This window comes from Corallococcus sp. BB11-1 (genome assembly GCF_026626625.1).
Classification (GTDB): Bacteria; Myxococcota; Myxococcia; order Myxococcales; family Myxococcaceae; genus Corallococcus; species Corallococcus soli.
The window spans coordinates 1-57007 of record NZ_JAPNJY010000024.1 but is presented as its reverse complement, the minus strand read 5'-3'; the positions used below and the strand labels follow the sequence as shown (position 1 = coordinate 57007).

51 protein-coding genes and 2 pseudogenes (1 of these 53 cut by a window edge) are annotated in these 57007 nt (G+C 70.0%); 24 read left to right on the top strand and 29 right to left on the bottom strand.

The genetic code is table 11. The annotated features are described in order from the left end of the window. The 6 genes from rplC to OV207_RS19725 form a co-directional block, all read right to left on the bottom strand. Positions 1-114, bottom strand: partial view of a 50S ribosomal protein L3 gene (gene rplC, locus OV207_RS19750; protein ID WP_193429944.1) — the 5' end (the start) only. 555 nt of this gene lie to the left of the window's left edge; only the first 114 of its 669 coding nucleotides appear in the window; the start codon lies at positions 112-114; the stop codon falls past the left edge of the window. 144 nt (positions 115-258) lie between these two features. Beyond that, the gene (locus OV207_RS19745; RefSeq protein ID WP_267556688.1) at positions 259-1029 is read right to left on the bottom strand and encodes a hypothetical protein; all 771 of its coding nucleotides are present in this window, start codon (positions 1027-1029) and stop codon (positions 259-261) included. Positions 1030-1115: 86 nt separating this feature from the next. After that, complete coding sequence (locus OV207_RS19740) at positions 1116-1586, bottom strand: hypothetical protein (protein WP_120533964.1); 471 nt, start codon at positions 1584-1586, stop codon at positions 1116-1118. Positions 1587-1641: 55 nt separating this feature from the next. After that, positions 1642-2724 (bottom strand): HupE/UreJ family protein, encoded by a 1083-nt coding sequence (locus OV207_RS19735; RefSeq protein ID WP_267556687.1) that lies wholly within the window; start codon positions 2722-2724, stop codon positions 1642-1644. 84 nt (positions 2725-2808) lie between these two features. After that, positions 2809-3378, bottom strand: coding sequence for a hypothetical protein (locus OV207_RS19730; protein ID WP_267556686.1), 570 nt, complete (start codon positions 3376-3378; stop codon positions 2809-2811). Then, positions 3375-3533 carry a lmo0937 family membrane protein gene (locus tag OV207_RS19725; protein ID WP_193429947.1) on the bottom strand — a complete coding sequence of 53 codons (159 nt, stop codon included), beginning with the start codon at positions 3531-3533 and terminating at the stop codon, positions 3375-3377. Before OV207_RS19725 ends, OV207_RS19730 begins: the two co-directional genes overlap by 4 nt. Before the next feature lie 291 nt (positions 3534-3824). On the opposite strand from OV207_RS19725, the gene OV207_RS19720 reads away from it, so the two are divergent. From OV207_RS19720 to OV207_RS19690, 7 genes are all read left to right on the top strand, one after another. Beyond that, on the top strand, positions 3825-4562 hold the full coding sequence (locus tag OV207_RS19720) for a lytic transglycosylase domain-containing protein (RefSeq protein WP_267556685.1): 738 nt from the start codon (positions 3825-3827) through the stop codon (positions 4560-4562). Positions 4563-4786: 224 nt separating this feature from the next. Beyond that, complete coding sequence (locus OV207_RS19715; RefSeq protein ID WP_267556684.1) at positions 4787-5110, top strand: STAS domain-containing protein; 324 nt, start codon at positions 4787-4789, stop codon at positions 5108-5110. 128 nt (positions 5111-5238) lie between these two features. After that, the gene (locus tag OV207_RS19710; protein ID WP_193429950.1) at positions 5239-6219 is read left to right on the top strand and encodes an AAA family ATPase; all 981 of its coding nucleotides are present in this window, start codon (positions 5239-5241) and stop codon (positions 6217-6219) included. Beyond that, positions 6216-7193, top strand: a complete 978-nt coding sequence (locus OV207_RS19705; RefSeq protein WP_267556683.1) for a DUF58 domain-containing protein — start codon at positions 6216-6218, stop codon at positions 7191-7193. The genes OV207_RS19710 and OV207_RS19705 overlap by 4 nt, the downstream gene beginning before the upstream one ends. Next, the gene (locus OV207_RS19700) at positions 7190-9253 is read left to right on the top strand and encodes a transglutaminase TgpA family protein (protein ID WP_267556682.1); all 2064 of its coding nucleotides are present in this window, start codon (positions 7190-7192) and stop codon (positions 9251-9253) included. Before OV207_RS19705 ends, OV207_RS19700 begins: the two co-directional genes overlap by 4 nt. Positions 9254-9670: 417 nt before the next feature. Continuing rightward, on the top strand, positions 9671-10558 hold the full coding sequence (locus tag OV207_RS19695) for an RNA polymerase factor sigma-32 (RefSeq protein ID WP_120532981.1): 888 nt from the start codon (positions 9671-9673) through the stop codon (positions 10556-10558). A gap of 152 nt (positions 10559-10710) precedes the next feature. Then, positions 10711-13179: an OPT family oligopeptide transporter gene (locus OV207_RS19690; protein WP_267556681.1), complete on the top strand. Its 2469-nt coding sequence runs from the start codon at positions 10711-10713 to the stop codon at positions 13177-13179. A gap of 45 nt (positions 13180-13224) precedes the next feature. On the opposite strand, the gene OV207_RS19685 is transcribed toward OV207_RS19690, so the two are convergent. Then, on the bottom strand, positions 13225-13554 hold the full coding sequence (locus OV207_RS19685) for a hypothetical protein (protein WP_267556680.1): 330 nt from the start codon (positions 13552-13554) through the stop codon (positions 13225-13227). A gap of 158 nt (positions 13555-13712) precedes the next feature. On the opposite strand from OV207_RS19685, the gene OV207_RS19680 reads away from it, so the two are divergent. Next, complete coding sequence (locus OV207_RS19680; RefSeq protein ID WP_267556679.1) at positions 13713-15488, top strand: HEAT repeat domain-containing protein; 1776 nt, start codon at positions 13713-13715, stop codon at positions 15486-15488. 4 nt (positions 15489-15492) lie between these two features. Next, on the top strand, positions 15493-16803 hold the full coding sequence (locus OV207_RS19675; RefSeq protein ID WP_193429956.1) for an HD-GYP domain-containing protein: 1311 nt from the start codon (positions 15493-15495) through the stop codon (positions 16801-16803). On the opposite strand, the gene OV207_RS19670 is transcribed toward OV207_RS19675, so the two are convergent. From OV207_RS19670 to OV207_RS19615, 12 genes are all read right to left on the bottom strand, one after another. After that, on the bottom strand, positions 16784-17794 hold the full coding sequence (locus tag OV207_RS19670; RefSeq protein ID WP_267556678.1) for an RluA family pseudouridine synthase: 1011 nt from the start codon (positions 17792-17794) through the stop codon (positions 16784-16786). The genes OV207_RS19675 and OV207_RS19670 overlap by 20 nt on opposite strands. Positions 17795-17805: 11 nt before the next feature. Next, positions 17806-18069, bottom strand: coding sequence for a hypothetical protein (locus OV207_RS19665; RefSeq protein ID WP_120532975.1), 264 nt, complete (start codon positions 18067-18069; stop codon positions 17806-17808). Positions 18070-18146: 77 nt separating this feature from the next. Next, positions 18147-19931 (bottom strand): helix-turn-helix domain-containing protein, encoded by a 1785-nt coding sequence (locus OV207_RS19660; protein WP_267556677.1) that lies wholly within the window; start codon positions 19929-19931, stop codon positions 18147-18149. Continuing rightward, the gene (locus OV207_RS19655) at positions 19928-20884 is read right to left on the bottom strand and encodes a MinD/ParA family ATP-binding protein (RefSeq protein ID WP_267556719.1); all 957 of its coding nucleotides are present in this window, start codon (positions 20882-20884) and stop codon (positions 19928-19930) included. The genes OV207_RS19660 and OV207_RS19655 overlap by 4 nt, the downstream gene beginning before the upstream one ends. Positions 20885-21122: 238 nt before the next feature. Then, positions 21123-21716, bottom strand: coding sequence for an HNH endonuclease (locus OV207_RS19650; protein WP_267556676.1), 594 nt, complete (start codon positions 21714-21716; stop codon positions 21123-21125). Further along, a complete protein-coding gene (selA, locus tag OV207_RS19645) occupies positions 21713-23107 on the bottom strand; it encodes an L-seryl-tRNA(Sec) selenium transferase (protein WP_267556675.1) in 1395 nt (464 codons plus the stop codon). Before selA ends, OV207_RS19650 begins: the two co-directional genes overlap by 4 nt. A 183-nt stretch (positions 23108-23290) precedes the next feature. After that, a complete protein-coding gene (locus tag OV207_RS19640; RefSeq protein WP_193429963.1) occupies positions 23291-23671 on the bottom strand; it encodes a VOC family protein in 381 nt (126 codons plus the stop codon). Positions 23672-23738: 67 nt separating this feature from the next. Continuing rightward, the gene (locus OV207_RS19635) at positions 23739-24770 is read right to left on the bottom strand and encodes a serine/threonine-protein kinase (protein ID WP_420715245.1); all 1032 of its coding nucleotides are present in this window, start codon (positions 24768-24770) and stop codon (positions 23739-23741) included. A gap of 16 nt (positions 24771-24786) precedes the next feature. Then, positions 24787-25938, bottom strand: a complete 1152-nt coding sequence (locus tag OV207_RS19630; protein WP_193429964.1) for a hypothetical protein — start codon at positions 25936-25938, stop codon at positions 24787-24789. Between the two features lie 160 nt (positions 25939-26098). Next, positions 26099-26512, bottom strand: coding sequence for an MAPEG family protein (locus tag OV207_RS19625; protein ID WP_193429965.1), 414 nt, complete (start codon positions 26510-26512; stop codon positions 26099-26101). Positions 26513-26593: 81 nt separating this feature from the next. Beyond that, positions 26594-28039: a hypothetical protein gene (locus OV207_RS19620; RefSeq protein WP_267556674.1), complete on the bottom strand. Its 1446-nt coding sequence runs from the start codon at positions 28037-28039 to the stop codon at positions 26594-26596. Positions 28040-28119: 80 nt separating this feature from the next. After that, the gene (locus tag OV207_RS19615) at positions 28120-30645 is read right to left on the bottom strand and encodes a transglycosylase SLT domain-containing protein (RefSeq protein WP_267556673.1); all 2526 of its coding nucleotides are present in this window, start codon (positions 30643-30645) and stop codon (positions 28120-28122) included. 110 nt (positions 30646-30755) lie between these two features. On the opposite strand from OV207_RS19615, the gene OV207_RS19610 reads away from it, so the two are divergent. The 3 genes from OV207_RS19610 to gspC all read left to right on the top strand — a co-directional run bounded on the left by OV207_RS19610 (position 30756) and on the right by gspC (position 34837). Next, positions 30756-32993, top strand: a complete 2238-nt coding sequence (locus OV207_RS19610) for an ATP-binding protein (RefSeq protein WP_267556672.1) — start codon at positions 30756-30758, stop codon at positions 32991-32993. Positions 32994-33054: 61 nt separating this feature from the next. Next, positions 33055-33777, top strand: a complete 723-nt coding sequence (locus OV207_RS19605; protein WP_193429968.1) for a zf-TFIIB domain-containing protein — start codon at positions 33055-33057, stop codon at positions 33775-33777. 178 nt (positions 33778-33955) lie between these two features. Next, positions 33956-34837, top strand: coding sequence for a type II secretion system protein GspC (gspC, locus tag OV207_RS19600; RefSeq protein ID WP_324291546.1), 882 nt, complete (start codon positions 33956-33958; stop codon positions 34835-34837). A gap of 44 nt (positions 34838-34881) precedes the next feature. On the opposite strand, the gene OV207_RS19595 is transcribed toward gspC, so the two are convergent. Continuing rightward, a complete protein-coding gene (locus tag OV207_RS19595) occupies positions 34882-36843 on the bottom strand; it encodes an ABC-F family ATP-binding cassette domain-containing protein (RefSeq protein WP_267556670.1) in 1962 nt (653 codons plus the stop codon). A 122-nt stretch (positions 36844-36965) separates the two neighbouring features. Between OV207_RS19595 and OV207_RS19590 the strand changes: the two genes are divergently transcribed. From OV207_RS19590 to OV207_RS19570, 5 genes are all read left to right on the top strand, one after another. After that, entirely contained in the window at positions 36966-38732 is a 1767-nt protein-coding gene (locus tag OV207_RS19590; RefSeq protein ID WP_267556669.1) for a serine/threonine protein kinase, read from the top strand. Positions 38733-39051: 319 nt separating this feature from the next. Next, positions 39052-40341 carry a hypothetical protein gene (locus OV207_RS19585; RefSeq protein ID WP_267556668.1) on the top strand — a complete coding sequence of 430 codons (1290 nt, stop codon included), beginning with the start codon at positions 39052-39054 and terminating at the stop codon, positions 40339-40341. A gap of 79 nt (positions 40342-40420) precedes the next feature. Then, positions 40421-41758: a YncE family protein gene (locus OV207_RS19580; protein WP_267556667.1), complete on the top strand. Its 1338-nt coding sequence runs from the start codon at positions 40421-40423 to the stop codon at positions 41756-41758. A 218-nt stretch (positions 41759-41976) separates the two neighbouring features. Continuing rightward, entirely contained in the window at positions 41977-42372 is a 396-nt protein-coding gene (locus OV207_RS19575; protein ID WP_267556666.1) for a hypothetical protein, read from the top strand. A gap of 6 nt (positions 42373-42378) precedes the next feature. Beyond that, positions 42379-42912 (top strand): hypothetical protein, encoded by a 534-nt coding sequence (locus OV207_RS19570; protein WP_267556665.1) that lies wholly within the window; start codon positions 42379-42381, stop codon positions 42910-42912. A 3-nt stretch (positions 42913-42915) separates the two neighbouring features. On the opposite strand, the gene OV207_RS19565 is transcribed toward OV207_RS19570, so the two are convergent. After that, complete coding sequence (locus OV207_RS19565) at positions 42916-43068, bottom strand: hypothetical protein (protein WP_267556664.1); 153 nt, start codon at positions 43066-43068, stop codon at positions 42916-42918. Positions 43069-43701: 633 nt separating this feature from the next. Here OV207_RS19565 and OV207_RS37815 point away from each other — a divergent pair. Together OV207_RS37815 and OV207_RS19555 are read left to right on the top strand one after the other, a co-directional pair. Then, positions 43702-44088, top strand: coding sequence for a DUF6310 domain-containing protein (locus OV207_RS37815; protein ID WP_420715242.1), 387 nt, complete (start codon positions 43702-43704; stop codon positions 44086-44088). After that, positions 44085-44843, top strand: coding sequence for a DUF5953 family protein (locus OV207_RS19555; RefSeq protein WP_267556662.1), 759 nt, complete (start codon positions 44085-44087; stop codon positions 44841-44843). The genes OV207_RS37815 and OV207_RS19555 overlap by 4 nt, the downstream gene beginning before the upstream one ends. A 512-nt stretch (positions 44844-45355) precedes the next feature. Here the strand turns inward: OV207_RS19555 and OV207_RS19550 are convergent. The 3 genes from OV207_RS19550 to OV207_RS19540 form a co-directional block, all read right to left on the bottom strand. After that, the gene (locus OV207_RS19550; RefSeq protein WP_267556661.1) at positions 45356-45961 is read right to left on the bottom strand and encodes a hypothetical protein; all 606 of its coding nucleotides are present in this window, start codon (positions 45959-45961) and stop codon (positions 45356-45358) included. A 168-nt stretch (positions 45962-46129) separates the two neighbouring features. Next, complete coding sequence (locus tag OV207_RS19545) at positions 46130-46441, bottom strand: hypothetical protein (protein WP_267556660.1); 312 nt, start codon at positions 46439-46441, stop codon at positions 46130-46132. 34 nt (positions 46442-46475) lie between these two features. Continuing rightward, positions 46476-47087 carry a DUF2867 domain-containing protein gene (locus OV207_RS19540; protein ID WP_267556659.1) on the bottom strand — a complete coding sequence of 204 codons (612 nt, stop codon included), beginning with the start codon at positions 47085-47087 and terminating at the stop codon, positions 46476-46478. A gap of 121 nt (positions 47088-47208) precedes the next feature. On the opposite strand from OV207_RS19540, the gene OV207_RS19535 reads away from it, so the two are divergent. The 3 genes and pseudogenes from OV207_RS19535 to OV207_RS19525 all read left to right on the top strand — a co-directional run. Next, positions 47209-47838 carry a TetR/AcrR family transcriptional regulator gene (locus OV207_RS19535; RefSeq protein ID WP_267556658.1) on the top strand — a complete coding sequence of 210 codons (630 nt, stop codon included), beginning with the start codon at positions 47209-47211 and terminating at the stop codon, positions 47836-47838. An 81-nt stretch (positions 47839-47919) separates the two neighbouring features. Beyond that, positions 47920-49554 (top strand): SH3 domain-containing protein, encoded by a 1635-nt coding sequence (locus tag OV207_RS19530; RefSeq protein WP_267556657.1) that lies wholly within the window; start codon positions 47920-47922, stop codon positions 49552-49554. A 27-nt stretch (positions 49555-49581) separates the two neighbouring features. Beyond that, positions 49582-49773, top strand: a pseudogene (locus OV207_RS19525) (AgmX/PglI C-terminal domain-containing protein); the annotation flags it as partial. 66 nt (positions 49774-49839) lie between these two features. Here OV207_RS19525 and OV207_RS19520 read toward each other — a convergent pair. Next, a complete protein-coding gene (locus tag OV207_RS19520) occupies positions 49840-50622 on the bottom strand; it encodes an SDR family oxidoreductase (protein ID WP_267556656.1) in 783 nt (260 codons plus the stop codon). Between the two features lie 131 nt (positions 50623-50753). On the opposite strand from OV207_RS19520, the gene OV207_RS19515 reads away from it, so the two are divergent. Beyond that, on the top strand, positions 50754-51698 hold the full coding sequence (locus tag OV207_RS19515; RefSeq protein WP_267556655.1) for a helix-turn-helix domain-containing protein: 945 nt from the start codon (positions 50754-50756) through the stop codon (positions 51696-51698). Here OV207_RS19515 and OV207_RS19510 read toward each other — a convergent pair. After that, positions 51629-52114, bottom strand: a pseudogene (locus OV207_RS19510) (cysteine hydrolase family protein); the annotation flags it as partial. The gene OV207_RS19515 and the pseudogene OV207_RS19510 sit on opposite strands and share 70 nt — an antisense overlap. Before the next feature lie 102 nt (positions 52115-52216). On the opposite strand from OV207_RS19510, the gene OV207_RS19505 reads away from it, so the two are divergent. Then, positions 52217-53098, top strand: coding sequence for a LysR family transcriptional regulator (locus OV207_RS19505; protein ID WP_267556654.1), 882 nt, complete (start codon positions 52217-52219; stop codon positions 53096-53098). Between the two features lie 54 nt (positions 53099-53152). On the opposite strand, the gene OV207_RS19500 is transcribed toward OV207_RS19505, so the two are convergent. From OV207_RS19500 to OV207_RS19490, 3 genes are all read right to left on the bottom strand, one after another. Continuing rightward, positions 53153-53620, bottom strand: coding sequence for a hypothetical protein (locus tag OV207_RS19500; RefSeq protein ID WP_267556653.1), 468 nt, complete (start codon positions 53618-53620; stop codon positions 53153-53155). Positions 53621-53706: 86 nt separating this feature from the next. After that, entirely contained in the window at positions 53707-56301 is a 2595-nt protein-coding gene (locus OV207_RS19495) for an ATP-binding protein (protein ID WP_267556652.1), read from the bottom strand. Positions 56302-56317: 16 nt separating this feature from the next. Next, positions 56318-57007, bottom strand: a 690-nt coding sequence (locus OV207_RS19490) for an FIST signal transduction protein (RefSeq protein WP_267556651.1), incomplete at its 5' end; no start/stop codon positions are given.

Here is a 57007-nt window from a genome sequence, read left to right as displayed (position 1 = left end):
GCGCTTGCCGACAACCAGACAGGTGTTGACGTCGATGACCGTCACCGGAACGAGGTTGCCCTCGTCGTTGAACACCTGGGTCATGCCGATCTTCTTGCCAATCAGACCCTTCACGTCGTCCTCACAGCGAGCGCCCGTGGCGCCGAAAGCTCAATAAATTCAATGAACTGGCCTACACGCGTGCCCGCGGCCGCCAGGAAGCGGCGCAAGATAGCAAACACACTCCCCACGTCAAGCACCAAGGGCGTGTGCAACCCCCTACTGCGCGCGATCCAGCCGGGGGTAGAAGGAGGCGAGCTGTTCCTCCTTGATGCGCTGGGCATACACCTCTTCGCCCAGCAGGAACAACGCCTGATCCAGATAATCTTCCGCGCCCTTCGTCTCCTCCTCCTTGGCGGCGATGGCCTGATCCAGCTCCGCCATCCGCTCGTCATGGGTGCGCTTCTGCTCGGCGGCGGCGTCCTCCAGCTCGATCAGCCGCTTGTGGGCCAGGATGCCGGCCGCGCCGGGCTGGCCGGGGGTGGGGGTGAGGGCGGTGGCCAGCTGGGCCTCCCAGTCCTCCACCTCACGGGCCAGGCGCATCTGCGCGATGCGGTTCTTCTTGAGGTTCTGCCGGGCGGCGTCCAGCTTCACGGGGTCCTGGGTGGTCATCTCCAGGTCCGCGAGCTTGGCTTCAATCTTCCTCAGGCCGGCGATGGCGTAGCGCAGGTCGGCGCGGCGGGTGTCGAGCGTCTTGCGAAGCCCCTTCACCTTGCCTTCCACGGCGTCCACGGCCCGCTTGAAGCGACCGGTGATCTCCTTCTGGGCCGCGCACTCGTCCTCGTGCTGCGCGAGGGAGTCCTGGTACGCGATGTCCTCGTCGTTCATCTCCGCTTCCAGGATCGCCAGCTCCTCCCGGCGCGCCTCCAGCACCTCTTCGGCGCGGTAGACGCGTTCCATGGAGCGGGGACAGTTCGGCTTGCCCGGGAGGATGTCCCGGGCGAGGTCGCCGAGCTGGAAGATGAGATCGTTGTAGCTCTCCTTCGCCATGGGCGGATTCATACGCCCAAGACGCCAGGACTGTCACCGGCCGAGCACGTCTTCCGCCGTGCCCGGCCCGTTCTGACGGCCTCCGCTCAGGAGTCCGCGGGCGCCGCGACAGCCTGGGATTCCCGCCGCACCGCCGCCATGGCCCCCTCGGCCAGGGCGAGCAGCTCCCGGGCCCGGTCCTGCTCCTCGGTGCGGTTGAGCTCGCAGACCCAGGCGGACGACAGGTCCGCGTGCTGGCGGGCCATCTCCGCGGTCGTCTCATAGCGCGCGGCGGACGCCCGGGCGAAGGCCCCTTCCCGGCGCAGCTCCAGCACCGTGTCCGGATCCAGGTCGATCTCCTCCGGGGGCACCGGCAGCGGTCCCCGTCCCAGCGCCGCCAGACGGGCCAGCAGCCGGGACGCATGGGCCCGGCAGAACGCGGCCAGCACCATCAGCCGCGCTCGCACGCGAGCGTCGTTCATGCGTTCCGCCAGCCCCGTCATGCGACGGGCCGACACCACTTCCGCCTCCCACGCGGCGGCCAGTGCAGCGGCCAGCCGGGTATGCCTCGCGCCCATCAGCGTCCCTCCCCCACCCTCATCAACCCCAAGCTAGGAACGCACGCCGATGAATTCAACCGGCCCCACGAGCAACCATCCAGTACAACCCGATCCCCGCGAGGCCGATGGACGACACGCGCATCACCCTCGAGTGCAGACGGGGCCTGCGCTGAACGATTCGCAGCACGGGCACCAGGAAGGCCATCACCACCGCCTGCCCCACCTCCACGCCCAGGTTGAAGCCCAGGAGCCCCGGCACCATCGCCTCCTCCAGCCCGTAGCCACGCAGCCCGCTCGCGAACCCCAGGCCGTGCACCAGGCCGAACAGGAAGGTGAGCCCCGCGCGGTGTCCATGCCGCTTCAGCACCAGGTTCTCCAGCGCCATGTAGACGAGCGACGCGGCGATGGCGGCCTCCGCCCACCGCGTGCCCCGCGCCTCCAGCGTCACCCAGCCGAGCGCCGTCAGCCCCAGCGTCAGTGAGTGCGCCAGCGTGAAGGACGTCACCAGCGCGAGCATCCGCCGGAACGAGCCGCCCACCAGCAGCACGGCGACCAGGAACAGGAGGTGATCCACGCCCTCCAGGATGTGCCGCACGCCCAGGCCCACCCAGCCCGCGAAGCCACCCGCCGCGCCCTCCGGGCCCTCCAGTGACAGCGTGGGGTGCTCCCGGTCCGCGAAGCCCGCGCCTGGCGAGGCGCCGTCATCCCGGAGCCCCGCGCGGATCATCCGGTAGCCCGCGGGCAGCTCGTCGAGCACGCCGAACGTCTGCTGGAGCGTCCCCGGGGGACAGCGGAAGTCCGCGTGCAGCTCCACGCGCGGGCCCGCATCCCAGCTCGCGCGCGAGGCCTCGAGGACGCACGCCGCTCCCCCCGCGGACAGCGGCACGCGGCGCCAGACACGCGCCTCCAGGTCCGCGCGCCGGGCCTCCAGGAAGGAGGAGCGCGCCGCCGCCGGGTCGGACCCGGGGGGCAGGTCGGGCAGCAGCCGGCGGAGCGTGTCGGGGTTCAGCGTGAGCGTTTCGCGCACGCGCTCCGGGGACGCGTCATCGCGGACGGCCCGCACGGAGATGAGATCCGCCTCGTGGGCGTGGACGGCGCCAGGCCCCAGCAGGGCCAGGGCCGTCAGCGCCACCTGGACGGCAGGGGCCAGCTTCATCGCGACCGCGAGCCTGCCCTCCGCGCGCCCCGGCCGTCCACTGCCGGGTTCGCGACGAAGCGAGGGCCTTCGCGGCCGGCGCGGCTATTCCTGCACGAACTCCAGGTTCACCTGCCGGCGTCCGCTCAGCCCGCCGTGGTGCGCGCCGCAGCGCGGACAGACGAGGGGCGCGTCCCAGTCCCACGACGCCTGCACCTCCTCACCGCAGCAGAGCATGGGCAGCGTGCGCAGCACCTCTTCATCCGGCGGCAGCGGCCGGGGCAGCGGCTCCGGCGGCACCGACACGAAGGTGGGGTGCGGATTCTGCGACAGCGTGCGCTGCACGTACGCGAGCTGTTCGTAGCGCACGTGGTTGGCCCACGAGCGCGCCATCCGCTCCACGTGGGCGGATTGATCCGGCGTGAGCCACGCATCCGGCAGCGCGCGGTGACCGCAGTACAGGCAGTGCCACGCGGGCAGCTCCTCCGCCGTGTACGCCTCGTGGACGTTCTCGAAGGGGAAGTAGCCCGCCAGCAGCCGCTGCAGCATCCCCGGATCATGCCGGTTCGGGCGCGTCTTGAAGTTGCGCTGGCAGCGGGGACATTCGCGCCGCACGAAGCCCGCCTTGTCGCGCGGCAGCTCCAACCACGCCATGTCCAGCTCCGGCACGTTCACGCCAGCCCCCGGCGGCGGCCCAGCGACGCGACGGCCAGCACGAAGGCGACGACGGCGAACAGCAGGAGCAGGTGGACCCACTGCCCCTCCGTCGAACCGGTGATCAGCCCCATCACCCACAACACCATCAGAATGATGCCCATGGTCCAGTACACGCCACGCCTCCCGCCACACAGGGCCCACGATTGGAACGAGGCGCAACCTAGGAACGCGGTCCCCTCGCGGCAACAGGGGGAGCTTTGTGCAGCCTCAGGTTGGGAAACAAACTTCCCTCTCCGGGCATTTTTTCAGGCCGGGCGCGGCGCGCCGGGACCGTTCCGGAGCCGCTCTATAAGGATCTTGAAGGGAGCAGAGCACACGCAACGTACGCTGGCACGTTGCCTGCTTAGCCGCTGGGTGTGGGCGAGTCAGCGGGCGCGGGCAGTCGGGCGCCAGGGGAGGGCGAGATGCGGGGTTGGACGGTGGCGGTGGCGGCGGCGGTGGTGCTGGTGGGGACGGGCGCAGGGGCTTTCCCGGTGCAGGTGCCGGTGGGTGCGCAGGGGGAGGCACCGGACGTGGCGGCCCTGAGGGCGGAGCTGGCGCAGAAGGACGCGCAGCTCAAGGCGGCGCTGGCCCGGCTCCAGACGTACGAGGACGAAGCGGACTACCTCCGCGCGGAGCAGATGGGCGTCGTGGAGGCCGTGCGCGCCTCCGGCCTCCCCGAGCGGCAGCAGCGCCGGCTGGCGGTCTCCATTGTTCGCGAGGCGGAGCGCAACAACCTGGATCCGATGCTGGTGGTGGCGCTGATCCGCTGCGAGTCCTCCTTCAACAACTACGCGGTGTCCGGGGTCGGGGCCATGGGCCTCATGCAGGTGATGCCGGACACGGGCAAGTACCTGGCGGACAAGGCGGGCTTCAAGCTGGGCCGGCAGACCAACCTCTTCGACTTCGAGACCAACGTGAACCTGGGCACGGCGTACCTGGCGGAGCTCATCGGCCGGTTCGGCTCCGTGGAGAGCGCGCTCGTCGCCTACAACGCGGGCCCCACCACCGCCCGGAAGATCCTGGCCAAGAAGGAGAACCGGGTGAAGTTCATGGCCGGCTATCCCGCCAAGGTCGTGAAGGAGTTCCAGAAGCTGAAGGCCCAGCAGGAGCGCGCGGTGACCCTGCGTGCTACCCAGCCGACGGAAGGCCGCAAGGGTTGACCGCTGCGTGACATGCGCTTCGCCCGTTGCACAACACTCGGGCGGAAGTTGCACGCCTGCCACTGACCAGGACGCCCGCGAAGGTGCAGTGTTCGGCTCCGGCTGTGCACCCCCACGGGTCACCTTGGGAAAGCCGGACCCCACACGGGGTCCGGGATGTGCTTCAGCCGCCCATCACCTTCGCAGGCGGCACACAGGTGCACACCTCAGCGGGAGCGCGGAACATGTCAGGGCTTCAGATTCTTCGGGAAGAGGCGGCGGGACGGGTCACCCTGCGCCTGGAAGGAACGTTGGACGGACGCACGGCGCAGGAGCTGAGCCTGTCGCTGCGCTCCCTGGGCCAGAGCGAGGTCGTCCTGGACTTCGCGCACCTGCGTGAGTTCAAGGACAGCGCGGTGGGGGTGCTCACCCACGGCCTGAAGGAGAGCGCGGTGCAGATGCGCGGTCTGGCCACGCACCACGAGCGGATGTTCCGCTACTTCGGCGTGCTGTCCTCGCCGACGACGAACCGGGCGTACTACACGCCCGAGGACATCCTCTCCGCCTAGGAAGCAAGCGCCTCCGGGCGGCCCGCGCTCCCAGGAAGCCCCCGCGCAAGCAGGCGGGCTCCGATCGCGATGGCGCCGCCCTGGAGGGTATGCCGGCGCGGGGCCGCCTGGGTTAGAGTCCGCCCAGGATGACCCAGCCCGCCCGCGCCCTCGGTCCTGCTCCCTCCCCTGCTTCCGCACGCGCGGTGATGGAGCGGCTCGCCGCCCAGCTTGGCCGCGCCGTGCAGGGCAAGCCCGTGGAGGTCCAGCGCGTCGTCACCTGCATGGTGGCGGGCGGCCACCTGCTCCTGGAGGACATGCCGGGCGTGGGCAAGACGACGCTGGCCGAAGCCCTGGCCCGCGCGTGCGCCCTGTCCTTCTCCCGCATCCAGTTCACCGCGGACCTGCTGCCGGCGGACATCCTGGGCGCGCAGGTGTTCCACGCGCAGACGGCCACCTTCTCCTTCCGTCCCGGGCCGCTGTTCCGGCAGCTGGTGCTGGCGGACGAGCTCAACCGCGCCCCGCCGCGCACCCAGTCCGCCCTGCTGGAGGGCATGGCCCAGGGGCAGGTGTCGCTGGACGGTGAGACGCACCCCCTGCCCTCCCCCTTCACCGTGGTGGCCACCCAGAACCCGGTGGACTTCTCCGGCACCTACCCCCTGCCGGACTCGCAGCTGGATCGCTTCCTCGTGCGCCTGTCCCTGGGCCACCCGGCGCCGGACGTGGAGGCGCGCCTGCTCACCACGCGCGGCGCGGCGTCCCCCCTGGCGTCGGTGGAGGCGGTGACGGGGCCGGAGGAGCTGGCGTCGCTGCGGGACTTCGCCGCGGAGGTGAAGCTGGACGCGTCGGTGGCGGACTACGTGGTGCGGCTGGCCCGGGCCACGCGCGAGCACGGCGACCTGGAGCGCGGCGCGTCCACCCGCGCGGTGCTGGCGCTGGGCTCCGCCGCCCGGGCCCAGGCCCTGTGGGAGGGGCGCGACTTCGTCACCCCCGGCGACGTGCGCGCGATGCTGGTGCCCTGCTGGGCGCACCGGGTGCTCCTGCGCAGCGCGGTGCAGGGCGTGTCCGCGCGCGACGAGGCGGCGCACCTGGTGGAGGAGCTGTCCCGCAAGGTGGCGGCGCCCCGGTGAAGGCCCCCGCCCGCCCCCCCTTCCGGGCGCGGCTGCGCGCCTTCTTCCGCCCACCGCGCACGCTGTCGGTGACGAAGACGGGCCGCACCTATCTGGTGGTGACGTTCGGCGTGGGGCTGGGGGCGCTCAACACCGGCAACAACCTGCTGTACCTGCTGCTGGGCCTGCTGCTCAGCATGGTGGTGGTGTCCGGCGTGCTGTCGGAGCGCTGCCTGCGCGACCTGACGGTGCGCCGGGTGGGCGCCGACGCGGCCTTCGCGCGCGAGCCCTTCCCCTACCGCTGGGCGGTGTCGCGCAAGGCGGGGCATGGCTTCGCGCTGGTGCTGTCGGAGGACCTGTCGCCGCTCGTCGGCACGGGCCGGGTGGGCCACCTGCCGGCGGGCAGGGAGCTCGTCGTCCGGGCGGACCTGGCCGCGCCGCGCCGGGGCCCGGTGCGCCTGTCCGGCGTGCGCGTCACCACCACGTGGCCCCTGGGCCTGTTCGCCAAGACGCGGGTGTTCTCCCTGGAGGGCACGCTGCTCGTGTACCCGCGCCGGGGCTACGCCTGCCGTGAGCCGGGGCCCGCAGAGACCGGCCCCCAGGGCGAGACGGGCAGCCCGCGCCACCATGACGGCACCGGCGACGTGGCGGGCCTCCGGGAGCTGGCGCCGGGTGAAGACGCGCGCCGCATCCACTGGAAGAAGAGCGCCGCGGCGGGCCGCCTCCTCAAGGTGGAGCGCGAGCGCGAGGAGCGCCGCACCTGGAGGCTGTCGCTGGACGCGGGCCTCACGGGTGAGGCGCTGGAGCGCCGCTGCGAGGAGGTCGCCGCGCAGGCGCACCAGTTGCTCGACGCGGGCCACGAGGTGGGGCTCCAGCTTCCGGAGCACACGCTGCGTCCGGCGGCGGGCGCGTCGCAGGAGCGGCGCATCCTCCAGGCGCTCGCCTGGGTGGGCTTCGAGGACGTGGACGCCAGCACGAAGCAGGAGGCGGCGTGAAGCGCCCGCTGCGGCTGCGGCTGGTGCTGCGCGACCTGGGCGCGGGCGCGGCCTTCGGGGCCATGGCCGTGTCCGGGCAGCTCCCGGTGTGGGTGCTGGCGGTGTTCCTGCTGGCGCTGGTGTTGGCGCTTTGCGACGTGCGGCTCGTGGCGCGGCATGCCCGGCTGTCCGCGCTGCTGCTGCTCATCGCGGCCGTGCTGCTGGGCCTGCGGATGACGTCCGGCGCGATGAACGCGGTGGTGGTCGCGTGCGCCTTCGCGGGCCTCATCTCCGCGCAGCGGCTGCTCTCCACGCCGGACAACGCCTCCGACGGCCAGACGCACCTGACGGGCCTGTTGATGGTGGCCGGCGGCGCGGCGCTGTCGGGCGACATGACGTACGCGCTCTGCCTCATCGCCTTCGGGGTGCTGGCCAGCCTGTCGCTGGCGCTGGGCGTGGTGGAGGCGGCGGTGCCGGACGGCGAACCGGTGCCGGTGCGCGCGGTGCTGCTGCCCCTGTCGGGGGGCGTGACGTTCGCGGTGGCGGGCGCCATCGCCTTCTTCGTCCTCTTCCCCCGCCTCAACTGGTCCATGGTGGGCCCGCGCTCGTCGCCGGGGTTCGGCGCGGCCAGCAGCGCGGGCTTCTCCAACACGGTGCGGCTGGGCGGCGCGGGCACCATCAAGAGCAACCCGCGCGTGGTGTTGCGCGCCACGCTCACGCCCGACCCGGGCCGCGACGCCCTGGACGCCTACTGGGTGGGCCGCACCTACGACACCTTCGACGGCCAGGAGTGGACCAACGTCGTCGGGGCCCAGCGCACCGAGCGGCAGATCACCCTGCGCCCCGCCAGCGACACGCTGCTGCACCAGCGCGTGGAGCTGCTGCCCGCCTACGGGGGCCGCACGCTGGTGGCGCTGGAGTCCCCGTCGCGGCTGGGCAACGCCGTGGCCCTCACCCAGAGCGGGACCCGCGCCAGCACCGTCCAGTTGCACGGCGGGGGCGAGGTGCGCTTCAGCATCACCGCGCCCGCGTACACGTACGAAGCCTACAGCCTGCCCCCGGACGCGAAGGCCGGGGCGGCCTCCGGCCTCCTGTCCGAGGAGCGCGATCAGCTCCTGGCCCTGCCCGAACACCTGGACCCCCGCGTGGCCCAGCTCGCCGCGAGCGTCCTCAACGGCGAGCGGGAGCCGCTGGCCGCGGCGCGCAAGCTCGTCAACCACCTGCAGCGCGCCTACGCGTACACGCTGGACCAGGGGGGCACGTCGGAGGATCCGCTCGCCGACTTCCTCTTCGTGCGCAAGGCCGGTCACTGTGAGCACTTCGCCACCGCGCTCACGGTGCTCCTGCGCACGCAGGGCATCTCCGCGCGGCTGGCCACGGGCTTCTTCGGCGGGACGCGGATGGACGGCGGCTACCTGGTGCGCGCCGGTGATGCCCACGCGTGGACGCACGTCTTCGTGCCGGGGCGCGGCTTCGTCACGGTGGATGCCACCCCGCCCTCGCACCGCACCAGCCAGGGCTTCGTCCTCCTGGAGAAGCTGCTCGCCTTCTATGAAGCGGTGGAGGGGCGCTGGCGCGACTCCGTCGTCGACTACTCGTTCCGCGACCAGTTCGAGCTGGCGAGCAAGCTGGTGCGCCCGCCGCGCCGTCCCGCGGAGGGCCCCTCCACCCCCAGCCGCCTGCCCCCCGCACGAGCGTGGGTGACGGCCGCCGTGGTGGCCTTCCTCGTCTGGCGCGTGGGCCGCCTCGTCGCCCGCTGGCCGCGCCGCGCCGTGCGCCTGGAAGCCACGCGCTTCCTGGACCGGGTGGACGCGCTGCTCGCCCGCGCCCACGTCCCTCGCCACGAAGGCGAGTCGCTGGAGGAGCTGACGCCGCGACTGGCCCGCGAGGGCCACCCGCTGGCCCTGGCGCTCACGCCCCTCACCCGCCGCTACCTGGAAGCCCGCTTCGGCGGCCGGGAGCTGCGCGAGGGAGAGGCCGAGCACCTGCTGAAGACGCTCGGCCGCGCGCTGGAGGCGGAGGCGGCCCGCCAGGGCGTGAAGCCAGCCGAGCAGGCAGGCCCTACCGCCCGCGCCTCCTGAGCGGAACGGAAGTGCCCTCCGGAAGGAAGCGGCCTTCCCTTGTCGGTCGCTCCCCCTCCCCAGGGACGGCCGGGCCTGACCGAAATGCCAACGCCCGCGCCATGCGCGGCCATTAAGCGTTTCCGCGAACCCCAACCGAGGGCGCGCCACGGTGACGCGCGTCCAGGGCCGGCAGACGTGCACTTCCTACCCTCCCAGACCCGCGGATTTCCTCCGGTGGCCGGGTAACGGTTACAGACCGCCCTCCCATGGCGCCGCCCTGCGTCCGTTAACCCCTTGGAGACACACGCGAATACATCCGACCGCGGTTGGCATCCCGGTTGCTCAAGGCAGAGCACGTCAAGTTGTAGGACTTGAACCCAGAGCACCTTTCAAACGCCTCCCTCCGTAGGAGGCCCAGATTCGGAGAATCCATCCATGCAGGCCTCGACCGAGCAGTCGTCCAATTCCGGCTCCCTGGCGATGTATCTCTCGGAGATCAACCAGTACAACCTCCTGAAGGTGGAGGAGGAGCAGGAGCTGGCGCGCCGCTTCATCAAGGGGGACCTGGCAGCGGGCCACCGCCTGGTGACGGCCAACCTCCGCTTCGTGGTGAAGGTCTCCTACGAGTACCGCTCCTACGGCATCAAGATGTCCGACCTCATCCAGGAGGGGAACATCGGCCTGATGAAGGCGGTGCAGAAGTTCGACCCGGACAAGGGCATCCGGCTCATCTCCTACGCGGTGTGGTGGATCCGCGCGTACATCCAGAACTACATCCTGAAGAGCTGGTCGCTCGTGAAGCTTGGGACCACGCAGGCGCAGCGCAAGCTGTTCTTCAGTCTGGCGCGCACCCGCCGCGAGTTGGAGAAGCTGGGCAGCGGCGACGCGGTGGTGAACGTGGATGAGATTGCCCGCAAGCTGCACGTCAAGCCGGGCGAGGTCCGTGAGATGGAGCAGCGCATGGGCGGCCGCGACCTGTCCCTGGACGCGCCCATGGGCGAGGACGGCGGCAACAGCCACGTGGACTTCGTGGTGAGCGCCGCGGCGCCCCAGGACGACGAGTTCGCGGACAAGGAGGAAGCGGGCCTCATCAACAACCGCGTGCGCACCGCGCTCATGCGCCTGGATCCCCGCGAGCGCTTCATCATCGAGCAGCGCGTGATGAACGAGCGCCCCATGACGCTCAAGGAGCTGGGCGAGCACTTCGGCTTCTCGCGCGAGCGCGCGCGCCAGCTGGAGATCCGCGCCAAGGACAAGCTCAAGTCGGAGCTGGCCGCGCTGATGGCGGAGGTGGATCCGGAGACCCTCGCCGCGCAGGGCTGACGCAGCCTGACAGCGGGCCGCTGTCCCATGCCGCCCCGCCGCCCCTGCTCCGGGCGCGCGGGGCGCGCGTGTTTCCAGGGGCACGGGTGTTTTCGCGCGCGGCCGGGGAGCCTGCTAGAAGGGGCGCCTGGTTCCCTGTCAGGAGTGCCTGCGTGTCTCACGCTTCCCCGCCGGTCGTCGATGATCGCGTTCCCCTCGCGGGGGCGCATGGCCCTGCCCCGCACAAACCCTATGTGCCGCCGGAGCAGTCGCCCGCCGAGCTGACGATCCGCGGGCTGGTGCTCGGGTCGGTGCTGGGCATCGTGTTCGCGGCGTCGTCCGTGTACCTGGCCATCAAGGTGGGCCTCACGGTGTCCGCGTCCATCCCGGTGGCGGTGCTCTCCATCGCCATCTTCCGGGCCCTGGGCCGCTCCAGCATCCTGGAGAACACCATCGTCCAGACGACGGGCTCCGCGGGTGAGTCGCTCGCGTTCGGCGTGGCGGCGGCGCTGCCCGCGCTGCTCATCCTGGGCTACGACATCAGCCTCACGCACGCCTTCCTCACCGCGGCCCTGGGCGGCGTGCTGGGCATCCTGATGATGATCCCCCTGCGACAGGGCCTCATCGTCCAGGAGCACGGCAGGCTCACCTACCCGGAGGGCACCGCGAGCGCGGACGTGCTCATCGTCGGCGAGCAGGGCGGCACCAACGCGCGCACGGTCATCCTGGGTTTCATCATCGGTGGCGTCTACAAGTTCGCCTACTCCGGGATGAAGCTCTTCAAGGAGGCCATCGGCATGCCCATCAAGGGGCTCAAGGCCGCGACGCTCTCCACGGAGGTGTCCCCGGAGCTGTTGGGCGTGGGCTACATCATCGGGCCGCGCGTCGCGTCCATCACCTTCGCGGGCGGCGTGCTCAGCTACCTCATCCTCATCCCGATGATCGCCTTCTTCGGCGGCGGCATGGACACGCCGCTGCTCGTGCACAACGGCCAGCTCATCCGGGACATGTCGCCGGATCAGATCCGCAACGCGTACGTGCTCTACATCGGCGCGGGCGCGGTGGCGACGGGCGGCCTCATCAGCCTCATCCGCTCCCTGCCCACCATCGTGGGCGCCTTCAAGCGCAGCGTGGAGACCCTGCGCGCCTCTCGCACCCAGGGGCCGCTGCCCACGGTGCTGCGCACGGACCAGGACCTGCCCATCACGGTGGTGCTGGTGGGCAGCGCGCTGCTCATCCTGGCCATCTGGCTGGCGCCCCCGCTGCACGTGAACTTCATCTCCGCCATCCTCATCGTCATCTTCGGCTTCTTCTTCGTGACGGTGAGCGCGCGCATCACCGGTGAGATTGGCAGCTCCTCCAACCCCATCTCCGGCATGGTGGTGGCCACGCTGCTGGTGACGTGCCTCGTGTACCTGCTGTTCGGCTGGACGTCGTCGCCGGACCGGTTCATGGCCCTCACCACGGCGGCCATCGTGGGCATCGCGGCGTCCAACGGCGGCACCACCGCGCAGGACCTGAAGACGGCCTACCTGGTCGGCGGCACGCCCAAGAAGCAGCAGATCGCCCTCTTCGTCGGCGTGCTCACCAGCGCGATGTTCATCGGCCTGGTGCTGGTGCTGCTCAACCAGGGCGCCACCGCGGTCATCCCGGAGCCGCACCCCGGCGTGCAGGTGACGGAGATGTCCACCGACACGCGCACCCAGCACACGTACCGCTGGGAGGTGTCCCAGGACGCGCTCGCCCAGCGCGGCATGACGCCGGCGCTCCTCAAGCGCTCGCTGTGGGCGGAGCGCCTGGACATGGTGCCCGTGGACGGCGCGCTGGAGCTGCGCAGCTGGCGGCCCATCCCCGCCACGGAGCTCGCGGGGATGACGCTGTCGTCGGCCACGGGGCCGTCGCTGAAGCTGTCGGACGCGGGGCCCGTCACCGCGGGGCCGGAGCGCGTCTACAAGGAAGGCTTCGTGCGCGGCGCGGACACGCCGGTGCCCGCGGGCCGCTACCTCGTGGATGACGCGGGCAGCATCCAGTACGTGGTGGACCCGGGCATCGGCGGGCGCATCAGCGAGTACGAGGGCCAGACGCTCACCCGCTACTCGGCGCCCAAGGCGCAGCTGTTCGCGCTCATCATCGACGGCATCCTCACGCAGCGGCTGCCGTGGGACCTGGTGCTGCTGGGCGTCTTCATCGCGCTGATGCTGGAGCTGTGCGGCGTGTCGTCGCTGCCCTTCGCGGTGGGCGTGTACCTGCCCATCAGCAGCAGCGCCCCCATCTTCGTGGGCGGCATGGTGCGCCACTTCGTGGACAAGCTGCGCGGCGGCAGCGCGGCGGAGTCGGAGTTCTCCCCCGGCACGCTGATGTCCTCGGGCTACATCGCCGGTGGTTCCATCGCGGGCGTGCTCATCGCCTTCCTGGAGATCGCCAGCGACGGCACCTGGACGCGCGCCATCAACCTGCCCGCCCTCTTCGGCCACGAGGGGGCCATTGGAGGCTTCCTCAACGCCGTGGGCGAGAGCGAGCTGGCGCACCCCACCTGGTCCAACGTCTGGGGCCTGGTGTTCTTCGCCGGCCTCACCGCCGTGCTGTTCCGCTCCGCCCTCAAGGGCAAGAGCGGCGCGGAAGCCCCGCCGCCGTCCCCCTGAGCCAGGTCCGGACGCCCTCCCCGCGCACCTCGCGCGGGAGGGCCGCTACAGCCCGGGCACCGAGGCGGGGACCTCCTCCCCGCCTCCCACGCCCTCCGGCCCCTGCGCGCAGACGTACTCGGTGCGCAGCGGGGCCACGATGCCGAAGGTGACGGCGTAGACGAGGGGGCTCCACCACGGCCAGTACACGTCCACCCGCGACAGGCCGTGCCGGCACTCGCCCGCGGCCACGTCGGACGTCGTCAGCCCCCCCACGAAGCTCGCCCCCATGCGCCCCGCCGGAGCCCCGTCGCGCGGGGCCGGGCTTCGCACGCTCATGCGGAAGCACCCCGTCAGGGACGTGAGGACGAGCACGGACAGGACCAGTCGCTTCATGGGTGGCACCTCCAGGAAAACGGGGCCCCTGGCGTAACACACCGGGGATTCCCCGCCAGTCCGCCTTCTGTTGCCCAGGTGTCACGCCAAGCCCCCGGATTCTGGGCGGTTCCGGGATTGGGAGCCGGCCCTGGACGGGAGTAGGATGGACGCCTCCCATGGCCCAGCCCCAGAAAGTCACGGACGCGAACGCGAGCGCCGAGGCGGAGCAGTCCCCCGAGGTCCGCGAGAAGGTGGAGCTTGCGCGCACGTTCGCGTTCCACCTGCTCAAGGGCATCAAGCAGATCGGCATGTACCGCCACAACGAGGCGCGCTTCCCGGAGTTCCTCGCCAAGGCGCAGGAAGCCATCTCCGCATACACGGAGAAGTTCGGCCCGCTGTCGTTGAAGGTGGAGCAGCAGAACTTCACCCTGCACAACGAGGCGCTCTTCACCGAGGAGTCGTCGCTCCCCTACAAGTTCTTCCGCGACGGCATCCGCCAGCTCATCTTCCGCCCCGGGCTGCCGCTGGAGGAGCTGGTCACGCTCACGCTCATCGCGCTGTCGGAGCCGGAGCGCGGCGCGGAGGACGTGCTCGCGCAGCTGTGGCGCGCGGGCATGCAGCAGGTGGAGTACGTCGTGGTGGAAGGCTTCTCCATGGAGGGCGCCAACGAGGACGAGGTCCAGGTGGAGGTGGACAAGGTGGTGGGCTACCTCTACTCCCGCCTCCAGACGAACTCGGATGACTTCCTGCGCTTCGCGCGCGTGTCCGCGGAGGACCTGGACGCGAAGCTGGACGGCGTGGAGCAGATCCGCGGCCTCGTCGTGGGCGGCCGGCACGCGTCGGACGAGCTGAAGGCCCGGCTGCAGAAGGACATCACGGAGGAGGAGAACGCGCGCCTGTTCCCCAAGCTGGTGGGCGCGGTGTTCCAGGTGGTGGAAGGCGGCGTGGACGACGCGGCGCTGCTGGAGGAGATCTTCCTGCAGCTGCTGGACATGCTGCTGCTCCAGGACGACTTCGGCACGGTGAACCAGATCGTCCTCAAGCTGCGCGCGCTGTCCCAGCGCCCGGAAGGCGGCGACGACCTGGCGCGCCTCCTGGCGTCGTTCCTCCACAAGATGGGCGAGGAGCAGCGCCTGAGCCGGGTGGGTGAGTCGCTCAAGACGACGCGCGCGAAGCAGCCGCAGGACGTGACGCGCTACCTGCAGGCGCTGGGCGTGGACTCGGTGCTGCCCCTGCTCAACGTGCTGGAGACGATTGAACTGCCGGAGAACCGCGCGCTCCTGTGCGACGTGCTGAGCGGCTTCGCGCGCGACCTGCCGGAGCCCTTCGTGGCGCGCCTGCTGTCGGACCGGCCGCAGACGGTGCGCGACATGGTCTACATCCTGGAGAAGAGCAACCACCCGGACCGGGTGAAGATGTTCGCCCAGGTGCTCAAGAGCCCCAACCTCGTCGTCAAGCTGGAGGTGATGCAGATCATCGGGCGCGGCCGCACGGCCGAGTCACGGCGCATCATCCTGGACGCGCTCAACGACAGCGTCTCCCAGGTGCGCATGCTGGCCGCGAAGCTGCTGCCGGAGTTTGATCGGGACAAGGCGTTCCCGGACCTGGTGAAGCTGGTGAGGGATCCGGGCTGGGACAAGAAGACGTCGGATGAGAAGGCCGCGGTGTACGCGGCCATCGGGTCCACCAACCTGCCCGCCGCGCTGTCCATGATGCAGCAGCTGCTGGCGGTGAAGCCGTCGCTGCTGAACAAGCGCCGGGTGATGGAGGACAAGTTCCTGGCCATCCACGGCCTGGGCGGCGCGGGCTCCATCCAGTCCTACAAGTTGTTGCAGGCCGTGGTGGAGGACAAGGCGCAGCCGCTGGACGTCCTCACCGCCGCCCGCAAGGCGATGTATCAGACGCGCAAGGCCCTCTTCGGGGACTCGGCGCTTCCGGAAGAGACGACGTGACGCCATGGCCGACAACCTGAAGATCAGCCACAACCAGGAAGAGAACGTCAACGAGTACGGCCGCGAGCACAACGAGAAGCTCCAGGGCCTGTCGCGCTCCATGCTCGCGGGCCTCTACATGCTCGTGCGCTCCGTGAAGATGTACGACCCGGAGAACGCCGTCTTCGAAAAGCCGCTGCACCAGCTCCAGGACATCATCAACCAGATCATCGGCAAGGAAGGCCGGCTGGAGCTGGCGGGCGTCAAGGACTCCTTCTACCTGAACGGCATGCTGGTGAAGGTGGACCTGAACTCCATCGAGAACCAGCGCTACCTGCTGTCGGAGATGCGCGCCAAGGACGTGGGCGGCATCACGCTGACCAAGCCCGTCACCGTGCAGGAGCTGAAGAACTTCGTCTGGATCTTCAGCAAGGAGCAGTCCACCGCCTCGGAGGAGGACGGGCTCGCGGGGCGCAAGCTGCTCAACATGCGCGTGGCGAAGTTCTCCAAGCTCAAGGAGAAGCTGAACAAGGACATGGACAACCCGGGCGACCAGAAGGTCGACCGCAAGAAGTACGCGATGACCGTGTACGCCCGGGCGGTGTTCTTCCTGCAGAAGTACCTGGAGTCGGTGCGCGCGGGGAAGCCCATCGGTTCGTCACGGGCGCTGCGGCTGGTGCAGGACTTCGTGGACATCTCCTACGATCAGCGCACGCACTTCCTGGGCATGACGACGCAGAAGCGCGAGGACGACTACCTCGTCTACCACCAGGTGAACGTCGCGCTCATGTGCATCGTGTTCGGCGCGGAGCTGGGCCTGACGAAGCCGCAGCTTCGCGACCTGGGCTACATCGCCCTCTTCCACGACGCGGGCATGACGACGCTGCCGGAGGAGCTGTCCACCAAGCGCGGCGCGCTCACCGCGGAGGAGAAGGTCACCGTGGCCCGGGCGCCCCTCATCAGCGTGCGCAACATCCTGATGGAGAAGGGCTTCAGCCGCTCCACCCTGCTGCGCGTGGTGACGACGTTCGAGCACAAGACGGACTACGGCACCGCGGTGCGCGACGCGCGCGGCAACATCCAGATGATCATCCCCAAGACGAACCTGGGGGTGTACGCGAAGCTCATCGCCATCTGCGACGCCTACGACGCGCTCACCTCGCGCCGGCCCTACCGGGACGCGTACGGCCCGGAGGTCGCGCTGATGCTGATGTGGACGGAGATGCGCCAGAAGTTCGACCCGGAGCTGCTGTCCGTCTTCATGCGGGTGATGGCCATCCAGCCCATCAAGGTGCTCTCCCGCCGCCAGCAGCAGATCAGCGTTTCCGGTCTCTAGTCGCCTTCGCCGGGGCCTTCTTCGCGGCGGGAGGCCCGGCGGGGACGCCCGCCTCCCGCAGCAGGCCCAGCGCCTTCGTGAAGTCCTCCGGCAGGGGGGCCTCCAGCGACAGCGGCTTGTGGGTGCGCGGGTGCTCGAAGGCGAGCCGCCACGCGTGCAGCGCCTGACGGCCCAGCAGCGCCTGGGCGTCCGCCACCGCGCCCTTCGCCTTGCGGCCCGCGCCGTAGAGCGCGTCGCAGAGCAGCGGGTGGCCGGCCTCCGCCAGGTGCACGCGGATCTGATGCGTGCGGCCGGTGAGCAGGTCCACCTCCACCAGGGCGGCGCCCTCGAAGGCCTCGCGCACGCGGTACAGGGTGACAGCGGGCTTGCCCTCCTTCACCTTGCCGGTGAAGCGCTGGCGGTGGATGGGGTGGCGGCCGTACAGCGTCTCGATGCGGCCTTCGGCCTGCGGCACGCCGTGCACCAGCGCGAGGTACGTCTTCTGGACCTCGCGCGTCTTGAAGGACTTCTGGAGCGCCACCAGGGCCTGCTCGTGCTTGGCGACGACGAGGCAGCCGGTGGTGTCCTTGTCCAGCCGGTGGACGATGCCCGGGCGCAGCTCCCCACCCACGCCGGCCAGGTCCTTCACGCGGTGCAGGAGCGCGTTGACCAGCGTGCCGGAGGCGTGGCCCGCGCCGGGGTGCACCACCATGCCGGCGGCCTTGTCCACGACGACGAGGTCGCGGTCCTCGTGCAGCAAGGACAGGGGCAGCGCTTCGGCCTGGGGGATGGCGGCGACGGGCGCGGGGATGTGGACGGAGAGCCGTTCCCCTCCGCGCAGGCGCTGGGCCACCTTGCCGGGCTTGCCGTCGGACAGCACGTGGCCGTCGGCGATGAGGCCCTGGAGGCGGGAGCGGGTGAGGTCCGGGAACGCGCGGGCCAGGTATTGATCCAGGCGCTCTCCCCGGGCTTCAGGGAGGGCGAGGTGCTCGCGCGTGTCGGGTGAGGCCACGGCGCGCGTGACTACCAGATCTTCGACTTCACGTGCGCCTTGGAGCGCAGGACGATGTCGTTGACGGCGCGCTCGAAGAAGTTCGCCTGGGTGCTGATCTCCTGGCTGACGCGGCTCTTGTAGAGCGCGCGCCCCTCCTCCAGCTCCTCCTTGAGGACCTCGAAGAGGTTGTCCTGCTCGATGCCCTTGATGATCTTCTGCTCGTTGTAGAGCGAGATATCCGAGGCAATCGCGCGGGCCAGACGCATCGCCTTGACCTTTTCCTCTTCCGTCATCGTGCCATTACTTAGGCACCCACCCCCTGCGAGTCAACTTTCCTGATGCGGGGGGTGACGACTGGCCGCCCTCCGGGTCAACGGCCCGACTTGGCGGGTTTGTCGGAGAACAGCCCCAGGTAGCTCTTGGACACGCGCAGGGGGTCCAGGCCCAGCTCGCGGGCGAGGTTCATCAGGATGCCGCGCAGGTACACCGGCGGGGGCAGCGCGGTGTAGCGGTCCGCCTCCACGTTCTCCAGGTGACGCACGGAGATGCGGGTGCGGTCGGCCAGCTGCTGGATGGAGAGGCTCCGGGCCTCGCGCACGCGGCGCAGCAGCTCGCCGTTGAACTCGGCGTCCGCCGGGATGTCCACGCCCCGGGGGCGGGCCTCGCGCACCCGGGCGGCCACCTGCGCCAGCGCGGACTCCGCGGTCGCGATGGCCGAGTCCTGCGCCAGCACCTGGGCGTCCCCCAGCTTCCGGGTGACGGGGCCCTTCGCCCCGGGGACGGGACGGGTGTTCGCGGCAGCACGCGAGTCCACGGGGCGGGAGGTCAGGGGCCGCACGGCGGCGCGCGAGGCCCCGGTGGCCGGGGTCCGCGCCAGCGCGGTGGAGGAGACCTCCGGGGTCGCGTCCGGAGGGGCAGTTGGAGCGCGAGCGTCCGGGGCCGGGTTCGGATCCGACTCTCCCGGGGCCGTGGCGACAGCGGCGGGAGCGCCGTCCATGGCCTGGGCGCCCGTGGCGGCCTGGGCTTCCGGCTGGGTGGAATCGGCCAGGGAGGGCGCGGCGCTGGCCTCGGTCGGCGTGGCGGCGTGCGCCTCCGTCGGCGGAGTCGCCGTGCTGGCCGGCGAAGCGGAGTCCACCGGGGCCTCCGCGTGGCTCGGCGCCGGGGTGACGGACGTGGCGGCGTTCGCCAGGTCCGGGGCAGGAGCAACGACCGCGGCGGAGACAGCCGACGCGGCGTCTTCGGCCGAAGCGGTCCCGACGTCCAGGCGCTCCGTCGTGGAGGCAGCAGGCGTCACCTCCGAAACGGGCGGCGGGGCATCGGGACGGCCCGTCTCCCCTCCGGTGCTCGGCGACGCGACGACAGGCGCCACTTCGACCGCCTTCTCGGCCAGGGCCACCATGGGCTGGGACGGCGCCGTGGACGCAGCAGCGTCAGCCGGGGCCTGGGAGCCGGTCTCCACCCCTGAAGCCGGAGGACTCACCGCCGGAGCGGGGCTTCCGCTGGGGACGCCCCTGCCCTGCCCTCGCAGCGGGCCCGCGGGGACGTAGACGAACGACAGGCTCTGGGTGAACGAGGCGCGGAACGCCTCCACCACCGCCACGCCCCCCACCATCACCGGCTCGGAGGGAGCGCCCTGCGCGTCCAGTTCCGAGGCCTCCTGCCGCTTCGACTCCTCACCGCGCATCCGCTCCTCGCTCTTTCCGGACGTCCCTCTCGCGTGCGGGGACTCCTCATCATTCACGGACGCCGTGGCCTTCAGTCGCGACTCCGCCTCCACCCTTTCGGCATCCACGGCGCCCGCGGCCTTGGCCAGGGCGGCCGCCGCCGTCGCCAGGGCCTCCGCGACCCGGGCGGCCGAATCCGCCTTGTCCAGCGCCCCCGCCGACGCGCTCGCCTTCGCGAGCCGCTCCGTCGGCAGCCCGAGCGAACGGTCATACTCGATGCGCAGGTCCGCGTCGGTGAGCATCTCCATCGCTTCGGTCATCTTCTCGCGCAGCGCATCCACCTGGTCCGGGTCGCCCAGCGCGTACACCGCGATGGAGTCCGGCGAATACAGCTCCATCAGGCGCTGGTGCGCGGCGCGGATGTCCTCGTCGGACGCCGAGGGCGGCACCTCCAGGAGCTCGTAGTAGGTCTGCTGCGCGAAGGGCTTCATGGGCTTGCGGACTCGGGTGAAAGGCCGTCGAGCGACAGCAGACGCGCGGCGATGCGCTGGAGACCCAGGGAGACGGGCGAATCGGGACGCTCGATGAGGACCGGCCTGCGCTTGCGCACCGCGCGCCACGCTTCGTCGTCGTAGCGCAGCGCGCCCAGATCATCCATGTCGATGCCAAAGAACTTCTTCCAGGCGGCGACCATGGCGGCGCCCACGTTCGCGTCCGCGTCGGTGCGCGCCTGGTTCACCACCAGCCGCACCCGGAACGACGCCAGCTCCCGCTCCAGCCGCTCCGCGTCAGAAGGGGCCTTCTTGCGCACCTGCGCGACCACGTCATGCAGCGTGCGCAGCCCGCCCTCGCGGGTGGACAGCGCGCCCTCCACGAGGTCCTGGATGCCGTACTGCGCCTCCACCTGCTGGAGCTTCCGAAAGAAGGCCGCCTTGACGAAGCGGTACGCGTTCTCCACCGACGTGGGCTCCGGCAGCACCACCAGCAGGCCGTGGTCCGCGAGGAGGAAGAAGTCCAACGTGTTGAAGCTGGTGCCCGCGCCCAGGTCCAGGATGAGGTAGTCCGCCGTCTGCGACAGCAGCGTGCGCAGCAGCTTCTGCTTCTGCGCGTACTTGAGGTTCGCCGCGTCCAGCGAGTCCTGCGCGCCAGCGATGAGCGACAGCCCCGGCACGCCGGTGGCCACCATCACCTCTTCCAGGTTCCCCTTCCCGCGCCGGAGGAAGTCCGACAGCGTGGACTCCGGGGGCCCGACGCCCAGGCAGGTGTGCAGGTTCGCGCCGCCCAGGTCCGCGTCCACCAGCAGCACCTTGTGACCGGCCTGCGCCAGCGCGACGCCCAGGTTCGCGGACACCATCGACTTGCCGATGCCGCCCTTGCCGCCGCCCACCGCGATGATCCGCCGCGACCGGGCCCGGCGTGTCAGGCCGGCAGGGCCCGTGGCCACGTCATTCTCCTCGGCGCTGACGGGACGCGCCGGCGCGCTGGCCAGCGAGGCGGGCGCGGATCCAGGGGGCGGAGACAAGGGGGCGGGCTTCACGGAGGCTCGCATCAAAACCCGTCCTACCGCCCGAGTCGACACCCCGCCATTTCGCGACCCCACCCCGCGCGACGCCGGCCCCCGCAGCGCCCGCGCCCCGACGCCCGGAGGGTCGGGGGGCAGGCGACCGGAGGGCCGGTCGGTGTCACTCGTCGAGCAGTTCGACGTTCCAGTACGAGATGTCCGCCAGGTGCAGGAACGGCAGCCACTCCCGGTACGTGACCTTGCGGATGGCGCCCCGGAACAGCGGCGTCCAGCGCGGGCGCACGGGCTTTTTGAGCAGCCGCATCCCGGCCTGCTCCGGTGTCCGGCCGCCCTTCCTCAGGTTGCAGGGAACGCAGGAGCACACCACGTTCTCCCAGGTGGTCTTCCCACCCTGGGTGCGCGGGTTCACGTGGTCCAGGTTGAGCTCGCTGCGCGGCAGTTGCTTGGAGCAGTACTGGCAGGTGTCGTTGTCGCGCGCGTAGATGTTGAGCCGCGAGAAGCGCACCTTGGCCCGTGGCAGGTGGTCATACGCGCCGAGCACGAGCACGCGGGGCACGCGGATGGTGCGGTCGATGGTGGTGATGCTGTCCTGCGTGGCGCTCAAGGCCGCCCAGTCGGCGAACTCGTAGAGCCGGTATTCCGCGTCAATGGCCTTCGCGACACCCTGATACAGCAGTGAGAAGGCCCGTTTTACCGAAGTCACATGAACCGGTTGGTAGTACCGGTTGAGCACGAGCACTGCGCTGTTGATCATGGATGGCTTCCCGTACGGGCGGCCGCCACGGATTGCGCGACCACGCCCAGGTCCTCCTCGGAGACACATCGGACGTCGAGGACCACCTCGCCATCCGCGATCCTGCCAATAACCGGCACCTCGCCGCCGCGCAGGCGTTCCAGGAATACTTCCGGCGCTCCAACGGTGAGGCTGCAAGCGTAGGAAGGCAACCGGACCAACGGCATGGCCCCCCCTCCCACCTGTCCATCCACGGACACCGCCCGTGCTGTGACACCGTGCGCCTTGAGCAAATCCAACAACCGGTGGGCTCGGGCGCTCAATACCTCTGGCTGCTGGACGAGCAGGCTTTGCGTGGGCACCGCTTCAGGGCGGCCATCCCGGTACAGCTCGAGCGTCGCTTCAAGCGCGGCGACCGTCATCTTGTCGACACGCAATGCGCGTGTGAGTGGGTGGGATTTGATGCGCTGGAGCAGGTCCTTCCGGCCCACGATGACGCCGGCCTGCGGTCCACCCAGGAGCTTGTCGCCAGAGAACGCTACCACATCCGCCCCGGCGGTGATGGCCTGGCCCACCGTGGGCTCCGGGGTGAGCCCCGGCCCGGCCAGGGGCACCAGCGCTCCGGAGCCCAGGTCCTGGAACACGGGCACGCCGCGGGCGCGGCCCAGCTCCGTCAGCTCCGCGAGCGAGGCCTCTTCGGTGAAGCCGATGAGCGCGAAGTTGGAGCGGTGCACCTTCACGATGAGGCCAGTGTCGGGACCCAGGGCGTTGGCGTAGTCCGCGCGGCGGGTGCGGTTGGTGGTGCCCACCTCCACGAGCTTCGCGCCGGACTGGCGCATGACGTCCGGCACACGGAAGCCGCCGCCGATTTCGACGAGCTCGCCGCGGGACACGACGCACTCACGGCCGGAGGCGAGCGAGGCCAGGACGAGCAGCACGGCGCCCGCGCAGTTGTTGACCACGACCGCGTCCTCCGCGCCGGTGAGCGTGCGCAGGAGGCCCACGAGGGGCGCGTAGCGGCTGCCGCGCTCGCCTTCGTCCAGGTCGTATTCGAGGTTGGAGTAGCCCCGCGCGACGGCGACGATGCGCTCCACGGCTTCGGGGGCGAGGGGGGCACGTCCCAGGTTGGTGTGGAGCACGACGCCGGTGGCGTTGATCACCGGCCGCAGGTTCGGCGTGGCCAGGGACGCGAGCGCGGTCTCCACGTCCGCGTCCTCGAAGGGCCGCGCATCACCGCTCAACAGGCGGGCGCGCACGCGTTCGACGGCGAGCCGCAGGGCCGCCACCGCGCGGGCGTGGGGGAGGTTCGCGAGCCGGGGCTCCAGCGACGGCCGCCGCAGGAGTTGTTCGATGGAGGGAAGGTTGCGCAGCAGCGCGTTCTTCCCTTCCGGGGGTTTCGACGCAGCGCCCATAGGTCAGGAGTCTAACCGGAGCACGGCCCGTCACGTGGCCAGCGGAGAAGTCAGCAGAAGGCCAGCCTCGATCCCAGCCGCTCATGCCAATGCCCACACCACTCCGGCATCACGACAAGGACTGGCTGCTCAAGGACAGCCTCACCCGGCGCCCCATGCCAAACACACCCAGCTCCGAAACCATCACCAACCGCCGTAGGGGACGGTGATGGCTTCCATGTAGTGGCCCGAAGGATCCTGGAAGTAGACACCACGCCCACCATCGTGGGTGTTGATCTCGTTGGAGCGATGGCCGCGCGGGTCGGCCCAGTGCTGAATCCCGCGCTCGCGGATCTTGGTTATCAGCGAATCGAACACGTCTTCAGACACGAGGAAGGCGTAGTGCTGGCCAGGAATGTCACCATCGGTCTGGGCGTAGTCGAGCGCCACTCCGTCGGAGAGCTTGACGGCCATGAAGTGCCCGAAGGGCTGGGGCTCGGGAAGCCCCAGCAGCTCCGCGAGGAAGTTCGCGGAGCGCACCTTGTCCTTCGCGGCAACGACGGTGTGATTGAAGCGGACGGTCATGGATGGGTCCCCCAAAGTCCCCCCATCCATATCATCGGCTCGCAGGCACTGCCGAGGGTGTAGACACTCACCCTGTCTGCTTGAGCACCTGGGGCCACAGCGTCGCAAGCGCTGCGCGCAAGCCCGTCGCGCTGGGGAATCGGTCTTCAGGCCGCTTCTGCATCAATCGCAGCACCAGCCGCTCAAACGTCTCCGGCAGGTCCGGCCGCAGCGTCCTCGGCGGCACCGGCGCCTCCTGGACGTGCAGGAACATCAGCGGCACGGGCTGCGCGTGACGGAACGGCAACTGCCCCGTGAACAGCTCATACGCCACCACGCCCAGCGCATACAGGTCCGTGGCCGGCGACACCGCCGTCCCCATCACCTGCTCCGGCGCCATGTACTCCGGCGTGCCCAGCGTCGCGCCCTGCGCCGTGGCGCCCATCACATGCGTGCTCTTGGCGAGCCCGAAGTCCATCAGCTTCAGCACCCCGGTGCGCGTGATGAACAGGTTCCCGGGCTTCACGTCCCGGTGCAGCACCCCCTGCGCATGCGCATGCTCCAGCGCCACCGTGGCGTGCGTCAGCCAGCGCAGGGCACTGGCCAGCGTGGGACGCCCCTCCAGCAGCACCTGCCGCAGGTCCCTGCCCTCCAGCAACTCCACCGTCAGGTAGTGCCGCGTCCCATCCCAGCCCACGTCGAAGACATGCAGGATGTTGACGTGCTCCAGCGCCCGGGCGTGCTCCACCTCCTGCCGGAAGCGCGTCACCATCGCCTCGTCCGCGTGGGGCACCGCCAGCACCTTCAGCGCCACGCGCTGCCCCTGCTTCAGGTCCAGCGCCTGGTACACCGTGGACGTGCCGCCCACGCCCAGCCACTTCTCCACCCGGTAGCGCTCCGCCACCACATGCCCCGGGACGAGCCCCAGGGCCGCGGGCGCGGGCGGCGTCACCGCGCCTTGGATCAACGTGCCCTTCGGGGACATTGGCGGCGTCACCTGATGCAGCGTCGCCTCCATCCCGTCCGAAACCGGCGTGCTGACAGGGCGTGGGTATCCCTGCGCGTCCAGCTTCTCCGCGCTCAGGTACGTGATGCCACCAGAGTCCTCATCCTTGCGCACCGCGCCCCCTCCCCTCTCAAGACTCAAGCAGGGAGACGGGGGCCGGCGCGCCGGAGCCCTCGATGTCCAGGTGCGGCGTGGGCAGGTTGTATTCAGCCGCGGCGATGGTGGCCTCCACCAGGATGGGGCCCGCGATCTCCTGCGGCTCGCCCTGGCAGAGCACATCCACCACGTGCTCCAGGGTCCACTTGCCCATCCGGTGCACTTCCAGCCGCTTGCCATTGAACCGGGCCGTGTCCGACAACTGCTCGCTCGCGTTGAGCTTGGCCTCCACGGAGTCCCCCAGGTAGCCACGCGCCACCGCGAGCACCCGGTCCACCACCGTGTTCCACGCCTGGAGGAAGGTCTTGTCCTGCGCCTCGTCGATGATGTCCAGGCCCACCTGGAGCCGCTCCATCCGCTCCAGGAACTGGTGCACCAGCTTGCCCCGGATGACGCGGCCGTGCTGCGGGGCGATCATCTCCACCGCGGGCGTGAGCTTGCGGATGGCCGCCACCGCGCGCACCAGCGCCGAGTTCACCGGCATGTAGATCTGATGGAACGCCCGGATGCCCGTCCAGTCGGACTCCTCCGCCCACAGCCCCTGCGCCTTCGAATCCGTGAGGCCGCCGAAGAGGTCGCCGGTGAAGAGCACGCGCGTCTGCGGATCATAGAGCATCACCGCGCCGCGAAAGTGGCAGAAGGGCGACGGCACCGGCAGCAGCTTGTGCCCCGTGGGCACGCTCAACCCATTGGAGAACTTCTCCGTGGGGATGAAGCGGCTGCGCGGCAGGTTGAAGTGGACGATGAGCCGCCAGGTGTCCTCGGAGCACAGGATGCTCGCGCGGGGCGAGTAGCGCGCGGAGATGATGGCCGCCGACGAGCCCACGTCCGGGTCCTGGTGGTTCACGAACAGCGCGGACAGCCGGTCCATGCCGCCGATGAGCGACACCACCTTGGTGTGGATGGTGGAGAAGTCGCTGCTCGACCCGGGGTCGATGAGGAGGTTGAACTCGGAGGGCTTCTTCGTGCGCGTGTCCGTGCCGCGAAAGCGCCGCAGGTACGGGTTGGCGTAGAAGATGCCGCCGGGCTCGCGCTTCCCGACCCAGAAGGTCTCGGGAGCGATCTCCACGGCGTTGCGGTTGAGGTCGGAAGGTGGGGTCGGGGCGGAAGCGTCGCTGTTGCTCATGGCGTGTTGTCCTTCACGCAAACGAGTGGGGGGAAGACTGCCCCCCGAACCTATCAGCCCGGCGTTCAGCCCGGCCGCCTCATTCCAGGTCCAACGGACAGCGACATGAGCCTCGCTTCTCGCAGCCCGTCGCTCCTGGCCCTTCCTGGGGGTGAACGCTTCAGCCCCAGGGCCGCAGCCAGAGCGTGTACCCGGCGAGCCCCAGTTGCACGACGAGTGTCAGCACCACCCCCAGCACCTGGACGCGGCTGGCGGCCAGCAGGCCGAACGCATGCGCCAGGCGCGCCACCAGCAGCGCGCCGCCGAAGACATGCAGTGCGAGCGAGCTTCCGCCGCACAGCTCGGCCACCAGCAGCAGCAGGAGCGTCAGGGGCGCGTTCTCCACGTTGTTCCCGTGCGCCCGGATGGCGGAGCCCAGGTCGGCGTTGCCTCCGTCGCCCCGGGTGATCTTGAGCCGGGTGCGCACCCGGATGACATTGACCGTGAGCCCGACCGTGAGGATGACATTGAGCGCGGCGTAGAGCGCGGTCACGGGGACCGCGAGCAGCGCGGTCCCCAGCAAGGGATTCGTCAAGGGATGTTCCTCCACCTACGTGAGGGCCGGGACCGTAGCCGGTTCATGCCACCAGCGGGCGGTCCACCGTCTGCGCCGGCCTCACCGGACGCCGGACTCCACGCCCGGGCGGTCGTCGAAGAGCTGCACCCAGCGCCCGTCGAACCCGCCGCTCTCCGGCAGGTACCACGCGCCGGGCAGCCAGAAGCCCTGCTCCACCCCGTCCGACGAATCCGTCGCGCCCGTGTGCACGAAGTAGTCGTGCTGCCGCCAGTACGCCCCCGGCGAGGCCGGGTCCCCGCTGGCGCTCGCGCGCGTCCGGCCGCGTGAGTCCACCACCGTGCTGGTCCAGGCGTTGTCGTGGAAGGCATTGGACCCGCCGCCGCCCGTGTCGGAGGCCTTCTCGTTGAGCTCGAACGTGCCGAAGAACCACTTCTTCGACGGGTAACCCTCCCGGTCGTCCTCGTTCTCGACGTCGCGCGACTTCGTGAAGAAGCGCTGCAGCCCCGGGCTCACCTCCGCCTGTCCCGCTTCATTCAGGAGGGGGCTCTCCAGCAGGAAGGTCTCCGACTCCGTGGGCAGCCAGTGCGTCGCGTAGCCGCCCTGCTCCCAGTGCGTGGGCAGGATGTCCGCGATGTCCTGAAGCTCATACGTGACGCGCTTCACGGCGGGCCAGTTCGCGGAGCTGCCGTTGTCGTAGCGGCTGGCCAGCGCGTCCGCCGTCGCGTAGCGCACCGGCTGCGCGTTGAAGGTCGCCACCGCCGCCGCGTCGTCCTCCGGCACGAACGCGAAGTGCAGCTTCTTGCGGCCGTCGTCGTTGTTCACGTCCGCCTCCGCCTTCCCGCCCGACGCCATCCGGCCCGCGAAGAAGGAGAACGGCTCCGTGACGAAGCGCAGCTCCTGCCCGTGCGCCGCCAGCAGCTTGTCGGACCACTCCGCCTGCCAGATGAGCAGGTGGCTGCCCGTGGCCGTCTGCATGAACTGGAGGTCCGTGTTGCCCTGCCGGCGCACCACGTTGCGCTTGTGCTGCGTCACCACCGCGTACGCCACGGACTCCCCGCTGCCCGGGTCGCCCACCACGTTCTTCACCTGCAGCTCCACCCGCTCCCAGTCGTGGAGCTGGTAGTCGCCCGCCGCGTTCTTATCCAGCGCGTGATACAGGTGATACACGAGGACGAGGTGCTTCCCCCCGTCCATGTACTCAATGAGCGACGTGTACAGCGTCGGCCGGATGCGCCACCTGTCAAAGGCGCTCGGCCCCGTGCGCGACGCGTCCACGTACTGGGGGATCTGCTTCCAGTGCAGCTTGTTGTTGGAGAAGTCGCCGTCCTGGTCGAAGTCGAAGTTCGTCAGCCAGTCGTAGCCGTGGCGGCCGTCGTTCGCGTTCGCGCGCTTGAAGATGACCGGCGCGTAGTAGCGCAGGAACGCCTGGCGCTGCGCCTTCGTCAGCGACCACGCCTGCGCCCGCGCCGGGGCCGGCCAGCACAGGCCCGTCACCAGCACCGCCAGGACGACGAGGGGTCCAATCCGCTTCGAGTGTGGGGTCATGGGCGGCCGAGGAAATCACGGCCCGCCCCTCCCCCTCCATGCTGGAAGCACGAATTCAGGATTCAGCCTGGATTCCGAGGCTAACGCGATGCGCTGGGCATCACCGGCACCTTGGGCACGCGGCCGTAAAGGAGCTGGTAGGTGTTGTACGAGCGCAGCACGCGCTTGATGTAGCCGCGCGTCTCCGCGATGGGGATCTCCTCCACCCACGCGTCCAGCGCCAGGTCGGGCTTCGCCCCGCGCCACCGGTTCACCGCGCCGGAGCCGGCGTTGTAGCTGCCCACCGCGTAGGGCGTGTGGCCCTTGAACTGTTTGATCAGCCCGCCGAGGTAGTGCGCGCCGAAGCGGATGTTCAGCTCCGGCTGGAGCAGCGACTCCACCTTGAAGTTCTTCACCTTCAGCTCGCGCGCCACGCCCTTCGCCGTCGCGGGCATCAGCTGCGTGAGGCCCAGCGCGCCGGCCCAGGACAGGGCCTTGGGATCCAACGCGCTCTCCTCGCGCATCAACGCCTGGAGCAGGTCCGGCTCCACGCCCGCGGGCGCGGTGTGCTTCTCGATGAGGTCGCGGAAGGCGTTGGGATAGGCCACCTCCCACACCGGCCGCGTCTGCGCGGTGATGCGCCCGCTCAGGTCCTTGCGCAGCGCGAGCCGCGCGATGGCGTGCGCCGCCCGCGCGTCCCCGGACTGGGACAGCACCATCACCAGCAGGCGCATGGCCTCCGGCGGCTGGTTGGAGCGGTTGACGAGCATCAGCTCCGACGGCACCGAGTCCGGGAAGCCCAGCCGCAAGAGCTCCACGCCTGCGCGGAAGTGCGGATCATCCCCCATGGGCCCGGCGAACATCGGCCAGGGGCTGGCGGCCTCCGGCACGTCGAAGATGGACGCGGACACGCCCTCCAGCCGGGGCTTGTCCAGCTCCCCCAGCTTCGCGCGCGCCATCAGCCCGTAGTACGTGGCCGGGTGCTCCACCGCGAGCTTCTCCATCAGCTCCGCGGCGCCCTGGATGTTGCCGCGCTCCTCCAGCGTGCGGGCCCGCCAGTACCGCGCGCGCTCCACGTCGTAGGACTCGTCCGCGTTGGCGAACTGCGCCTCGATGCGGTCCAGGAAGGAGAAGCCCCCGTCCTCCGCCTTCGACGTGCGCGCCACCCAGAACGCCTTGAACAGCGCCTCGCCCAGGAAGTCGCCCTTCGGGTACAGCCGCGCCAGCTCGTCCAGCCGCGCCATGGCCTCCTTGGGGCGGGACGTCTTCACGTACAGGTCCGCCGCGTAGAAGAGCGCGTCGTCCGCGAACGAGTGGTCCGGGAACTCGCGCGCCAGCCGCTCGTAGGTGTCCGTGCCGCGCGCCTGGTCCACGATGGAGCGCGACGAGCCCAGCACGTACAGCGCGCGCGCCAGCAGGTCCCGGTCCTTGCACTGCTCCACCACGGGCGTCAGCACCTGGATGGCCCGCGTGTGCTGGCGCTCCTTGCGCTGCCCCTTGCCAAAGGCGAAGTGCGCCTTGCACGCCAGCGCGTCCGGCAGCTTCAGCGACGGCAGCAGCGGCTCCAATATCGTCAGGCCCTGCTTGTTGCGGTGCGCTTCGATGAGCGCCTCCGCGCGGCCCACCTTCGCCTCCAGCGGCGGCGTCTGTCCCTTGAGGCGCTTCTCCACCTGCTTGACGATGGGCGACAGGGGCTGGCTGGCCCAAAGGCGCCACAGCGCGGCGCGCTCCGCGGCGCGGTCCTTCTTCTCCACCGCGAGGTCCGCCGTGGCGATGAGCGCCTCCGCCCCCACATTGCGGCCCCAGCCCGTCATGGCGCGCAGGGTGAGCGGCGTCAGCGCCGCCATGGCGCCGTCGTAGTCCTTCTTCTTGCGCAGCACGCGCGCCAGGCCCAGGCGCGCGTCCACGTACATCCGCGAGTCCTGCGGCACCTGCTCGAAGCTGGCCGCCGCGTCGTCCAGCCGGCCCTGGGACTCCAGCGCCACGCCCGCGTGCGTGAGGCAGCGGTCCTTCAGCGCCGGGTAGTCGTTGGCCAGCGCCGCCATCTCCGTGGCCGCGGCCTTGTCGTCCCCGGCACGCACCGCCGACAGCGCGCGCAGGTAGCGCACCGGAGGGCTGTCACCCTCGCCCTCCAGCAGCGTGCGGGCCTTCGTGTACTGGCCCTTGTCGAACGCGTCCTTCGCGTCCTTCTTCTTGCCCTCGCCGAAGTACGGCGTCAGGTCCTCCAGCCCGTAGCGGCGGCCCCGGTGCACCACCGGCGTGGGCGGCGCGAGCCCTGGGAACGCCGGGTTGAGCACCTGCACGTAGCCGCCCGGCAGGGGGGCCTTGTCCGCGTCCGGCGGCGGCGTGAGCTGCGCCTCCGACGGCGCGCTGTCCGTGCGCGTCGTGGGGGCCTGATCCGTGTCCTCCGTGGACGCCGCGCCCGCGAGCCCGCTGGACCCCGGAGCCTGGGGCGACGCCGGAGCCGGAGCCCCGGTGGGCGCCGGCGCGACCGCGGGCGTCCGCGTCACGGCGGCGGGGGCCTGCGGCGTGGCGGCCGGCGCGTCCGGGGGGGTGGAGACGGGAGCCTGGGCGGACAGGAGGGCCGCGGAGGCGAGGAGGGCGAGATGCTGGAGGGAGACTTTCATTCGCGGGGGCCTCGGGGACCCTGGGAGATGCGCTCGGGCACGCCCGAGGACAACTGGGGGCACCTGGAAAATTTCCAGCCCCCGTCAGAGGTTAGACTGTCCGCCTGCACATGGATATCCGCACACAGAGCGCCCTGCTTGCTTCCATCATCGGTCTGGCGCTGGGCGTGTCCATGTTGTTGCGCCCCGGGCGTCCACGGGTGCTCACCCTCTACTCCGTCTTCACGCTGACGGTCGCCGGGTACTACCTCAGTCTCTTCTTCCACAGCATCTTTCCCTCCCAGGACTACCCCTGGGTGTCGCGCATCGCACTCGGCTCCACGGTGCTCGTCGTCTCCCTCGTTCCCGGGGCGGCGGTCTCCTTCTTCCTGGAGTTCCTGGGCGTCAGCAAAGGGACCCATCTGGTCGGTCGGCGGCTCGCCCTCCTGTCCGCCGTGCTGGGGCTCACCGTCGCCGTCACCCCCCTGGCGGACAACGCCTGGGCGCGGGTGGCGATGGGGGTGTGGGTGCTGGGGGCGCTGGGCACCTCCGTGTCCCTGCTGGTCCACCGGGTGCGCACCACGGAGTCCCGCATCGAGCAGTTCCGGCTGGCGTACCTGGCCATCGGCGCGGGCGCGGCGGTGCTGTTCTCCGGCCTGGACTACCTCTCCCGCTACGACATCCCCTTCCCCACGCTGGGCCCCGTCTTCGCGACGCTCTACCTGTTCTTCCTCGCGCAGACGCTCCTGCGGCTGCGGCTGATGGACCTGCACGAGCTGCTGGGGAAGATCGCCTCGCAGACGGTGCTGGCCGTCATCCTGGCCGCGGTCTTCACGGTGCTCACCGCGTGGGTGGACGAGAACACGTCGCTGTTCGTCTTCAACACGGTGGTGGCCGCGTTCGTCATCCTCATCCTGTTGGACCCCCTGCGCACCAAGGTGGAGGAGATGGTGGTGCGCATCTTCTTCCGTGAACGCTTCGCGCTGCTGGGCACGCTGGGCGCCCTGCGCGTGCGGATGACCGCGGTCATCGAAATCTCCGAGCTGGCGCGCGTGGTGCTGGACGCGCTGCATGAGACGGGGCGCGTGACGCACGCGTCGGTGTACCTGATGGCGGAGGACCGGCCCGGCTACCTGCTGCTGGACTCGCGTGGCCCCCTGCCGGTGCCGCTGCTGGACACGGCGGCGGCGCGCGGCGTGCTGTTCGCGGTGGCCAGCGGCCAGAAGGCGGTGCTGCTGGAGAACGTGGAGCGGCGCATCTCCGTGATGCGGGTGCAGGCGGTGGAGGGCAAGCGCTTCCGCGACGAGCTGAAGCGGCTGAACGACACGCGCGCGGCGCTGCTCCAGATGCGGGCGGGCATCAGCGTGCCGCTGATGAGCAATGATCGGGTCATCGGCTTCCTGAACCTCTGGGATGAGCGGGTGCCGGAGGCGTACGCGTCCGACGAGATCGCCCTCATCCTGGAGGTCTCCGAGCGGATGGCCACGGTGCTGGAGAACTCCAAGCTGTACGAGAAGATCCGCGAGCGCGACCGCCTGGCCGCGCTGGGTGAGATGGCGGCGGGCCTGGCGCATGAAATCAGGAACCCGCTGGGCGCCATCAAGGGCGCCGCGCAGTGCCTGGACCCCAAGAAGCTGCCGGGCGAGGACGGCGAGTTCCTGGACGTCATCGTCGAGGAGGTCAACCGCCTCAACGGCGTGGTGACGGCGTTCCTGGACTACTCGCGGCCGCTCAAGCAGAGCTTCGGGCCCACCGACCTCAACGAGGTGGTGACGCGCACCATGCGGCTCATCCAGAACGACATGCCGGCCACGGCGGAGCTGGCGGTGGAGCTGGACCTGCGGCTGCCGCGCGCGGACGGGGACGCGGAGCAGCTCAAGCAGGTGCTCATCAACCTGGTGCAGAACGCGGTGCAGGCGATGGGCAACCAGAAGGGCTGCATCACGGTGCGCACGGAGAAGCCGGAGCGCTTCGGCGACCTGCGCAGCGCGGGCGGCGAGTTCGTGGAGGTGCGCGTCTCCGACAACGGCCCGGGCATCCCGTTGGATCAACAGCCGCACATCTTCGTGCCCTTCTTCACGACGAAGCAGAAGGGCACGGGGCTGGGGCTCGCCATCAGCCAGCGCATCGTGAAGAACCACGGCGGCACCATCAGCGTGCAGAGCAAGGTGGGCGAAGGCACCGCCTTCATCATCCGGCTGCCGGCGCTCCCCACGGAGCAGGCGGACGGCGCGCTCCCGGAGGGCACCCCGGCGCCCCCCACCCGCCCCTCCCAGTCCCTGGCCGTCCCGGAAGAGCTGCGCGAGCCCGCCCTCGCGAAGCCGCCCGAGCCCCGGACGAAGCGCGACAAGCGCCGCCGCGCGGGCTGAAGCACGGGGCGTGACTCGGGGGGTCCCGCTTCCGGGAAAGACCCGCTAGGCTGGTGGCCCCATGCAGCCGAGTGCCTGTCCCTACTGCCAGACGACGATGCGCAACACCTACGCCCGGGGCCTGACGCGGGACGAGTGTGGTGCGTGCGGAGCCGGCTGGTTCGACGCGGAGCTGCTGGGCAAGGTCGTCACCGGCCCGGTGATGGACGCCGTCTTCGAGCAGGCGAAGGGCAAGCCCGGACGGTGCAGGGGCTGTGAAGCGTCGCTCCAGTACGTCCCCGGCTGTCCTTCTTGCGGAAGCCGGGCGCCCACGTGCCCCGGGTGTGGCGGCGCGCCCCTGCCGGCGGTGGAGCTGAAGGGGCTGCCGGTGGACGTCTGCGGCAAGTGCCGGGGCGTGGCGATGGGCCGCGAAGAGGTGGCCCGGCTCCAGCAGCCGACGGCGCCGCAACCCCGTCCGCCGGAAGAGCCCGCGCCGGAGATCCAGGCCGCTGACTTCGAGCATGAGTACGTCCCCGCGCCCCCGAGCATGAGCCTGCGGCCCAGGGTGATGCTGGGCGACGAGCCGGCGTGCACGACCTGTGGGCGACGGTTGGAGCCGCGCTACGGGTTCGTCTGGGAGGAGCGGCTGTTCTGCGGAAGCTGCGCCCCGGAGGGCTCCGTGCCCTACTCCGACGAGCTGACGAAGGCGCGCCCCAGCGAGTCCTCCGGCCGCCGGGCGCAGTACCTGAACACCGGCGCCACCGAGTCCGCCGTGGTGTGGTTGCTGTCGAAGCTCTTCAAGTAGCCCCGCGCAGGCTGGGCGTGACAGCCTGTCATCCCGCCATTCACGAAGCCTGACAAGGCGTCCGCCCAAGGGCTGAGCCGGAGCCGCCCCCCGTCGTGCGCGCGGGCGCCAGGGCCCCTGGCCCTCGTCTTGCTCAAGCCTCCCGCGCTTCGCCAGGGAGGCTTTCGTGACCATTGGAATGCGCAGGTCCGTACAGGGCGGCTTTGCCTTGCTTCTGTCTTCGTGTGCGCTGACCACGGCGCTCATCGTGAATCAGGTGTTCGGCGGACTCCTGATGACAACGATTCAGGACAGGGACCTCACGGCACCCGCACGCTTGAGCATGTCGTCCGGGCCCCTGCTGGATGCCCCCCTCCTTGCGCGGCTCACCGGCGTGTCCCTGCCTGAGGAGGATTCTCCGCCCCCAGGGAAGGTGGAACCGACAGGCCCTGAGATTCCGAGGAGCACGTTGCCGCTGCGGCTGCTCGGGACGCTGGTGGCGCAGGACCCGCGTTGGTCCATGGCCTCCATCCAGGAGCTGTCAGGGAGTGTCGCGCGGAGCCTCATGGTCAGTGATGCGCTCCCGGGCGCCCGGGTCTTCGCCATCGAACGGGAGCGCATCCTGCTCGTCGTCGATGGGCGGCTCGAATACATCGACGGCGCTTCCCTTCCAGGCGCGACGCCCACGCCGGTGAACATCCATGCCGGCGCCGCGACGCCGGGGAGCTCCACCCTGGGCAAGGGCATCCGTGCCACGGGCGAGCACTCCCTGGTCATCCCCCGCGAGGACGTCACCGAAGCGCTCACGCACTTGAATGAACTGGCGATGGAGGCCCGCGTGGTCCCCGCCTTCAAGGAGGGCCGCCCCGTGGGCTTCAAGCTGTTCTCCATCAAGGACGGTTCGCTCTACTCGCGACTGGGGATGCGCAACGGAGACGTGCTCCAGCGCATCAACGGGCTGAACCTGGACGGCCCGGACAAGGCCCTGGAAGCCTTCACGCGCCTGCGGGATGCCCGGCGCATCGAGCTTCAGATTGAACGCGGTGGCGCGCCGGTCCAGAAGACCTTCGACGTCCAGTAGCCCAAGCCGCCCCGGCCATGTCCCCAGGTCCCTGGAGCCGGCGCTCAGCCCTGCGCCGCCACCAGCTTCTCCTGCGCCACTTCCCACCGGGCATAGAGGTCTTCCAGCTCCTCCTTGCCCGCGCGGTGCGCGTCCATCAGCGGCTTGGCCCGGGCGAAGTCGTTGTAGAGCACCGGATCCGCGAGCTGCCCCTCGCGCTCCTTCTGCTCGGCCTCCACCTTCGCGATGCGCTCCTCCAGCTTCGCGATCTCCTTCTTGATGGGGCCCTCCACCACGGAGCGGCGCTGGCGCGCTTCCGCCTCCAGCCGCTTGCGCTCCTTCTCCGACACCGCCGCCGCGCCCGCCCCCGTGCCCTTGCCGCTGGACGCGCTGGTCTCCGCGCCCTCCGCCGCCAGCCGCTGCTGCTCCTGGTGGTAGAGGTATTCGTCCAGGTTGCCCGGGTGCGACGTGAGCTTCCCGTCCGCCACCTCCCAGACGTGCGTGCACAGGTTGTTGATGAAGCTGCGGTTGTGGCTCACGAACAACAGCGTGCCGCCATACAGCTTCAGCGCTTCAATCAGCATCTCCGACGAGTCCAGGTCCAGGTGGTTCGTCGGCTCGTCCATCAGCAGGAAGTTGGACGGCACCAGCAGCAGCTTCGCCAGGGCCACGCGGGCGCGCTCGCCACCGCTCAGCACGCCGATGGGCTTCTCCACGTCGTCGCCGCTGAAGAGGAACGCGCCCAGGACGCCGCGCAGGTAGCTCTCCGGCTTGTCCGCCGCCAGCGGCCGCACCTCTTCGATGATGGTGTTGCTCCGGTCCAGCTTGTCCGCGTGGTGCTGCGCGTAATAGCCCACCACCACGTTGTGCCCCACCGTCACCTTGCCGGTGTCCGGGGCCAGCTCCCCCGCGACCATCTTCAAGAGCGTCGTCTTGCCCGCACCGTTGGCCCCGACGACGGCGATGCGCTGCCCCCGCTCCAGCCGCGCGTTCAGCCCGTCGTACACGGTGAGCGCGCCGTAGCGCTTGGTGATGTCCTCCATCAGCACCACGTCCCGGCCGCTGCGGTCCACCTCCGGGAAGCGGAACTTCATCGTCTGCCGCTCTTCCAGGAGCTGCACCTTCTCCAGCTTGGCCAGCATCTTCGCGCGGCTCTGCGCCTGCTTCGCCTTGGTGGCCTTGGCGCCGAACCGGTCGATGAAGCCCTGCAGCTCCGCGCGGCGCTGCTCCACCTTCTCCGCCTTCGCCTGGAGCAGCACCATCTCCTCGGCGCGCAGGCGCTTGTAGTCCTCGTAGTTGCCCGTGTACTCGCGCACCCCCTCCATCTCCAGCGACACCACCCGGTTGATCTGCCGGTTGAGGAAGTCGCGGTCGTGGGAGATGAGCACCATCGCCTTGTTCGAGCGGCGCAGGAACCCGTCGAACCAGGCCAGCGTCGGCACGTCCAGGTGGTTCGTCGGCTCGTCCAGCAGCAGCAGGTCCGGGTCCTGGAGCAGCAGGCCCGCGAGCGCCGCCCGCATCCGCCAGCCGCCCGACAGGGCCTGCGTCGGCTTGGACAGGTCCGCGTCCCGGAAGCCCAGGCCCTTCAGGATGCGCTCGGCGTGGTGCCGGCCGTAGCGGTTCTCGAAGTCGTCCAGCTCCGCGTGGAGGTCCGCCAGCGTCTGGGCCAGCTCCAGCTGCTCCTCCTCGTCCGTGGCGGCCCCCAGGGCCCCTTCGGTGTCCCGCAGGCGCGACTCCAGCGAGTCCCGGCCGGGCACGGTGCTCATCACCGCCTCCACCACCGTGCCCTCGGGCAACCCCGCGATTTCCTGGGGAAGATAGCCCGCCCGGGCCCGGCGGCTGTACTGAATGGTGCCCCCATCCGGCTGGCTCGCCTTGGCGATGATCTTCATCAGGGAGGACTTCCCCGTGCCGTTCGCGCCCACCAGTCCCACCCGGTCCCGGGGGCCGAGTGTGAAGTTGTCCTCATCGAAGAGGACCTTCTTTCCGTAGGCGAGGCTGATGTCCTGGGCGATGACGAGGCTCATGGCGGGGCGGAGATAACAGCCGGGAGGCCCTTCGGGAACGCCTCAGATGCCTGCCTGACTGCCCAGGGGGCACATCTGCCGGGTTGGGCATGGCGCGGGGCTTGCCTATACTCCCGCCACCCATGGCCGCCCCCTGCCCCCACTGCGGAAGTACCGATGGTCAAGATCACCTGTGCGCGGCGCAGAGCCTCCAGCTCCTGGGCCAGGTCCTGGATGGCCGCTACAAGATTGAGAGCGTGCTCGGCCAGGGAGGCATGGGCATGGTGTTCCGCGCCACCCAGACCTCCGTGCAGCGCCCGGTGGCGGTGAAGACGCTCAACCCGTCGCTCGCCGCCGCGCCCCAGTTCTTCGAGCGCTTCCGCCGCGAGGCGGAGATCGCCAGCCGCCTGCGCCACCCGAACGTCATCACCATCTTCGACTTCGGCCGCGCCGCGGACGGCACCTGCTACTACGTGATGGAGCTCCTCAAGGGCGAAAGCCTCAAGGAGCTGGTCAAGCGCGAGGGGCCCATGACCCTGCGCCGGGCCGTCAATCTCCTTGAGCAGGCCACGCTGGGCCTGGCGCACGCGCACGACGAGGGCTGCGTCCACCGCGACCTCAAGCCGCACAACATCATGGTCCAGGCGCTCGACGGGAAGGACTTCGTCAAGGTGCTGGACTTCGGCCTCGTGAAGGCGCTGGAGCAGGACGAGGAGGAGCAGCTCACCTCCACGGGCCAGGTGCTGGGCACCCCCCAGTACATGCCGCCCGAGCAGGCCGGCGGCGAGTCCGTGGACCAGCGCTCCGACCTCTACTCCATGGCGGGCGTGCTGTACTTCTGCCTCACGGGCAGCTCTCCCTACGGCGCCAACACGGTGCGCAAGGCGCTCACCGCCGCGCTCACCCAGCCCGTGCCCCCGGTGAACACCAAGCGCCAGGGCGCGCCCGTGCCCGAAGCGCTGGACGCGTTCTTCGCCAAGGCGCTCTCCGCGGAGAAGGAAGACCGCTACCAGAACGCGCAGGAGTTCATCGACGCGCTCATCGACTCCGTGGAGGGCCTGTCCCCGGAGGAACTGGACGCGCACCCCACCGGCGGCGCCCCCGGGGCAGACCGGGGCACCGGCAGCCGCAGCCGTCCGGGCGCGGGTTCCAACAGCCGCGCGGGTTCGGGCAGCCGCCTGGGCTCCGGCAGCCGCGCAGGCCGTGCCCCGGGGCCGGCGGGCACCGGCACCAGCGCGAGGTCCGCCTCCCGCGTGGGCATGGCCCCGCCCCGGGGCTCCACGTCGGCGGGTGGGGCGCAGCCGGCCGCGCCCCGTCCGAACACGAGCACGGGCAATCCGCCCCTCTCCCAGGCCAACCGCCGGCCCCCCGCCGCCCGAGCGGAGCCCGTCGAGCCGCCGCCGCCCCAGGGCATGTCCGCCGGCAAGAAGGTGGCGCTCATCGCCGTGCCGCTGGTGCTCCTGAGCGCGGGCGTGGCGCTGGTCATGGCGCGCGGAGGCGGAGAGGCCCCTACCCCGCCCCCGGCGACGATGGCGCCTCCGAGGACGGTGGCCACGCCCCCTCCCACGCAAGTGCGGAACGACGCGCCCACCCCGGCGCCCCTGCCGCAGGACGTGACGGTGGAGTTCATCTCCACGCCTGCCGGCGCGGCCATCTACGACGGGGACGCCCAGATCGGGACGACGCCCACGAAGCTGATGCTGCCGCGCTCGCGGATGTCCGTGCTGCGCTTCAAGCTCGCGGGGCACCAGGACGTGGAGCGCAGGCTCGACTACAGCCGGAGCGCGGACTCGACGGTGCAGCCCGTGGAGGTGCGCCTGGAGCCGGTGCGCGTCGCGGCGCCCCGCCCGTCGAAGCCGTCGAAGCCCTCCGGTGGAAGCTCCGACCCCGGCATCGGCGTCTTCGAGTAGGGCACAGGTCCGCTTCCCGCTCCCGGCACGAATTGAAGCCCGGCAACCTCATGGGGTTGCCGGGCTTCTTCTCATTCCGAAGGAGCTGTTGATGGATGAGGAGCGCTGTCCCTCGCCTCGGTCCCGCTGCCACATGGCGAGCGGCCGCCCTCCGTGCATTCGACGTTCCGGCTCGGGAGCGCCACGAAGCCGGGGCAACCTCAGGCTGGCTGAGCCTCCACGGAGGGCTTTTCTTCGCGCGCAAAGTCAGCTTGTTTGCGTCCGTGCGTCGGGGGAGGCCGGCTTCCGTGCGCCATACCGTTTCAATGGGGGATTCGCTTTGTACCGACTGTTCTCACTCGCTGTGCTGCTGTGCGTCGCCTGTGGCGACAAGACCGACCCGCCCACGGACACCCAGGGCCCGGCCACCCTCGTCGTCCACTCGAACTGGTGGGACTTCGTCGACGACCTCGGTGAGATGCAGGGCATCACCGTCCTCCTGGGGGACGGCAGCCGTCACAGTCAGCCGTTGGGTCGTGACGGCATCGCGCGGTTCCACGACCCCACCATCACCGGCCCGCAGGACATCACGGTCGTGATGGTGGGCACGAACAAGGTGGTGGCCAGCACGACGCTGGCGGTCGAGGGAACGGAGGTGTGGATCCGCTCGGATCTTGCTCACCTGACTTCCCTCCCGTCCACCCGGCAGGCCACCCTCTCCGGCCGTGTCACGGGCCAGGACAGCACCCCGACGCAGGTGCGCGTGGTGGGCCAGGGCTTCAATGGCGTCACCACCGTGGCGACGGATGGAACCTTCAGCCTCGATGTGCGGGGCGACACCTCCGGTCAGGTGGCGCTGCTCGCCATCCGTGAGCACGGGCCGGCCATGGCCGTGGGGATGCTGCGGGACATCCCCGTGGGCGAAGGCCGGAGCGTCAACGGCCTGGTCATCCCCCTGGACCACCCGGTGAACGAGCGGCGGCGTGTGGTGGTAACGAACGTCGGGTCCAATCCATCCATGCATGCGGTCTCCGCGGCCTTCATGCTCGGGTCGGAGTTCCTCTTCTCCACGAGCACCGCGGGCCTCATGCCCTTCAATGTCCCGGCCATGGCCCGGACGTCGCCCTTCGACACCGTGGAGGCCCGGGTGTCCGCGCTGGCGGGCCACAGTGAGTGGCTCCACTCGGGGCTGTTGACCGCGAGCACGCCGATGGTCCACGACGGCGTCACGTCCCTGGCCCTGCCCTCGCCCATGCGGCTCACCTCGCCCAGCCCGGGCACGGAGTACGCGCCCGGCTCCGAACGACGCTCCGGGCTGACGCTGAGCTGGACGGCAGACCCCGCCGCCCACGTCGTGACGGTGCAACTGACGCCCCATCCGGACGAGCCGGGGCTCTCCTGGTACGTCACCGCCCCCGCCTCCGTCAGCAGCTTCACCCCCTTCCCCCTGCCCGCGAAGGTGGTGTCCTCACCGCGAGAACCGAGGGCGGGCCGCTACTCCGTGCTGTGGTCCTCGCGCTTTTTGGGCACGGGCCTGGGCTACCCGGAGCTCTTCAAGGAGTCCCCGGCCTTGAACACCCCGGATGCCTGGAGAACGAACACGTACGGCAGCGTCATCCTCCGGGACTGACGCGCGCGCCGCGCTTTGGTTCCGCGCGCTGGCGCCACGGTGCCTGCGCGCTCCTTCGAGCCCTCCAGGTGGGCCGGGAGTGCTACACCCGTCCCTCATGGCCCGGCCCCCTCCCAGAGCCTCGCGCTGTCCCTACTGCAACGCGCCATTCGCGCCCCGGCCCGGGAAGACGCACTACACCTGCGGCTACTGCGGCGAGGAGTTCGACCTGGGGGGCCCGGGGCAGCCGCCGGACCCGCCGCGCCCGCCCACCCCGGCGAAGTCCGCCCAGCCGCCAATCGTCATGGCCGCCGCCCTGGGCGTCATGCTCATGATGGGCCTGTTGGCGGGCCTGCTCATGGTGGGATCCGACCCCGAGCCCGAACCCGAACCCGAGCCGGCCCCCTACGTTCCCCCGCCGCGGGTGGTGACGTCCCAGCCCCCACCCCCGCCCGTCCCCCCACCCGCGCCCCCGCCGGAGCGCGTGCAGTGGATGGAGCGCGACGCGCCGGTGTTCGTGGATGTGAATGGGGACGGCACGGACGACATCGTCGGGCACGTGCGCCGCTTCGGTGGCGCCAACAACACGGACCTCATCGCCGCGTTCGACGGCAAGACGTTCCAGAAGCTCTGGGAGAGCCTGCCCTCGGAGGGACCGGACGCATCGAGCCGCACGAAGGTCATCGCCCAGAACGGCATGCTGGTGTCGAGCGAGCAACGCGCGGTGAACCTGCTGGAGCTGGCGACGGGGAAGCGGCTGGGGCAGGTGTCGCTGTCGGACTCACCGCGCCGGCTGTGCATCCCGCCGGGGGACACGCACTCGGTCTGGGTGGAGGTCATCAACCACAAGCACCTGCTCTTCGACACGCGCACGGCCACCGCGAAGCCCGCGCTCCGGGCCCCGCCCGGCTGCGCCACCCCGCCGCTGAGCCCCGAGACGTGCGACATGAGCCGCCCTCCGGAGCACCCCACGCGCTGCGTGCGCTCCAGCTATCCGCCCTCCGACATCCGCGGCTTCTCCACGCGCTACCTCTTCCGTTCGCAGGGCTACACCCTGTCCATGGGCACGCGGTGGCCGGGCACCCAGGTGCCCCTGGTGGCGGTGTACGAGCCCGGCAACAGGAAGCCCCTGTGGCACGGCGTCGTCGCGGACAAGGACCCGCTGCTGCTGCGCGACACCCCGCCCAGGGTGGGGGAAATCACCCGCGACGCCGTCTACATCCTCTATGAGATGGACAACGACGGAGCGCGGCTCATCCGGCGCGACCTGCGCACCGGCGCCATCGCCTGGGACGTGCCGCTGCCCCACAAAACGGTGGGCATGGGGCCTTCGGCCCTCTGGGTCCATGGAGGCCGGGTGTACCTGCCGAACTGGATGTGGCTGGACGTGTTCGACGCGGCGACGGGAAAGCTGGAGGGCACGATCGGCACGCGCTGAGGCGCGGTGGACGGCGAGCAGGACGGCACCCGCGACAGCGCCAGGGGGAGCACCGCGCGCAGCCCCACCAACACCCGGAGCACGCGCAGGAACCGGGCGCGGCGGGACATGGACTCTCGACTTCCTGCGAAACAGAACAACCAGTCAATAACTGTATTCCACCCTTGGGGTGGGTTAGGGGGAGCGCCTCAAACATGCCCACGGGCACGGAGGAATTCATGAAGCGGAGCAACACGCTGCTGGGTCTTGGACTGGGATTGGCGCTGCTGGGCAGCGCTCCGGCGGTCGCGGGGGGCAAATTCTCCTTCCCCGTCACCATCAACACCTCGGTGCGGTGGGCCTCGGGGCTGCTGTCGGAGGCCCGGAACTCGGCGGACTCCGTGCAGCGGATCACCATCACCATCAACGCCACGACGACCTCGGAGATCGGCATGGTGTTCTTCCAGGATGCGGCGGGCACCATGGCGATCTGCACCACCCAGAACCCCATCCTGCTCGCCGTCATGAAAACGGCGCGGAGCGACGCGGGCATCACCGCCCAGTGGGACGTGTCGGGGATATGCACGCACATCAACGTGGACAACAGCTCCACGTTCAGCCCCAAGCTCCCGTAACGGTCCATGCGCCCCACCATTGCAGGACGTCCGCTCCTCCCGCTGCTGCTCGCCCTGGTGACGGGGTGGGCCCTGGCACGCGCGGGTTCTTCCGGAAGCCCGGATGAGGAAGTCCTGCGGCGGCTGGAGCGACAGGAGGCACGGTGGGAGGCGCTCGCGCGCAGGCTGGAGGCTTTCGCGCCCCCGCCTGCCACCACGAGCGCCTGCGCCCCGACGGGCGCGGACCTCACGGCCGTCCGGGAGGACCTGCGACAGTTGCGAGAGGAGCTGCTGCGGGTCGTTCCCACGGCCACGGCGCCAACCCCCGAAACGAAGCCGTCGCCCCCCTCCTGGGAGAACAACGCCCGCTTCGCGGAGGCCCATCGCTGGGTGGAGGACCGCATGGCCACCGGGCGCTGGGGCGACGCGCAGCGAGCGGAACTCCACGCCTGGCGTGGGCAGCTGAAGGGCGAGCAGTACCAGGCGTTGCTCATGAAGCTGGTCGTCGAGGTCAACGCCCAGCGGCTGCGCGTCGAGACGACGCACGGCCCGCCGTTCTGAAAGCTACGACGCCACGGGAGCGCCGAACTCCGGAATCAGCTCGCCCGTGAGCCAGATGCCTTGGAGCACCTTGTCGTGCGCCAGCGCGCCCACCGGGCGGAAGGACATCAGCGCGTCGATGCCAAGCGCCTGGTAGCGCGCAAGCCCCGCGCGCATCTGGTCCTGCGTTGCGTGCCCACGATGAGCGAGTCCTGCGCGCTCAATACCCCCGGACCTCTTCGTCCGGCACGGCCTCGCCGGACATCACCCGCCCCAGGATGCGCTGCGCCGTCCTGCGCTCTCGTCTCGGCATCGTCGTGGACATCCTTCGGCCACCTCATCTCGGGTGTCCACAAAACCGGGGGACTCTCATTAACCCACCTGTCCACCAAGCCCGGGCAAGCTCACCGGCCCGGCCTTGACCCGCACCGCCCCTCTTCGCTGAAGGGACGTGGAATGAACTTCCGAACGTACAGCGCACTCCGCCAAGCCGTTCAAGCCGTTGCCATCGCTGTTGTCGTGGCTGGGTGCGCCACTTCTCACAAGGCGCCTGAAACTCAAGAGGCGCCTGAGACCTACGGTTGGGCGCCTGTACGCCCTCCCGCTGTGCCCGGAACGGGCCTCCCCACCCCCGGACAGCCAGGACAGGTCCGCCGCCAGCCCCTGCCAAGGAGCCCGCACAAGCGCGTGTTGCCGCCCAGCCTAGAGCCGGGCCTTTGGGCCGGAGATGCTCCTCGGGCCTCGAAGGAACCGGAGACGAACCCCACACCGGAGAAGTCCAGAGCGAACAAGAAGGAGCCGCCTGCCCCGGTGACGCCGGAGCGCCGCCGCCCAGACTGCGAGCCCACCCCAGTGCCGCACGCGGGCGAAGATCCCCCGCATAACGCGTGCGCCGATAGGTTTCCGCCGAACCGCTACCCCGGCAAAGACGTGCTCGTTGGCGGCAAGCGCTTTGATGCGCTGCAAGTCGGCGTGCGCGTGCTGTGGGAGATCAAGACCCATCGATTTGACACGTACAATGCCTTCATCCGGCGGATGACGATCCAGGAGGAATTGCCGTTGCTGCGGGAAGAACGGGACATCGCGGCGGCATGTGGATATGGCTTCGTCGTTGGGGTGAGCACCCAAGCGCACAAAGACGCTCTGCTTGCCGAGGATCAGTCCCTCAATATCGTCGTCACGGGATGCAAACGATGACCACCCAAAATTCCCTTGTCCTCATCGTCTACGCGCCAGCGCTCCTGGGTGACGACAGCCGCCCGCTCGCAGTCGTCCACGGAATCGAACGGGCGGTCCCCGGTGTGCGCTTGGAATGGGAGCTGACAAAGGCTGGGCGGCCCGTCGTGTTGACGCAACGCGATCGGTGGCTCGCTGAGGCGGCCTTGCGCGGGGACTTCCCGCTGCTGTGCAACGGCGACGAGAGCTACCCGGTGACGGTTAATGGGTTGCGGACATCCGGACTCCAAGCGCCGGGCGGCCAGCCGTTGCTCGACGTCCATGCAGAACTGCCGCTGGATGCGGTCGGCATCGCAGCAGCGGCGGATGTGCTGGAAGGCGTGGCGGAAGGCGCACGCGCGTTCTGGGGGTGTGCAACGCCGTACGCCGCTAAGGTGGACATCGCGTATCAGACAGCACCCACGCTGCAAGGGCCGCCGTCCCCACGCCGGGGGCTGCCTGCCCTGAAGCTCTTCAAGGATATCCGCGCGCCAGAGATTCCCTATTACCTCGGGTGGCTGAACTACTGGTCCGATGCTGCCGCTCGGGCTATCGGCTTCCCGGATCCCTCGCGTGACGCAGACTTGCTCTCTCGGGCGCGGCGCACCGAGAGGGGCGGGTGGATCGTTCGGCTTACAGATACGCCGCTCGATCTCGACAACCCCGCGCATCTGGATGCGCTCTTGCGCGCGTATGAGCGCTTCCCGGAGATTGGCGGGCGCGTATCTCCGCGCTGAGTCGCCGGGCCCGAGTTGGAGCGCTTCGAGGTGGCGCCACGGTGCCGAGCTGGAGCTGTCCGACGCGCGCGCCACGGTGCCGCGCTGGAGCTGTCCGACGTGGGCCACCTCGGGCCCGAGCGGGAGCTGTCCGCTCACGCGCCACGGTGCCGAGCTGGAGCTGTCGGGCGCGCGCACCACCCGGCCGAGGTGGAGCTGTCGGACGTACGCGCCACGGGCCGAGCTGGAGCTGTCGGACGCGCGCCACGGTGCCGAGCTGGAGCTGCCCGGCGCGCCCGAGCTGAGGCTGTCCGAACGGGCGCCACGCTGCCCGAGCTGGGCGCGGTGATGGTCGCTGCCCTAGAGCGCCCCAGAACTTCGGCCCGCACATCGAGCAGAAGTGGGCGGTCTTGGTACCTTCGGCGGGGAGGGTCAAATCGAGATATTGCTCGGCGGTGTCAGTGGACGACCGGCCGCGCGGGCGGAATTCGCTTGCCGCGCGGCGGCCGCAGCCGTGGTCACGCCCTCGTCGATCATTCGTCGTCCGGCCGGTCGGGCCTGCCGATAAGCGCGAAGCGCTTGTGCGAGGCGATCTCGTTCCAGAACTCGACTTCCATCGTCGACAACTCCGACATGATCTTTGAGCGGCTGCGGCCGAGGATGCCACCAAACAGCCCCAGAATCGTCTTGAGAATCTGGTCGAGCAATTCCAGAAGCGTGGATATCCAGCTGGGCCAGTTGAACATATCGCGGAGCCAGTTGATTATCTTCTTGATCTCATGCGAGATCGATTCGATCCAAGAGAAGATGCCGTCGCCGAACAGGCCCTTGGCAGCCACCTTCTTGAAAGCCACCTGCCCGCTTCGCGCGAGAGTGGTAGCCGCCTGCATCTGCATGAACTCGTCAACGTCCCGGCGAAGCTCGACATTGGCGCGATCGTATTGGGCGCGCGTGTACTGGACGAGCTTGCCAAGCTGCTCTTTTGCCGCGCTGCCATGGGCCATGATGAGCGGCGCGTCATCATGATCGCCGATGGACGTCGTGATAATATCCAAGGTAGAGGAGAGAAACCCCTCGGATTCCCTTAGAAATTCTTCCAGGGCGCCTTGACCGGCGCCAGAGTTCTTAGTCTCGGCCATAATCAGTCCCCCCTACGATGATTCGGCCCATGGTTACACCGGCCAATTTGGGGGAGTCAATCATCCTAACAAGCCCTGCGGGGTACGTAATATGTCCGGCGCCGCTAATCGGGCTCCCTCAAGTGTCATGGGCCGCCCTATCGGATCTGAGGTATCCCCTCATCTGAGTCAGATGAGCCCGAAGGCTTGTTGAAAGACGTGGTGCTCTCGCAGCAACTGGTTGAATCGCTCCACCAGCGGCAGCAAGCGCGCGTCGCTCATTCTCGGCATGGCCATGAAGTAATAGGCGCCCTGCGTGAAGAGGGAGTGGGTGCGTTTCTTGGCGGTGTTGACCTTCAAATGCTTGTCGTAGTCGAGCGACTCGCCGGCCGCGCCCAGCAGCGCCTGGGCGAAGGCAGAGATGAGCAGCAGCTTGTCACGCCGCTCGGGCGTGCCGACGCGCACCTCCTTCAAGCCCATGCCGAACTTCAAGTCCTTCACATCGCGAAACGTCTCCTCCGTTGGGCCCTCCTGGTCAGCGAGACGCAGCGCCAGGCGCGGTGACCGCCTCTGCTGCGGTGCGCGCCATGCCTCCGACGACGAGGTGGTGAAAGGGCCGGATGACGTTGAAGTACACGGGCCCGGCCCAGTTCCGGTAGTGCACCAGCGTGACGACATGGAAGCGGCGCCGGGCCTCACCGCCCGGCGCCGGCTCCACGACGACCGCGAGGGTGGCCTCCAGGTGCTTGTCCGTCGCGGCCACCACCCAGACGTGTTCCTCCTCCGCGTGGCGCACGGTGAAGAACGAGGCCGCGCTGCCCGGGGCCATGGGGATGTCCTCCGGGCGCAGGTGCTGGGGCCGGGGCACGCCATGCTGACGCATCCCCAACAGCCGGACGAAGACACCTCGCACCCCATACAGGGCCGTCATCCACGCGGGCTGGTACGACATGAGCGCCGCGAGGAATTCGCGCAGCGTCGCTTCCGACTCCACCGTCTTCACGTCCACGTGGTCCGCGCCCTCCGCGAAGGGGCGCAGCGCCTCTGGCAGCGACGAAGGCGTCCGGGACTGGAAGAGCATGCCCAGCCCGATGGCGCAGTGAATCCCTCCCACGAGCATCAGCAACGTCTCTGTCGTCACTCGCATGCACGGCCCCAGTCCTGTCATCGGATACGCCACCGTATCCCGATACGGCACCGTATATCGCCGGGCCGCCAGGGATGCGCCCTGGACCTCCGGGAGGGCCTCCTCCAGACTGCGCTCGACGATGAGACGCACTACTTCCCGCCCGCCGGGGCCGTCGGCCTTCCGGAGCCTTGAGGACATCCGCAAGCGGCACCGGGGGCCGGGCCTGTCCGCCGAGGACTGGGCAGACGCGGCCCTCTGGAGCCTCGCGGAGGGCGTGGACGCCCTGTCCGTGGAGCGGCTGGCCCGGGGCCTGGGGGTGACGAAGGGCGGCTTCTACTGGCACTTCAATGACCGCGCGGACGTACTCCAGGCCGCGCTCGCGCGCTGGGAGCAGCTGGCGACCACGGAGTTCATCCAACGGCTGGAGGCCCTGCCAGAGCCAAGGCAGCGGCTGCACCAGTTGCTGGCGCTGACGTTCGACCTGGGCCCGCATGGCAGGATTGAGGTCGCCATCGTCGCGGGCGCCGCGGCGGACCCACGCATCCAGCCCGTCCTGGCGCGGGTGTCGCAGCGGCGCATTGACTACCTGGTGAAGCTGTACAGGGCGCTCGGGCTGCCGGCCCGCGAGGCACGCAACTGGTCCCTCCAGGCATATTCCACGTACGTGGGGCTCCTGCACCTCGTCATCGCCAGCCCGGAGATGCTGAGCACGAGCCGTGCTCGCGCGGGCTACATCCAGCACGTCGCGCGGACGCTGATCCCCGCGTGACGGGGCCCCGCCCCCCCCTGACCGTGCGCGTCACCATGCAGCCCCAGGCCTGCCCCACGGGCGGGGGGATAGGATGCCCCCATGCTCTCCGTCCTCTTCGCCTCACTCCTGGCCCAGGCTCCCGTGACGCTGCCGGAGCTGACCGAGCGGCACTGCAGCAGCTCGGGATGGTGCATCGTCCTCCCCGCACCGCTGTACCCGGGGCTCGTCGCCGCGCGGGGTGACGCGGTGGTCTCCAACAGCGCGCACTCCGGCGTGGTGGGCCTCTGGCGCGCGGGGGCCTGGCGGGACACGCTGGACACGGGCCTGGGACCGCTGCAGCGGCTCTCGCTGGCGGATGCGCCTGGAGGGGCGCAGCGGCTCTTGGCGTGTGACCGCGCGCGGTGTGTCCAGGCGACTCTGGACGCGGAGCGCATCGGGCCGCTGTCGCTCGTCCCGCAGTACGCGGAGCCCCCGGAGCCTCCCGAGCCCCCGGTGCGCTCGCCACGGCCCGGCGTGCGCTTCTTCGTGGAGGACTCAAAGCTGCTCGTCGAGCGCGGAGGGCAACGTCAGACGCCTCCCGCCCTGAAGGGGACGCGGTTCGCGAACGAGCTCGACCAGGTATTCGGCGGGGGACCCGGTGAGCCGCTGTGGATGTTCCGGACCCATGTCGCGCGACTCACGGTGACGGAGGCGCATCCCCTGGGAAGGCTCGACCGGTTCCCGAAGGAGACCTCCACGAATGGGATTCGCCTGCTGGGCAACCCGCACGAGCCCACCGCCCTCTCCACCGAGATGTTCATCCACACGCTGCGCCGCTTCGACGGGGAGCGTTGGCAGCCCCTCACGACCCACCTGGGCTCGGACGGCAAGGACCCGACCTCCGTGACGGCCGGCGATGGCTGTGCGCCCTGCTTCACAAGCCTCTGGAGGATACTCTGGCGCGCGCGCAGCGGCGTCTGGCGTCAGGTGGACCTGCCCTCTGAGCCTCCCGGCACGACGAGCATCCACCATCCCCAAAACGAGAGCATCGACGCGAGGGGCATGCCTGGCTTCAAGAGCCAGTACGGAGCGTACCGCCATGACGGCCGGAAGTGGCGACGGGTGGGCGAAGCGCCCGAGGCCGCGAAGGCCGCGCCCGTGGAGGCCCGACGGGATTGGCTGTGCAATGCCACGGGCTGTCTCCACGAGCGCGAGCCCCGGTGGAGTCCGGATGGCAAGGAGTGGCGGCCCCTGGACCTGCCTCCGGCGGAACCGGGAAAGGGAGACTGCGCTTACGCTCGCGCCGCGCTCTCCAATGGCGAGTTCATGCTCCTCGCCGGTCCCCTGCTCTTCCGAGGCATCCCTGGCAAAGGCTGGCACACCGAGCGGCTCCCGCTGGGCAATGCCTGCAACATCACCGAGGGCCCCTCGGCGCTCTACATTTCGGATTCGCTCCGCAAGTCGCTCCTGATCCAGCAGAAGGCGGCGGCGCCCCTCCCCGTCCCCGAAGACACCTGGGCCACGGTGTCCGGAGTGAAGGCGTCGGACGTGCTGCGCCTGCGCGAGCTGCCGGACTGGCGCGCACTGGAAGTGGCCACGCTCGCGCCCGGCACCCGCTGCGTGCGCGAAGTGCGCCGGCGCGCCGTCTCCGCTCGGGAGACCTGGTCCGAGGTGCAGACGCCAGAGGGAAGGCGCGGATGGGTGAACCGCCGCTACCTCGCCCCCGGTAGAGGCCCCTGCCCCACCGGAGGTTGAACGCGCCCATCTCCGAAGGGTCGGCGGATGTCTCCGGAAAGCTCTCACCGGCGCGCATTCAACACATCATCAGACAACTTCGGGCGCTTTCACGTTTGCTACGAGAATGGCCTCAGGAACAATCCGGACCTCCAGGGGAAAGTGGTCGTTCGTTTCGTCATTGGCCGTGATGGGGCAGTGGGTCAGGTTTCGAACGATGGCTCGGAGATGCCGGATCATGGGGTCGGTTTTCCAATGACGCTGATTGCTCTTTCGTGGGCTCGGCCAGTGCTATCGGGACACCGCTCACCCCGGCTGCTTCTCCAGGTACTGCCGCACTCCCGCGAAGGCGTTCGGCTGCGTATAGACGTCCCCGCGGCTGTTCAGGGCCGCGTCGCACAGCACCTGCGCCACCTCCTCCGCCGTCTGCGTCGCACCACCGATGGCGGCGAGCACCTCCACGGGCAGCTTCCCGCTGTCCCCCGTGCGCTGCCCCAGCGCGTTGCGTCCGAAGTCGGTGGCGATCCGGCCGGGATAGACGACGACCACGCGGAGCTCGGGGTGTGAACCCGCCAGCTCGATGCGGAACGCCTCCGAGAGCGACATCATGGCTGCCTTCGCCAAGGCGTAGGCAGCGCGCGGCGGCAGCGGGGTGCGGCCGAGCAGCGACGACACGTTCACGATCGCGCCCGTGCCTCGGGCCTGGAGGTGCGGCGTCACGACCTGCATGCCGTAGAGCACCGACTTCAGGTTGTCGCGGATCATCGCGTCGACGTCGTCGTCGGTGATTTCGAGCAGGGGGCGGCCGATGCCCCTCCCCACGTTGTTGATCCAGATGTCGACGCGACCGAACCTCGCCACGGCCTCTTCAAAGAGACGCTGCACGTCTTCGCGCTTCGTCACGTCAGCCACGACGCAGTGGGCCTTGTCCCCACAGCGCCTGGCCACTTCACCAAGAGGGCCGGCGCGACGCGCGGCCAGCACGACCGAGGCCCCACGTCGCGCGAGTTCCTCGGCGGTGGCAGCTCCAACGCCCCCACTCGCGCCGGTGACGACAACGACCTGGTCTGAATAGTCTCGTTTGCCCATGCGTTACCTCCGCCCCTTACGTACCTCCCGCCGCAGCCCTCCGATTGGAAGGACCGGACATTTCAGCGTCCCTTGCGCGCCGGCTTGAACGGCCACGGTGGACGCGTGAGAGTACGAGGGTGCCGCGCACGATGGACTCCACCGCCTTGACGTTCTCGCTCTCCCGCTTCATCGAAGACGTTCGCGTGGCCGTGCCGGTCGCTGGACACGCGCGTCACGAACGGCTGCCCGACGGGAGAACGACGCTTGTCTTTCGAGTGCTCGAAGAGGGCCGGAGGGGGGATGTGTGCGTCGCGGGTCCGCGAACGCAGGCGCTGTTCAAGAACGCCCCCGGCGTCGCGCGGGCGGTCATCGTTCAGTTCAAGCCGGGTTGGTCGGCGCCGCTCCTGGGCGTGGCAGCGAACGTGCTGACGGACCAGATCGTCCCGCTGGAAGACCTCTGGGGCCGTTCAGGCGGCGACCTCTGCCTCGAACTCCTCGCGGCGCGGAGGCTGCCGGAGATGATGGAGCGACTCTCCCACGCGATGGCGCTGCGGCCCCACCCGACCTTTGAACCGGCATCGGCACGGCTCGCTCGCCGCGCGGTCCGCTTGCTCGAAGGCGGCGAGGTTCGGGTGGAGAGCGTGGCGAAGCAATTGGGCGTCACGGCGCGGCATCTTCGCCGCGCCTTCGCGGAGAACGTCGGCATCGGGCCGAAGGACTTCGCGCGGACCGTTCGCCTGCAGCGCGCCGTACGGATGGCGGCGACCTCGAAGGACTGGGGGCGCATTGCCGTGGACGCGGGCTACTACGACCAGGCGCACCTCATCGCCGACTTCCGGGAGCTCGTCGGGCTCACACCGGGCGCCTTCCTGAAGCGCCCGGGCGCTCGGCCCGGCCCCGGCGATGCGGAGACCGGGCTCCACGCCGCCCCGGAGCCCTACCCCCATGCCCCGCAGTCCTTCACCACCACGGCGAAGAAGTCGGCCAGCGCCGCCAGTTCGCTGCGTTGCAGCTCGGCCGCCGGCACCACGCCGCCCACCGGGACGGGCAGGTCGCGCGTCGCCGTGGCCGCGGCCACCACCGTGTTGCGGTAGCCCAGGTCGACGGCCGCGCGCACCGTGGCCGAGACGCACATGTGGGTCATGAAGCCGGCGACGATCAGCTCCGTCCGCCCGGTCGCCTTGAGGCGCTCGTGCAGGTCGGTGCCGGCGAAGGAGTTGGGCAGGCCCTTGACCACCACCGCTTCGCCGTCCCTGGGCACCACGGCGGGGATGATGGCGCTCCCCGGCCCCTGCGGATTGAAGATGGGGCTGCCGGTGGGGCCGTGGTGCACGACGTGGAAGACCGGCGTACCGCGGCGCCGGGCCAGCTCGAGCAGGCGCGCCGTCTCCTCCACCGCGGCGTCGATGCCGACCAGCGGCAAATTGCCGGACGTGTACTCCACCTGGGCGTCGACGATGACGAGCGCCGCGCGGTCGAAGGGGGAGGGGTGGGCCGGCGCTCCGGCCATGGACAGCAGGGTGCGGGGAGGATTCATGAGGGGCTCCGGGGTGGTGGGTTGGCCTCTGGGTAACCCGTTCATCCGCGCGCAAGCCTTTGCTATTTTCGCGCAATGGTTGTGCAAAAACGGTCAGCGCCGCTGGACTGGGAGGACCTGCGCTTCTTCGTGGCGCTGGCGCGGGCAGGCAGCCTGTCGGCGGCGGCAAGGCAGCTGAAGGTCAGCCACGCCACGGTGGGCCGGCGCGTCGCGGCGCTGGAGGACACGCTGGGCCGTGCCCTGTTCGACCGCCGCGCGGACGGCTACGCGCTCACCGCCGAAGGGGCGGCGGTGCTGGAGCTGGCCGCGGGCATGGATGAGCGTGCGCTGGCCATCCTGCGCCGCGCGGGCCAGGAGTCAGGGCTGACGGGCACGGTGAGGCTGACCGCCGCGGAGACGCTGGCCGAGCGCTTCCTCATTCCGCGCCTCGCGGAGTTCCATCGCCGCCATCCCGGCATCGAGCTGGAGGTGTTGAGTGATCCGCGCTCACTCAGCCTCGCCAGGCGGGAGGCCGACGTGGCCGTCCGCCTCGCCCGGCCGCAGGCAGGCGAGCTGTTCACCCGCCGCCTCGCCGCCATGGCCTACGGCGTCTACGTGGCGCCGGGCGGCGACACGTCCGCCTGGGTCGGATACGACGATTCCTTCGCCCATCTGCCAGAAGCGCAGTGGCTGGCCCAGCACGCGGCGGGCGCACGCGTGGCGCTGCGCGCGAACGGGCTGGCGGCGCAGTTCGCGGCGGTGCGAGCGGGCTTCGGCAAGGCGGTGGTGCCACGCTGGTTCGCCGAGGAGGAAGGCGGCCTCATCGAAGTGCCGCCACCGGCCCCGCCGCCGGTGCGAGAGGCGTGGTTGGTGGTGCACCGGGACTTGAAGGACGTGCCGCGCGTGCGCGCCCTCATCGACGCCGTGGTCGCCGCGTTCGAAGCGGAGCAGGCGCGGCTCGGGGCCAGCGGCCCATGACGGTATGGGGTGGCCGCCACCTCCTTGAGTTCCTCCAGGCATCGCGCGCCGTGGCTACAGCACCTCCTCGAGGGCGCTCTTCCAGCTGTAGCTCCCGGCCTCCTTGCCCACGATGCTGCTCTTCGCCGGGTCAATGTGGATGGTCAGCACGCCCGCGTCGAGTGAGACCTTGGTTCCTTCCGTCGACAGTCGGCAGACCGTCCTGGTGAGGGCCTCCTTCACCGCCGCCTTGCCATCCACGGTGCCGCAGACCGTGACCAGGGTGCCCACGGCTTGCTCGCATGCGCTCTGGGTCCGGTCCTTCATCGGGTCGAAGGCGGGGTAGCTCGCCTTGTCGTAGCTGCTCTTCAAGGCCGACCCGCAGGCCTTGTTGACCGCGTCCTCCTTCACCTTCAGCTCCTTGTCGTAGGCGGCCCAGCCGTTCTTCTGGGCCACGGTGAGCCGTGCGGGCTTCGAGGAGGAATCGTCAGCGATGGCGAGCGAAGCAGACAGGCAGAGGCACAAGGACGAAATCCGGAACATGGAGGCTCCTGGCGGAAGCGGGCTGCGGCAGTGCGGCACGCCGTTCCTCCAGGGAAGGGCCCCAGGGAATTCTTTTGCATTCTTTCTTAAGGACCCGCTGGAGCAGCGTGGCCCTCCAGTCCCGGCGGCGACACGGAGGGCCCGCGGCGTGGAAGCTCCACCGTGAAGGTGGCTCCACGCCCCGCCTCGCTTTCGACCCGAACCGACCCGCCCAGCCTTTCGACGAGCTGGTTCACGATGTGGAGGCCCAAGCCCAACCCGCCATAGTGGCGCGACGACACCGCGCGCTCGAAGGCATGGAAGATCCGCACCTGTCGCTCCGCCGGGATTCCAATGCCCTGGTCCCTCACCTCCAAGCGGGCCGTCACGTCGTCGCCCTCGACCCGGATTTCAATGGGCCTGCCCTCGCCATACTTGATTGCGTTCGAGAGCAGGTTGGTGACGATCTGATCGAGCCGCGACCGGTCCCACACCCCCGGCATCGGGGTGTCGGCGCGAACCAGGAGCCGGGTGCTTGAGGTCGCCAGCTCGGGTGCGAAGCGCGCCGCGATGTCCCGGACCAGCGCGGCGAGATCCACCTCTTCGAGTTCGAGTTCGAGCCGTCCAGCATGGATGCGCGAGACGTCGAGCAGCGTGTTGACGAGCTTCGCCATCCGCTTCGCCTGGCGCTCGATGACTTCGAGCGAGTGGGTCACGGTCTCCACCGGCGCGGTCCGGAGCGCTCCCGTCCGGGTGAGGCGCATCAACCCCTGCACGGACAACTGGAGGGACGTGACCGGGGTCTTCAGCTCGTGGGAGGCGATGGAGAGGAACTCATCGCGAAGTCCAATCGCCATCTGGGCCTGTTGATAGAGGCGAGCGTTGTCCACGGCCATCGCCGCGCGGCGGGCCAGCTCCTGCGCGAGGGCGAACTCGGCCGGGCCGTAGCGACCACTGGCCTCCGACCGGGCCAGGGTGATGGCGCCGAGCGTGTGCCCCCGTGCGAGCAGCGGGACCGACATCCAGGACTCGAACTCGACCGCTCCCCTCCCCTCCTGGCCGCCTCGCATGCACCCCAGCGCCGCGGAGGGGCAGCCCTCCGGGAAGAACTCTGGCTCACCAAGGCGGAGCACCCTCCCCGGCCCATGCGCCGCGTCGAGGTCGGGGGGCGCGCAGAGGACCTTCCCTGGGGACACGGCGCGAAGCGCTTCGGAGCGGGCCTCGGTGATCCGCTGGAAGCAATGGTCCCGGTCCAGGAGATCGACCGTGCACCAGTCGGCGAACCGCTGGACGGTCAGCGCGGCCACGCTCCGCAGCGCGTCCTCGGGGGCGAGCGCGTCGGCGAGCAGACCGGAGGCCTCCGCCAGGAGCGCGGAGCGCGCCTCCTGCGCCTCGGCCCGGGCACGCGCCTGCTGCTCACGCTGGAAGGTCTGGTCGCGCTCCTGCTCGGCCCGCCGTTGCTCGGTGATGTCGATGCCGGTGCCGATGACGTACTCCACCGCTCCCGACTCGCCGCGCAGGGCGTTGCTGGACCAGGAGATGAGGCGGCGCTCCCCCTCCCGTGTCAGCCAATGGCCCTCGTACTGTTCGGGCCCCTGGCCCGTCGCGAGCACGGCGTAGCTCGCCTGGACCCGCTCCCTCTCTTCCGGAGGCTGGAGCCGCTCCCAGAAATGCGTGCAGCGGAGCTCCTCGAAGGAGTAGCCCGTCACCTCCTGGCACGCCCGGTTGAAGCGGACGATCCGTCCTTCCGGATCCAGGACGATCACCAGCGCGCGGGCCGTGTCCAGGATCGCCGAGCTGAAGTCTCGCTCGCGCTGGAGCTCCCGCTCCGTGCGCTGCCGGGCGGTGATGTCCCGGAAGTAGACGGCCCGCCCGTAGTGGACACCGTCCGCGCTCACCACCGGGGCGTTGTACTGGTCGAACACCCGGCCATCCTTGAGTCGAAGCTCGTCGTGTCCCGACGTGTTGACGTGCTCGAAGAAGGCGGCCGCGCGCGCCAGGAACCTGGCGGGCTCCTCCACGAGCTCCGAGATCGCATGGAGCAGGCGCGCGTGCGACGCGGATTGGATCTCCTCCTCCAGGCCCCACATCTCCACGAAGCGGCGGTTGTGGGTGAGGATCCTCCCGTCCGGGGAGGCGATCAGGATGCCCTCGACGGAGGCCTCACTCAGGGACTCAAACAGCGTCTTCTGCTGGTGGAGATCGCGCTCGCTGTCCAGGGTCCGCGCGAAGAGCTGACGGTGGATGAGCGCCGTGCGCAGGACGCCTCCAAGCCGCTCCACCATGCCGCGGTACTGCCGAGGCAGAAGCGGCTCGCGGTCGAAGTACAGCAGCAGCGTGCTGGAGACGTGCCCGGCCCCCGGCCCAAGGTCCACGATGGGAACGGACCAGCGCACGAGTCCCGGCAATGCCAGCTCCGGATAGGGCAGCTCCGGCGCGGAGGGACCCGGAATCGGGAGCTGGCGGGATGCGGTGGAGAGTCCGCTCGCGCCCTGTAGACGGACCCGGCCCTGCTCATCCGTCTGGAGCCAGAGGACGACCATGCACCCCAGTCGCTCCGCGACCCGGCTCAGGAATGAGTCGGCGGGCTTGTTGGGATTCAGCAGGTCGAGCGCCGCGACGGTGAGCTCCTGGAGCACGCTCAGCAGCGCGAGGCGCTCCTCGGTGAGCTTGTGGTCCGCGTCCGCGCAGTGCTCCTCCATGCCCCACCTCGTCCCCTCACGCCGGAAAGGCGAGCACCACCGCCGTTTTGTTGTGGAACTGGGGAACCCCGCCCCCCAGGGCCCCCACCTCCCCCAGGGTCAGACAGCCCACGACCGGGACGCCCTCCCCGAGCGCATCCTGGAATCTCAAGAGCTCGTCCCGGACCCCCTCGCCCAGGATGAGGTAGCGGGAGACGCAATCGAACACCACCGCGCCGCCCAGCGGGCCAGGGGTCCCCTTCCGGGCCATGGCGGCGGCGCCGGCCGCCGCGTCGAGCAGGTCCGCGCGCGCGCCCTCCATCACCCGGACCAGCGAGCCGTCCGGTATCTCCGCGACGTAGCGAATGGAGCCGTCGGGCTCGACGGAGATGGGGTCACGGATCACGAACTCTCCGCTGGCCTGGGGGATCCCCAGCGGGTGGGTCATCGCGAAGCTGGCGAAGTCCTGCATGTCCAGCGCGACGCCCCGGCTGGAGGCCGTGCGCCGGTAGACCTCGAACGCGCTCTCGTAGTCGAGTTCGATGGCGGTCGTGCCCCGGGCCTTCGTGACCTGGGTCGGAGGGCCATAAGGATACCAGCCGTGCTGTATCCCGACGCCGATCGGCTCCTGGACATCAAAGGCAATCACCACCACCTGGTCCCGGTAGGCCTGCCCTCGCGTGAACTGGGCCGTCTTGACGAACCGGAGGTTGCTCCCCGCGCCGCC

Coding starts and splice junctions, on each gene's coding strand:
- OV207_RS19505 (WP_267556654.1), top strand. CDS start 52,217: ATGGTTGTGCAAAAACGGTCAGCGCCGCTGGACTGGGAGGACCTGCGC.
- OV207_RS19535 (WP_267556658.1), top strand. CDS start 47,209: ATGAGACGCACTACTTCCCGCCCGCCGGGGCCGTCGGCCTTCCGGAGC.
- OV207_RS19570 (WP_267556665.1), top strand. CDS start 42,379: ATGCGCCCCACCATTGCAGGACGTCCGCTCCTCCCGCTGCTGCTCGCC.
- OV207_RS19715 (WP_267556684.1), top strand. CDS start 4,787: ATGTCAGGGCTTCAGATTCTTCGGGAAGAGGCGGCGGGACGGGTCACC.
- OV207_RS19685 (WP_267556680.1), bottom strand. CDS start 13,554: ATGAAGCGACTGGTCCTGTCCGTGCTCGTCCTCACGTCCCTGACGGGG.
- OV207_RS19550 (WP_267556661.1), bottom strand. CDS start 45,961: ATGGCCGAGACTAAGAACTCTGGCGCCGGTCAAGGCGCCCTGGAAGAA.
- OV207_RS19605 (WP_193429968.1), top strand. CDS start 33,055: ATGCAGCCGAGTGCCTGTCCCTACTGCCAGACGACGATGCGCAACACC.
- OV207_RS19695 (WP_120532981.1), top strand. CDS start 9,671: ATGCAGGCCTCGACCGAGCAGTCGTCCAATTCCGGCTCCCTGGCGATG.
- OV207_RS19590 (WP_267556669.1), top strand. CDS start 36,966: ATGGCCGCCCCCTGCCCCCACTGCGGAAGTACCGATGGTCAAGATCAC.
- OV207_RS19555 (WP_267556662.1), top strand. CDS start 44,085: ATGACCACCCAAAATTCCCTTGTCCTCATCGTCTACGCGCCAGCGCTC.
- OV207_RS19720 (WP_267556685.1), top strand. CDS start 3,825: ATGCGGGGTTGGACGGTGGCGGTGGCGGCGGCGGTGGTGCTGGTGGGG.
- OV207_RS19615 (WP_267556673.1), bottom strand. CDS start 30,645: ATGAAAGTCTCCCTCCAGCATCTCGCCCTCCTCGCCTCCGCGGCCCTC.
- OV207_RS19665 (WP_120532975.1), bottom strand. CDS start 18,069: ATGACGGAAGAGGAAAAGGTCAAGGCGATGCGTCTGGCCCGCGCGATT.
- OV207_RS19675 (WP_193429956.1), top strand. CDS start 15,493: ATGGCCGACAACCTGAAGATCAGCCACAACCAGGAAGAGAACGTCAAC.
- OV207_RS19640 (WP_193429963.1), bottom strand. CDS start 23,671: ATGACCGTCCGCTTCAATCACACCGTCGTTGCCGCGAAGGACAAGGTG.
- OV207_RS19500 (WP_267556653.1), bottom strand. CDS start 53,620: ATGTTCCGGATTTCGTCCTTGTGCCTCTGCCTGTCTGCTTCGCTCGCC.
- OV207_RS19680 (WP_267556679.1), top strand. CDS start 13,713: ATGGCCCAGCCCCAGAAAGTCACGGACGCGAACGCGAGCGCCGAGGCG.
- OV207_RS19740 (WP_120533964.1), bottom strand. CDS start 1,586: ATGGGCGCGAGGCATACCCGGCTGGCCGCTGCACTGGCCGCCGCGTGG.
- OV207_RS19620 (WP_267556674.1), bottom strand. CDS start 28,039: ATGACCCCACACTCGAAGCGGATTGGACCCCTCGTCGTCCTGGCGGTG.
- OV207_RS19595 (WP_267556670.1), bottom strand. CDS start 36,843: ATGAGCCTCGTCATCGCCCAGGACATCAGCCTCGCCTACGGAAAGAAG.
- OV207_RS19495 (WP_267556652.1), bottom strand. CDS start 56,301: ATGGAGGAGCACTGCGCGGACGCGGACCACAAGCTCACCGAGGAGCGC.
- OV207_RS19520 (WP_267556656.1), bottom strand. CDS start 50,622: ATGGGCAAACGAGACTATTCAGACCAGGTCGTTGTCGTCACCGGCGCG.
- gspC (WP_324291546.1), top strand. CDS start 33,956: ATGCGCAGGTCCGTACAGGGCGGCTTTGCCTTGCTTCTGTCTTCGTGT.
- OV207_RS19745 (WP_267556688.1), bottom strand. CDS start 1,029: ATGGCGAAGGAGAGCTACAACGATCTCATCTTCCAGCTCGGCGACCTC.
- OV207_RS19735 (WP_267556687.1), bottom strand. CDS start 2,724: ATGAAGCTGGCCCCTGCCGTCCAGGTGGCGCTGACGGCCCTGGCCCTG.
- OV207_RS19710 (WP_193429950.1), top strand. CDS start 5,239: ATGACCCAGCCCGCCCGCGCCCTCGGTCCTGCTCCCTCCCCTGCTTCC.
- OV207_RS19565 (WP_267556664.1), bottom strand. CDS start 43,068: ATGCGCGCGGGGCTTGCGCGCTACCAGGCGCTTGGCATCGACGCGCTG.
- OV207_RS19515 (WP_267556655.1), top strand. CDS start 50,754: ATGGACTCCACCGCCTTGACGTTCTCGCTCTCCCGCTTCATCGAAGAC.
- OV207_RS19540 (WP_267556659.1), bottom strand. CDS start 47,087: ATGCGAGTGACGACAGAGACGTTGCTGATGCTCGTGGGAGGGATTCAC.
- OV207_RS19610 (WP_267556672.1), top strand. CDS start 30,756: ATGGATATCCGCACACAGAGCGCCCTGCTTGCTTCCATCATCGGTCTG.
- OV207_RS19575 (WP_267556666.1), top strand. CDS start 41,977: ATGAAGCGGAGCAACACGCTGCTGGGTCTTGGACTGGGATTGGCGCTG.
- selA (WP_267556675.1), bottom strand. CDS start 23,107: ATGGGCGCTGCGTCGAAACCCCCGGAAGGGAAGAACGCGCTGCTGCGC.
- OV207_RS19650 (WP_267556676.1), bottom strand. CDS start 21,716: ATGATCAACAGCGCAGTGCTCGTGCTCAACCGGTACTACCAACCGGTT.
- OV207_RS19660 (WP_267556677.1), bottom strand. CDS start 19,931: ATGAAGCCCTTCGCGCAGCAGACCTACTACGAGCTCCTGGAGGTGCCG.
- OV207_RS19530 (WP_267556657.1), top strand. CDS start 47,920: ATGCTCTCCGTCCTCTTCGCCTCACTCCTGGCCCAGGCTCCCGTGACG.
- OV207_RS19630 (WP_193429964.1), bottom strand. CDS start 25,938: ATGAGCAACAGCGACGCTTCCGCCCCGACCCCACCTTCCGACCTCAAC.